The following is a 56,919-nucleotide window of genomic DNA, read 5'->3' on the forward strand; positions in this document are numbered from 1 at the left end:
GCCTTCGGGCTCGCCGTCGCCCCAGACCCTGGCCCCGACGATCGCCTCGTGCCGGAAGTCGATCGGGTCATCGCACACCGCCTGGCCCTTGAGGTGGTTGGAGATGGCCCAGACCTTGAGGTTGTACTTCTCCAGTACGGCCAGCTTGGACTCGACGTAGCCGGGTTCGTCCCAGCGCCAGGCGTCCAGGTGGTCGCCGGAGACGGCGATTTCCAGGCCGTCGTAGCCCCAGCCGGAGGCCAGGCGGGCGACTTCCTCGAAGGGCAGATCGGCCCACTGGCCGGTGAACAGGGTGTACGGGCGGGGCATGTCAGGTTCCTTCGGTAATCGTTTGGGTGGTCCGTGCGGACGGGGTGAGCTGGATGAGTGAACTTTTGGCCGCGGCGCTTTCCTCCACGGCGGCGAGGATCCGCTGGACGCTCAGGCCGTCCTCGAACGACGGCGACGGCTGGGTTCCGTTGCCCACCGCGGTGAGGAAGTCGCGGATCTCGTGCGTGAACGTGTGTTCCCAGCCGATCACGTGGCCCTGCGGCCACCATGCTTCAAGGTACGGGTGCTCGGGTTCGTTGACGAGGATCCGGCGGAAGCCCTGTTCGCGGACCGGCAGTGTGGCGTCCAGGAAGCAGAGCTCGTTCAGGTCCTCCAGATCGAAGAGCAGGGCTCCCTTGTCGCCATAGATCTCCAGCGTGAGCGAGTTCTTCCGCCCGGCGGCCACCCGGGAGACCTCCACCGAGGCGATGGCCCCGGAGGCGAGGGTCAGCGTGGCCCAGGCGGCGTCGTCGACCGTCACCTCCTCCAGCCCGGCAGCGCCCGGGCGTCGCGGCGTGAAAGTGTGCAGTCGGCCGGAGACCTCGGTGACCGGCTCGCCCAGGAGGAACAGCACCTGGTCGATCGCGTGGCTGGCAATATCGCCCAGCGCCCCGGACCCGGCGGTGTCCTTGTTCAGCCGCCACGTCATGGGCGCATCCGGGTCCACGAGCCAGTCCTGCAGGTAGGCGGCGCGGACATGCCGGACGGCGCCGAGCCGGCCCTCCGCGATCAGCTCCCGGGCCAGCGCCAGGGCCGGGACCCGGCGGTAGTTGAAGCCGATCATGGACTGCACCCCTCGCTCCCGGGCTGCCTGCGCTGCCGCGGTCATGGCCTCGGCCTCGGCCAGGGTGTTGGCCAGTGGTTTCTCGACCAGGACGTGCTTGCCGGCGGCCAGCGCGGCGATGGCGATTTCCGCGTGCATGAACCCCGGCGCGCAGATATCGACGATGTGGATGTCATCCCGGGCGATCACTGCGCGCCAGTCCGTGGCGGACTCGGCCCAGCCGTACTTTGCGGCCGCCTCGGCGACGCCGGCCGGGTCGCGGCCGACCAGGACGCGCCGTTCGAACGCCGGGACGTCGAAGTAGCTGGCAACATTCCGCCAGGCGTTCGAGTGGGCCTTGCCCATGAACGCGTACCCGATCATGGCCACACCCAAACGTGAACCGGCGGCGGGGCCGGGGGTGGTTTCGTGGGAATTCATTGCTGGTCCCTAGAGTGTGGAAGCGGTGGGGTCCCAGTCCTCGGGGAGGGCTGCGGAGGTGGGCGCGGAGCTTTCCACATCGATGAACGTGCCCGAATCGACCGACTCGGAGATCGAGACCATGGTGTCCAGGACATGGTAGGCGAGGTTGCCGGTGGCGCGGTGCGGAACGCCGGCGCGGATGGAGCGTGCCATGTCCAGCACGCCCATGCCGCGGCCCTGGCTGGGGCCGGTGGCCGGAATAACGGTCCATTCCTCGTCGCCGGCGCGCCAGAGCTTGATGTCGCCGTCGAAGTAGTTTGGATCGGGCAGCGAGATGGTGGCCTCGGTCCCGGTGATCTCCACGAAGCCCATCCGCAGCCGCGGGGACTCGAAGCTGAACACGCTGTGGGAGGACGCGCCGGACTCGAACTGGGCCATGGCGGAGACGTGGGTGGGGACCTCGACCGTGAATTCCTCGCCGGCCTTGGGGCCGGAACCGATGACCCGGACCTCCTTTGCCTTGGATCCGGTCGCGGCCACGCGGCGCACGGAGCCGAACGTCTGCACCAGGGCTGTGAGGTAGTACGGGCCCATGTCGAACAGCGGCCCGGCGCCGTGCTGGAAGAGGAACGCGGGGTTGGGGTGCCACGATTCCGGCCCGGGCGTCTGGAACGTGGTCATGGCCGTCAGCGGGGTGCCGATGTCGCCACGTTCGATCAGCCGCCGGGCAGTCTGCAGCCCGGCGCCCAGGAACGTATCCGGGGCGCAGCCCAGCCGCAGCCCCGCGGCGTCGGCCGTTTTCAGCAGGCCCAGGCCGGAATCGCGGTCCAGCGAGAACGGCTTTTCCGTCCAGACGTGTTTGCCGGCATCGACGGCGGCCGTGGCCACTTCCACGTGCGCGGCCGGGATGGTCAGGTTGACGATGATTTCGACGTCGGGGTGGTTCAGGGCGGCGTCCACCCCGCCCCACTCCGGGATGCCGTATTCCTTGGCCCGCGCCCCGGCCGCCTCCTCGAAGAGGTCGGCGATCACGTGGACCTTAAGGTCGGGGAAGACGGTCAGGTTGTCCAGGTACTGCTTGCTGATGTTGCCGGCGCCGATGACGGCGACGCCCACGGGGCCGCGGCCGGCGGCACGGTTCGCTGCTACACGGTTCGGTGCGGCGCTCATGCGTTCACGCCCTGCGCGCCGGCGGAACCGCTTTGCAGGTAGCCCAGGCTTTGGGCGATGCCGTCGAAGATGTCGCCGGAGTAGTCGTCGAATTCCACGACGCCGACTTCGAGGGACTGAGCCGCGGCGATGACGTCCCGCACGGCGATCTTGCCCTGCCCGGCCGGCTGCTGCGCCTTGGTGTCCGTGGAGACGGGGCCGTCCTTGATGTGGATGAATCTGACCCTGTCGCCGAGGCGCTGCAGCAGCTGCACCGGGTCCTGGCCGCCGACGGCGGCCCAGTAGGTGTCCACTTCCAGGACGAGTTCCGGGTCCAGGAGTCCCTCGAAGTACTCCAGGGCGGTCTGGCCCTCGATGCTGGACTCCAGCTCCCAGGCGTGGTTGTGGTAGCCGACGCGGATGCCGTACCCGGCGCCCTTCTTGGCGGCGGCGTTGAGCTTCGCGGCGGTGGCCTGGACGTCCTCGGCGGACTGCCAGTGCTCGGCCGGGAGGTAGGGGTCGATCACCGTGGTGATGCCCAACTCCTTGGCCGCGGCGAAGATTTCGTCCTGGTCCTGGCTCAGCAGCGGGGCGTGGCCGGACGGGGCGGTCAGGCCGTTCTCCTTCAGGGCAGCGCCGAGCTCGGCGGCCGTGGCGACGAAGTTGTAGGGCTCAACCTGGGTGAAACCGAGTTCGGCGACCTTTTTGATGGTGCCGGGCAAGTCTTCCTGGAGGGCGTTGCGGAGGGTGTACAGCTGGATTGAATAAGACACGGGATTCCTTTGCATGAGTTCGGCTTCAAAGGTGTGAGGGTCAGCCCTGACGGCGGGAAGGGGGGCATCCATTCCGTTTGGTTCTGCGCGAAGAAGGACTGCACGCCCATGGGCAGCGAGATGATTTGTCTGGAGCGGAGGAACACGATGGCTCTAAACTAGGGAGACTTTTGCCGGGCGTCAAGCAAAAGTTGGACCCTACGTGTCAATCTTTGTGAAGCGTGACATGCAGAAGATCTTCGTGCTATCACTTACTCATGAGTACGCCCACCGGCACCGAGCCCGCAACCCCCGAGGCCGGCGGCAGCCTGTCCCGCGCCGGAGACCTCTTCCAGCTCCTGCGCGACGGCAAGGCCCGGACCCGCGCGGAGCTGGCCCTTACCACCGGGCTCGCCCGGTCCACTGTCGCTTCCCGCATCGACGCGCTGATGGTCTCCGGGCTCGTCGGCCCCGCCGGGGAGGCGAGCTCCAGCGGCGGCCGCCCGCCGTCGCGCTTTGCCTTCAACCCGGCGGCCCGCGTCGTCCTGGCGGTGGATGTCGGGGCCACCCACGTGATCATCGCCGTCACGGACCTTGGCGGGACGGTGCTCGCGGAGCGCCGGCTGGCGCAGGATGTCGCCGACGGCCCGGTGGTTGTCCTGGACCGGGTGATCGAGGAAGGGCTGCAGCTGCTCGGCGGGGCCGGCCGGGGCACTGGGGACCTGGCCGGCGCCGGCATCGGGCTCCCGGGGCCCGTGGAACACGCCACCGGCATGCCGGTGAAGCCGCCAATCATGCCCGGCTGGGACGGGTTCGACGTCGTCCGCCACGTCCAGCGGTCCCTTCCGGTGCCGGTCCTGGTGGACAACGACGTTAACATCATGGCGCTGGGGGAGCGCGCGGCGCACTGGCCTGACGACGAAAACTTCCTGTTCATCAAGGTGGCCACCGGCATCGGGGCGGGCATCATCAGCAGCGGCCAGCTCCAGCGCGGAGCCAACGGGACGGCCGGCGACCTCGGACACGTCCGGGTTCCACGTGGCGATGACGTGCTGTGCCGGTGCGGGAACTACGGGTGCCTCGAAGCCCTGGCGTCCGGGCCCGCCGTCGCCAAGGCGCTGACGCGGCAGGGCCTGCCGGCGCACGACGGCGGCGATGTGTTGCGCCTGGTCGCCGAAGGGAACCTGCAGGCAATCCAGGCGCTGCGGCAGGCCGGCAGGGACCTCGGCGACGTCCTTTCCATGGTCGTGAACCTGCTGAACCCCTCGGTGATTGTGATCGGCGGAAGCCTCGGCCAGGCCGGGGAGCATCTGATGGCCGGCGTCCGCGAGGTGGTCTACCGGCGCTCGCTGCCGCTGGCCACGGCGCACCTGCGGATCGGCGTGTCCCGGGCCGGTGACCAGGCCGCGATCCTCGGCGCCAGCCAGATGGTCACGCAGCATGTGCTCTCACCCGCGGTCATTGAGGCGACCCTGCAGGCCACGGGCTAGGGGTGTCCGGGGAAGCGGCGCGCCCGGCAGGGGTGTCCGGGAAAGCGTCACATTCCGAAGGCGCGGCCGGGGCCCGTGATAGCAATGGGACTGATGAAATCATATTTCTGCCCGCCCGCCGGGCTACGGGCCGCCCCATGAGCAGCGTGGCCCGGGCGCCGCGCGGCTGGCTCCTCATGCTCGCGATCGGGCTGATCGCGCTGAACATGCGCGGCCCGTTGGTGGCGGTGGCGCCGGTGATCGCCCAACTGGAGGGCGATCTCGGGTTCACCCCCGTGGAACTTGGATTCCTGACCGGCATCCCGGTCCTGTGCTTTGCCCTGGCCGCACCCCTGGCCTCGCTGGCCGGGCGCAAGCTGGGGCCCGAATTCGCCATCACTCTGACCCTGCTGGGGGTGCTCTTCGGCGTCGTGGTCCGCTCGGCCGGCGGGGGTGCCCTGGTCATGCTGGGCACGGTGATCCTCGGCGTCGCCATCACGATCGGCAACATCGTGGTCCCGCTGATCATCCGCCGTGACTTCACCCCCGCCCGGCAAGGCGCGGCGATGGGCACCTACACCGCGGCGCTGAACATCGGCTCGTTCCTGACCTCCATGGTGTCGGCGCCGCTGGCTGAACTCCTGGGCTGGCGGCCCGCGATTGCCGCCAGTGGCCTGTTCGCGGTGGCGGCCGCCGCCGTGTGGATGATCGCGGTTGGCCGGCGGGCCTTCATTCCTGCCGCCGTCGCCGCGGCGGACCCGCGGCGGCCCGGCAAGCTCACCTCCCGGTGGATCACGGCAGCGCTGACCTTCGGGTTCGCCGGGCAGGCGTTCTCCTACTACGGAGTGACCGCCTGGCTGCCGAGCCTGCTCTCGGACGAACTCGGCATGGCGCCCGCAGCCGCCGGGGCAGGGTCCTCGCTCTTCCAGATCCTGGCCATTGTGGGCGGACTGGGCGTGCCGCTGGCGGCCCGGTTCGCCAGTACGACGGCGGTGGGCCTCGCCCTGGGGCTGCTGTGGCTCACCGTACCCGTGGGCCTGCTGCTGGCACCGGAGCTGTGGTGGCTGTGGTGTTCCTTCGGCGGTGTGGCCCAGGGCGGCGGCATCACGCTGATCTTCCTGGCCATTATCCGGCTGGCGCGGGACCAGACCTCGGCGGCCCGGATGTCCGCCGTCGTCCAGGGGACGGGATACTCCTTCGGGGCAGTGGCGCCGACCCTGCTGGGCTACGTCCACGGGACCACCGGCGCCTGGACCGGACCGCTGCTGATGATCCTGGGCTCGGTGGCCGCGTTCATCCTGGGCACCTCGCTGTCACTGCGGCGGGTGCCGAAGCCCCACTGATTCGCTGTCGCGCGCCGGGGTGATGTCAATCGAGACGACAGGTAAGGCCCATGTTCGCGGGGAACATGGGCCTTACCTGTCGTCTCGACGCCGTTGTCGAGCACGGGGGGATTTTCCGTTGCTGGACTGCCACCCGGATTTCGGGGTGCCTGTTGCGAAGGGCCTGGCAGCCCAGCCAACGGAAATCTGTGCGGACCCGGTTGCCCGGGACGCGGAGTCCTACGCCGGAACCAGTGCGGGGTCCCCGCTGGCGGCGTCGGCGCCGTCGCGCGCTTCATGCAGGAAGCGGTCGTAGGCCGGCAGCGTCAGGAACGCCGGGAACTCGCTGCTGAGGGTGACTTCCTCGAAGATGTCCCGCGCGTCGGCGAAACGGTCTCCTTCGAAGCGCTCCAGCTTGGCGAATTCCTCGTCCAGCATGTCCTCCACCCACTCCCGGGTGATCACGTCGCCCTGGTCAGTGATGGCCCGGGCGAAGATCCACTGCCACAGCTGCGAGCGGGAGATTTCCGCGGTGGCGGCGTCCTCCATCAGGTTGTGGATGGCCACCGCGCCGTTGCCGCGCAGCCACGACTCGATGTAGCGGATCCCCACTTCGATGTTGTTCCGGATGCCCTGCTCAGTGATGGTTCCGGTGGTCGCGGAGATGTCCAGGAGCGCGCGGTCGTCCGCGGTGACGTCCTCGCGGAGGCGCTCGAGCTGGTTCGGACGCTCGCCGAGGACGGCGTCGAACACCTCGCGGCAGACCGGCACCAGGTCCGGGTGCGCCACCCAGGAGCCGTCGAAGCCGTCGTTCGCCTCACGGGTCTTGTCCGCGCGGACCTTCTCGAAGGCGATCGCGTTGGCGTCCGCATCCTTGCGGTTGGGGACGGCGGCGGCCATGCCGCCGATCGCCATGGCGCCGCGCTTGTGGCAGGCCCGGACCAGCTGCTCGGTGTAGGCGCGCATGAACGGCTGGGTCATAGTGACCTGGCCGCGGTCCGGGAGCACGAAGCGCGGTCCCCGGGTGCGGAAGTTCTTGATCAGGGAGAAGATGTAGTCCCAGCGGCCGGCGTTCAGGCCCGCGGCGTGGTCCCGAAGTTCGTAGAGGATCTCCTCCATTTCGAACGCCGCGGTGATGGTCTCGATCAGCACGGTCGCGCGGATGGTGCCCTGCGGGATGCCCAGCAGGTCCTGCGCCATGATGAAGATGTCGTTCCACAGCCGGGCCTCGAGGTGGTTCTCGATCTTCGGCAGGTAGAAGTACGGGCCCTTGCCCTGGGCGATCAGGCGGCGGGCGTTGTGGAAGAAGTACAAGCCAAAATCCACGATCCCGCCGGCAATAGGCGTGCCATCGATGAGCATGTGCTTTTCCGGCAGGTGCCAGCCGCGGGGGCGGACCACGACTGTGGGCAGTTCCCCGGCCGGGCGCAGCTTGTACTCCTTGCCCTCCGGGGAAGTGAAGTCGATCCTGCGCTCCAGCGCATCGGTGAGGTTCAGCTGGCCCTGGATCACGTTGCGCCAGGACGGCGTGGAGGAGTCCTCCATGTCCGCGAGCCACACCTTGGCGCCGGAATTCAGCGCATTGATCGTCATCTTCTTGTCGACCGGCCCGGTGATTTCCACGCGGCGGTCCTCCAGGCCCGGGGCCGGGGGAGCCACGCGCCAGTTCGGGTCGTTGCGGACGGACTCGGTCTCGCGCAGGAACCGCGGGTCCTGGCCCTTGGAGATCTGCTGGCGGCGTTCCTGCCGTGCCTGCAGCAGCTCCCGACGGGGCCCTGCCGTGGCCTTGTGCAGCTTGGCAACAAACGCCAGCGCGTCCGGCGTGAGGACCTCGCTCTGCCGGCAAATCGGCTGCGCGGTCAACGTGATCCCGTTGATAGTGAAGTTGTCAGTGAAGCTGTTCATCTCAATCTCTCCTTGGAGAAGCAAAAGTTCGACGGCGGGTGGTGACGTGCGCTGAAGACGGCGGGCCGGATGCTCCGGAAGCGTGCGTAAAAGGGGCCCCATTGCCGCCCCGCCGAGGTGGGCAATGGCGAAGGCGGCAATGGGGAATAGCACGCGGGGGAGCGTTCGGTCCGCTGGCGGAACTGCCGCCGTCGTGAGTTCTAGTGGAACTGGCCTTCTTCGGTGGATCCCACCAGGGCCAGGGTGGATGCGTTCGGGTTGAGCGCGGTGGCGATGTCGTCGAAGTAGCCGGTGCCGACTTCGCGCTGGTGCTTGGTGGCGGTGTAGCCGCGGGACTCGGAGGCGAATTCCTTCTCCTGCAGCTCGACGTACGCGCTCATGCCTTCCCGGGCGTAGCCGTGGGCGAGGTCGAACATCGAGTAGTTCAGGGCGTGGAAGCCGGCCAGGGTGATGAACTGGAAGGTGAAGCCCATGGCGCCGAGTTCGCGCTGGAACTTCGCGATCGTGGCGTCATCAAGGTGCTTGCGCCAGTTGAACGACGGCGAGCAGTTGTAGGAGAGCATCTGGTCCGGGAACTCGGCCTTGACGGATTCCGCGAATTTGCGGGCCAGTTCCAGGTCCGGGGTGCCCGTCTCCATCCAGATGAGGTCGGAGTACGGGGCGTAGGCCTTGGCGCGGGCGATGCAGGGTTCGATCCCGTTGCGGACCTTGTAGAAGCCCTCCGGGGTGCGGACCGGCTGGCCGCCTTCGCGGAGGATGAATTCCTGGTCACGCTCGTCGACGTCGGAGGTGATCAGGGTGGCCGCCTCGGCGTCGGTGCGGGCGATGATGACCGACGGGGTACCGGCGACGTCGGCGGCGAGCCGGGCCGCGTTCAGCGTCCGGACGTGCTGCTGGGTGGGGATCAGGACCTTGCCGCCGAGGTGGCCGCACTTTTTTTCCGAGGCGAGCTGGTCTTCCCAGTGCACGCCCGCGGCGCCGGCCTGGATCATGGACTTCATGAGCTCGTAGGCGTTCAGCGGGCCGCCGAAGCCTGCCTCGGCGTCGGCCACGATCGGGACCATCCAGTCCTCGACGGTCTGGATGCCTTCGGAGAACTCGATCTGGTCCGCGCGGAGCAGGGCGTTGTTGATGCGCCGGACCACCGTGGGAACGGAATTGGCGGGGTAGAGCGACTGGTCCGGGTAGGTGTGGCCGGAGTTGTTGGCGTCCGCGGCGACCTGCCAGCCGGAGAGGTAGATGGCGCGGAGGCCGGCCTTGACCTGCTGCACGGCCTGGTTGCCGGTCAGGGCGCCGAGGGCGTTGGTGTAGCCGCCGGTCTTGTGCTCTTCGGTGAGCTGCTTCCACAGCTTTTCGGAGCCGCGCCGGGCGAGGGTGTGTTCTTCGGAGACGCGGCCGCGGAGGCGGACGACGTCGGAGGCCTTGTAGTCCCGGGTCACACCTTCCCAGCGGGGGTTGGCGGCCCACTCGAGCTCCAGTGCGGCGGCCTGCTGCTCGGGCGTCTGCTGGGTGGGCTCAAATGCTGCAGTCATCTTTGTCTCCTTGGTGGGTCCGGGGCCGGTCAGTCTGCGTCTCTGCAGATCCTGGCTGGTTGTTCCCGGATAGTGAATCTTTCCGTGAGTTCTACTTTTCTGCACTTTCCAAGGGGTTTCTAGACCAAAGCTATGGAAAGAAATGCACTTCTTCGCGTATTCTCAAGAAATGCACTCAACCAGCTGGAACCGCCAAGCCCTTGCGTCGTCCGCGCCCGCAGCGCCGGAGGTGGATGTCATCAGCCTGGGCCGGCGCGTCCGGCATCTGCGCAAGGCGGCAGGGCTCACGCTCGATGACCTGAGTGCCGCCGTCGGGACGGCCCCCAGCCAGCTGAGCCTGATGGAAAACGGCAAACGCGAGCCCAAGCTTGGTCTGCTCCAGCAGCTGGCGGCCGCACTCGGGGTGAGCATCGACGAACTGCTCGGCGCGGAGCCGCCCAACCGGCGTGCGGCGCTGGAGATCGAGCTGGAACGGTACCAGCGCAGCCCCATCTATGAGTCCCTGAACCTGCCCAAGATCCGCATCAGTTCGCGGCTTCCGATGGATGTGCTGGAGTCCATGGTGGGCCTGCAGCATGAGCTTGAACGCCGGCTCAATGAGCAGGTCGCGACGCCGGAGGAGGCCCGCCGCGCGAACGGTGAACTGCGCGCGATGATGCGCGAGAGGAACAACTATTTCCCCGAGTATGAGGCCGAGGCGCAGAAGGTCCTGGCCTCGGTGGGCCACACCAGCGGTCCGCTGTCCCACCACGTCATTTCGGACATCGCCGGGCATCTCGGATTCAGCCTCCACCATGTGGGTGATCTCCCTCATTCCACGCGTTCGGTGACTGATCTTAAGAACCGCCGAATTTATCTCACGCAGAACGCCCGCAGCGATCACGACCCCCGTTCGGTGCTGCTGCAGGCGCTGGGCCATTACGTCCTGGGCCACCAGACGCCGAACAACTACGGCGATTTCCTGATGCAGCGCGTGGCCACGAACTACTTCGCCGCCGCGCTGCTGCTGCCCGAGCAGGCCACCGTGGCATTCCTGCAGGAGGCCAAGCAGGCCAAGGAAATCGCGGTCGAGGACATCCGGGACGCCTTCGCGGTGTCCTACGAGACCGCCGCGCACCGCTTCACAAACCTGGCCACCCAGCACCTGGGCATCCGCACGCACTTCCAGAAGACGCACAAGAGCGGCATCATCTACAAGGCCTACGAGAACGACGGCGTGACGTTCCCGCAGGACCACACCGGCGCCATCGAGGGTCAGTTCTCGTGCCGGAACTGGACGTCCCGGGTGGTGTTCGACGTCCCGGACAAGTTCAGCGCCTACAACCAGTACACCGACACCCCGGCCGGGACGTACTGGTGCACGGCCCGGACGGAACGCTCCGCGAACGGGGAGTTCTCGCTCTCCGTGGGTGTCCCGTATGCGCACGTGAAGTGGTTCCGCGGCCGCGACACCACCGAGCGGTCCAAGTCCACCTGCCCGGACGAAAGCTGCTGCCGCCGCCCGCCGGCGTCGCTGACCGCCGAGTGGGCCGGGAACGCCTGGCCCTCGGCCCGGGCCCATTCCCACCTGCTGGCGGCCATGCCGCCGGGCGCCTTCCCGGGCGTGGACGAGACCGAGGTCTACTCCTTCCTGCAGGCGCACTCGGGGAGTTGACCCTCCCGCAGCTTCTGCAGGATTTTCCCAGACGCTCCCTCAGGTCCTGCGGTTTTTGGCGGGACGCTCCCTCAGATCCGGCCCGAAGCTCCCCGGTGCTCTCTCAGATCAGGTGAGGAAGCGTTCGGCGATCGGTTGCCAAAGCTGAGGGAGCGTTCCGTGGGGGCGGCTGGCAGGCGGGCGGACTATATTGGCCTGTGTCAGCTCATCGATCCATCTCACGGGAGCGTGCGCCCATGGCCAAGGAACTTGCCACCCAGCTCATCGAACAACTCCAGGCTGCCGGCGTGCAGCGGATCTACGGGATTGTGGGGGACAGCCTCAACCCGATTGTCGACGCCGTCCGCAAGACCGGAGGCTCGCAACAGGGCGGTATCGACTGGATCCATGTCCGGCATGAGGAGGCGGCCGCCTTCGCCGCGGCGGCGGAAGCCCAGCTGACCGGCCGGCTCGCGGTGTGCGCCGGCTCCTGCGGGCCCGGCAACCTGCACCTGATCAACGGCCTGTACGACGCCAACCGTTCCGGGGCGCCGGTGCTGGCCATCGCCTCTCACATCCCCAGCAAACAGATCGGCAGCAGTTTCTTCCAGGAAACCCACCCCGACCGGCTCTTCAACGAGTGCTCGGTCTACTCCGAGCTGATCAGCACCGCGGAGCAGGCGCCCCGCGTCATGCACAGCGCCATCCAGCACGCCGTCGGCCTCAGGGGCGTCGCCGTCGTGACCCTTCCCGGTGACATCGCCGGCCTGGAGGCGACGGCCGAAACGCCGGCCCCGGCGACCTTCCGGCCGGCGACGCTGATGCCGGACCCCGCGAGTGTGCAGGAACTGGCCGACGCCATCAACGCCGCCGGCAAGGTGGCCATCTTTGCCGGTGCCGGCGTCGAGGGCGCCCACGACGAGGTGATTGCGCTCGCCGGGCTGATCGCGGCGCCGATCGGCCACAGCCTCCGCGGCAAAGACTTCATGCAGTACGACAACGCCTATGACATCGGCATGACCGGGCTGCTGGGTTACGGCGCCGCGGCCGAGGGCATCGAGGACGCGGACCTGCTGATCCTGCTGGGCACGGACTTCCCCTACGACCAGTTCCTTCCCGGAACCCGGACGGCGCAGGTGGACCGGGCCGCGCACAAACTGGGGCGGCGGACCGACGTCGACGTCGCAGTGCACGGCGACGTCCTCCCCACCCTTGCCGCCCTCATGCCGTTGGTCACGGCCAAGAAGAGCCGCCGTTTCCTGGACGCGATGCTGAAGAAGCACGACCGGCTCATGAACAAGGCCGTGGGGGCATATACCCGCAACGTCGGGACGAAACAGCCGATCCACCCGGAATATGCGGCCTCGCTGCTGGACCAAGTGGCGGCGAGGGACGCGATTTTCACGGCGGACACCGGCATGTGCAATGTCTGGACCGCCCGGTACATCAACCCGCTGGGCACCCGCCGGCTGATCGGCTCGTACCTGCACGGGTCCATGGCCAACGCGCTGCCGCACGCGATCGGCGCCCAGCTGGCATACCCCGGCCGGCAGGTGGTTTCGGTCTCCGGCGACGGCGGCCTGTCGATGCTGCTGGGCGAGCTCATTACGGTCGCCGCGCACCGGCTGCCCGTGAACGTGGTGGTCTTCAACAACTCCACCCTGGGCATGGTGAAACTCGAAATGCTGGTGGACGGGCTCCCGGACTTCGGCGTCGACGTCCCGGACGCCAACTACGCGGACGTTGCCCGGGCCCTGGGCTTCCACGCCGAGCGCGTCACGGATCCGTCCCGCATCGAGGCGGCGTACCGGGAAGCCTTCGCCCACCCCGGCCCGTCGCTGGTGGAGCTCATCACGGACCCCAAGGCGCTGTCCCTCCCGCCGAAGATCAAGGGCGCGCAGGTCCTGGGCTTCGCCACGGCGATGTCCAAAGTGGTCCTGAACCGGGGCGCTGGCGAGGCCGTCAGTATGGCACGGAGCAATCTGCGGAACGTCCCGCGGCGCTAGGGGCGGGCCCGGCGAGTTCGCCGGAAGCTGCCCGGCTCGCCGGACATGTCCGGCGAACTGGAGACATTCCGGCGAACTGCGCACCAATCGAGGCGAAGGGGGTGGCCATGAAAGATCACCGCATGGCGAAAATTGTGGCGGCGGGAACCATCGCCGTGCTCACGGCTTGTGCGCCCCCGGTACCAGGGCTTGTGAAGGCCGACGGCGTCGAACGGGTGCCGGTGGACCGCGCCGCGTACGCTGCCGAATTTCAGGCATTCCGGGCCTCCGCCCTGACGTTGGGAGCCGCGCTGCTGGCCGACGGCGGTGAAGGGGCCGAAGGGAACGTGGTGTCGTCCCCCGGCAGCCTGCTGATCGCGCTCGCCATGCTGCGGGCAGGGGCGTCCGGGGAGACCGCCGTCGAAATGGACCAGGTGCTGGGGCTCCCGGACGGCAACCGGGATGAGGCCATGAACGCCCTGCTCGATTCGCTGGCTGCGTACGACGGTGATCCCGGCTCGGTCGACGAAAAGGACCCGCCCCGGAAGCCGGTCATGCATGCGGCCAACGGTCTGTTTGTGGACAAGGACGTACCAACCGGAAAGAACTACCTGGAAACCCTTGCCCGGCACTACGGCACCGGGGTGTACCCCGTGGACTTCCGGGATGAGGCCGCCACGGGGCCGGCCCTGGATGCCTGGGTGGACCGGAACACGGGCGGCCGGATCAAGAAAGCACCTGCGGAGTACGATCGCGACAACACGTTCAGCCTCCTCAATGCCCTGTACTTCGCCGCGGCATGGCAGTCGCCTTTCGACCCGAACGACACCTCGGACAGCCCCTTCACGAAGTCCGGTGGCGAGGAAATCAGCGTGCCGACCATGTACAACTCGCTGCAGCTGGCCTATGCGGAGGGCCCTGGCTGGCGGGCGGTCGAGCTGCCGTACGCAGAAGGTTTTGCCATGCGGCTGGTGCTGCCCGGTCCTGGCGTTGGGCCGGAGAGCCTCACGGCGGCCAAGCTGACGGCAATTGCGGCGGCCCTGGACACGGCCCCGGAGGTCTCCGCACTGATCTCCCTGCCCAAGTGGGACCACAAGAGCACCTTCGACCTGCGGAAGGTATTTGAAGCGCTGGGGCTGGCCAGGACCCTGGTCACCACCGAAGACTTCGACGCCATCCAGCCGAAGCTGACGCTCACGCAGGCCGCCCAGGCCGCCAACATCACCGTTGCCGAGAAGGGAACGGTGGCCGCCGCCGTGACGCAGATCAACGGCGCCGTGACCGGGGTGCCGCCCCTCCCGGACCAAACCATCGACTTCGACCGGCCGTTCCTCTACCAGGTCGTGCACACCGAAACCGGGCTCCCGATCTTCATGGGGAAGGTCGCGGACCCGCGCTGAGGGGCGGCCTACCGGGACCCACATCGCCGGAAGCCCTCCAGTTCGCCGTAAACTTCCGGCGAATTGGAGGGACTCCGGCGAACTCGGCGGCTTAGGGCGTCCCGCTCCGGCGCTCTTGTGCCAGGGCCGCCGCCACTTTTCCAATCAGCTCGTACGGGACAGGCTTCCGCAACGGGAACTTCAGGGTGCCCTTCGCGGCGCGGTAGGGGGCGAGTTCCGTGCTCAGCGATTCGTCGCCGTCGGGCACGGGGTAGACGGAGATGTGGTGCGCCCAGCCCGCGAAATATACGACGTATCTGCCCCCGAGCGTGATCGTCGGGATGCCGTAACTGATCATCTCCCCTGATCCGGGTACCGCGGCACGGCAGCATCGCCGGATCTCCTGCAGCGCCTCCTGCACGTCAGCAGGAAACGAGGCGATGTATTCCTCCACGGACTCAAAGTGCTGTGCCATTGCCGTTCCCTCCAACGATCCCAGCAACGAGTTAGCGCGGGCCGCCCTGCCACAAGGCATCGAACGGGGCGCCCGAGGCCACACGGTTCCGGATGCCGGCGGTAACAAACGCCTTCGCCGTCCGGGCGGCGGCCAGCGGCGTCGCACCCTTGGCGAGCTCGGCCGTCACCGCCGCGGCCAATGAGCACCCGGCGCCGGAGACTGCCACCTCGCCCACCTTCGGGGCGGACAGGACTTCCAGGGTTTCGCCGTCGTAGTAGACGTCGACGGCGTCGGGGCCTTCGAGCCGCACGCCGCCCTTGGCGAGCACCGCGGCGCCGCTGAGCTCATGGATGCGGACCGCGGCGGCCTTGAGGGACTCGACGTCGGTAATCTCCAGCCCGGAGAGCGACTCGGCCTCGAAATGGTTGGGCGTGACGAAGGTGGCCAGCGGCAGGATGTGGGACTTGAGCGCCTGGTCGGTGTCCAGGGCGTGGCCCGGCTCCTGGCCCTTGCAGATCAGCACCGGATCCAGCACCACGTTGGTGAACTGCCCGGCCGCCAGCGCCGCGGCCACGGTCGAAATCGTCGCCGGGCTGCCCAGCATGCCGATCTTGACGGTGTCCAGCACGGCCGGTGCGCCGGACGCGGCACCGTAGGCCGCCGTCGTCGCTTCCAGCTGGTCCGCGATGACCTGCTGGTCCACCGGGACAAAGCGGTGGTTCCAGTTGTCCTTGGGGTCGAAGGACACGATGCAGGTCAGGTTCGCGATCCCGAAGACGCCGAGTTCCTGGAACGTCTTCAGGTCAGCCTGCGCGCCGGCGCCGCCGGTCGCTTCGGAGCCTGCGATGGTCAGCGCGACGGCGGGGGAGGATGCGGGCTCGGTAGCTGTGTCGGAAGCAGCAGCGCCATCCGCCAGGGCGGTGGAATCGAATGCGGTAGAAGTCATGGTCCCATCCTGCCATCCCGCCAAAACCGCGCGCATTGTGCTCATGAACAAGCGTTCCATGAACAGTATGAACAAAACCTGAGTGTTCCGGATCACGCGGACTAGGGTGGCGGACGGTGTTGCTTACAGGCGGCGCCGGATCCAGGAAGGTTCATTGATGAGCACCCAACTGACCGAAGCGGCCCAGACCCGGAAAGCCGTCGGCAACATCCTCAAGGGCTCGGCCGGCAACCTAGTCGAGTGGTACGACCTCTACGTCTACACCGTGTTCGCGGCCTACTTCCAGGCGCACTTCTTCAACTCCAAGGACGAGCTCCAGGCCGGCCTCGAGGCCATGGCCGTCTTCTCGACGTCGTTCCTGATGCGCCCGATCGGTGCCTGGTTCTTTGGCCGGTACGCCGACCGCAAGGGCCGCAAAGCCGCGTTGACACTGAGCGTGACCATGATGTCTGCGGGCTCTTTCGCGATTGCGGTGCTGCCCACCCAGGACGTGATCGGCCTGTGGGCCCTGATCCTGCTGGTCCTCCTCCGCGTGATCCAGGGCTTCTCCGTGGGCGGTGAGTACGGCACCAGCGCCACGTACATGTCCGAGGCTGCGACGTCCAAGCGCCGCGGCTTCTTCTCCAGCTTCCAGTACGTCACCCTGGTCGGCGGCCAGATGCTGGCACTGCTGGTCCTTGTGGTCTTGCAGAACGCCATGCCCAAGGCTGAGCTGACCGAGTGGGGCTGGCGCATCCCGTTCGCGGTGGGCGGCGTGGCCGCGCTGGTGGTCCTCTGGCTGCGGCGCTCCATGGAGGAAACCGTCTCGGCCGAACAGCTTGAGGCCGCAAAGGCCCCTGCCGTGGGAGGCCAGGCGCAGCCCGGGACCATGAAGCTGCTGTTCACCAGCTACTGGAAACCGCTCATGATCTGCATCGGAATCACCCTTGGCGGCACGGTGGCGTTCTACACGTACACCAACTTCATCCTGAAGTTCATGAACGATACCTCCGGCATCGCCAAGACGGACACGTCGGTCATCAACTTCTGGGCACTGTTCATCTTCATGCTGCTCCAGCCGGTTTACGGCATCATCTCGGACAAGGTCGGCCGCAAACCGCTGCTGCTGTGGTTCGGCATCACCGGCGTCCTGTTCACCTGGCCGCTCCTGTCCGCGCTCGCGGGGACCAAGGATCCGATCACCGCGTTCCTGCTGATGATGGGCGGTCTGCTGATCGTGGGCGGCTACACCTCCATCAACGCCCTAGTGAAGGCCGAGCTCTTCCCCGCGTCCATCCGCGCCCTCGGGGTGGGCCTGGGCTACGCGATCGCCAACTCTCTCTTCGGCGGCACCGTCCCGCTCATCGGCGCTGCTCTGCAGAAGACCGGGCAGGAAGAGCTGTTCTTCACCTACGTCACCGTGGCCATCGCCATCTCCCTGCTGGTCTACATCTTCGCGCTGAAGAACAAGAAGTCCACGCACCTGGACCACGAGCAGGGCCACGCCTGGGCGGCCGCTGGTCCGGACGCGGCTGCGGGGACGGCGGCTGCTGGTCCGGACGCGGCTGCTGGTGGTCCGGGCGACGGCGGCAGGGACGAGGACAAGGACCTCATCGACGCCTCGCGCCGCTAGGGCAGGCCGCAAGCCGTCCTCGAGTTCGCCGGAAGCGCGCCGGGTCGCCGTATGTTTACGGCGACTTGGCGCGTTTCCGGCGAACTCGCGGCCTAAGGAGCGAATGGACGGCGACAACGACGGCGGCCCGGTCCCACGCTATTGGGCGTTGTCTGCGAACCGCAGCTGCAGGATCGTTGCGGCGGTGCCCGCCACGAACGTTCCCGCGAGCACAACATAGCTGCCTGGCTGGAGCGAGCCGACAGGATCGGCCACCATGCCGATCAGCAGCGGGACGATCGAATAAGGGAACCACTCCGCCCAGCCGGTCTTGCCGAACAGATTGCCCAGGGCCAGCATAACGAGCGAGAAAGCGATGGGGGCCACTTCGCCTCGGCTCCACACTGCGATCCAGGCGACCACAGGCGCGAGCAGGAACGAGACCGTCGCAGCGAGGAGCACGTGTGCGATTCCCGTCGCGGCCAACTCTGCCGAGAACCCCGGCAGCCCCAACACCAGTCCGATCGCCATGGCCTCGACGAGGACTATGACGATGAGCGCCATCCACCACACGGCCGCGACCGCCAGCTTGGCGGCGGCGAACCAATGACGGGCCACGGGCAGTGCGAGCATGTTCTTGGCGGTGGCATCACCGTACTCCCGACCAAACAGGTAGGCGACGATGAACGTCAGCAGCAGCATCCCGCCGACACCGAAGACCAGCGTGAGCATGTAGAAGTATTGGAGCCACGTCGCCTCAAGCCCGGCAAGGCTCGCTTTGGTACCCAGAAGCCCCAGCTGGGCCGCCCGCCCCGGTTCGCGCACGATCCACATGAAAAGCGCAATACCGAGCGGCATGATCGCGAGCACCGCCAGCGTGGCCCACGTCGCCTTGGCACGGTGGAGCTTCATGAACTCGGTGCCAAGAACCTGACCGAACATCAAACCGCGCCGCCCTCGGACGAAGCGCCGCTCCTCCGGCCATCGGCACCGCGCGCATCGCCCGTCCGCGCCAGGAAGTAGCGCTCCAGATCCAGTGTGAGCAGCGCCTGCTCGCGCTCTTCCGGGGTGTAGGCGCCGGTCGCGAACGCGCGCGCCTTCGCGGCGAGTTCGTCGCGCGACGACTCCTCGATGAGACGGCCGTCGTGGACGATACCGATGCGGTCGGCCAGGTGAGCGACCTCGGCGAGGATGTGGCTCGACATGAAGACGGTGGCGCCGCGCCCGTCGGCGAGCGAACGGAGCAGGTCGCGGATCTCGACAATGCCAGCCGGATCAAGGCCGTTGGCGGGCTCGTCGAGCACGAGCAGTTCGGGGGAGTGCAGCAGCGCGCGGGCGAGAGCGAGACGCTGTTTGTTGCCGAGCGAGAGCTGCCCGGCACGCCGATCGGCATAAGGATCCAAGCGCAGCAGCGTGATCGAGTCGGCGACCGACCGCGGCGGCGAACCGGTGAGCCGGCGCTGGATGTCCAGATTCTCGCGCACGGTGAGGTTGGGGTAGGCGGTCGCGGTCTCGACGAGGAAGCCAACGCGGGCGAACACAGCGGTCTCGCCAGGGATGATGCGCTGGCCCAGGATGGTCACCTCCCCGCTGCTCGGCCGGATCAGGCCGAGCATCATGCGGATGGTGGTCGTTTTGCCCGCCCCGTTCCTGCCGAGGAACCCGTAGATCTCGCCCCGGCGGACGTCGAGGTTGAGCGAGTCGACGGCGGTGACGTCGCGGTACCGCTTGACGAGGGCGCGCGTGGAAACCGCGGAGTCAGGCATGGGGCTCCTCCATGGCCCCATCCTGCCACCATGCCCGGAGCGTTCACAGGGTGAAGCTGCGGCTGCATCAGGCTCCCGCACCGTCGGGTGCGAGAATGGAGGCGGTTCCGGCTGCTTGTGTTACCGGGGCCGTCCAGTGCTAATACAGCCGGCCGCCCAGCGTGTTCCCCTTGCGGGTGCGGGCCGCCGAGCGAACCACTACGAATGGAATACCCATGACTTCCGCCAAGACCTTCCCGGCGTCAGCCGCACCAAGGTTCGCCTCGATCGGCTCCCCACATTTCGGCATCATGCTCGCTGTCATGGCCGTGGTGCTGATCCTGTCCAACATCGGGGCGTCCAAGGGCGTGGCGATCGGCCCCGTGATCACCGACGGCGGCTTCTTCCTCTTCCCGCTGGCGTACATCCTGGGCGATGTCATCAGCGAGGTCTATGGCTTCAAAGTGGCGCGCAAGGCCATCATCACCAGCTTTGCGCTGTCCGTCTTCGCGTCGGTCTGCTACTGGGTCATCATCGCCCTTCCGGGGTTCGACGACGAATACGGTTCCTCCAAGCAGGCAGCCTTGGAAGGCGCACTGGGACCGGTCCCGCAGATTGTGCTGGCATCGCTGCTGGCCTTCCTCGCCGGCCAGACCATCAACTCCTGGATCCTGGTGAAGATGAAGGCGCGGACCGGGGAAAGGTCCCTGTGGGCGCGCATCATGGGCTCCTCCGTGGCGGGTGAGTTCGTGGACACCCTGATATTCTGCAGCATCGCCGCATCTGTGATCGGAATTACCGACGCCGCGATGTTCATGAACTACGTCCTCGTGGGCTTCCTCTACAAGACCCTCGTGGAGTTCGCCTTCGTCCCGCTGACCTCGCTCGCCATCGGCTGGGTCAAGAAGCGCGAACCGAGCTACGGCGCCTAGGACTCCTCCTCATCCTCCGGCCGCCGGCCAGTTGGGAGCTAGCCGGTTCGGAGCCAGCAGCCGCCCAATTCGCCGAAAACCCGCGGTGTCGCCGTAAGTTTCCGACGACGTGGCGGGCTACCGGCGAATTCGAGTCGTTGGGGTGCGGGGTGCGGGGTGCCGGGCGCCGCGACGCATTCGACGCTCAGGGGTGCCGGCGGCCGGCCAGCGCACGAAGCAGACGGTGTTTGAATTCCTGCTCGCGAAAGAGGTCCTTCCACTCCACGCGGACGAACCGCCAGCCCTCTTCAACCAAGGCCTTCTCCCGGCGCCGTTCCTCGAAGAGCACCTCGGCCGTGGGACTGTAGTCGAAGTACTTGATTTTGCCGTCGAACTCGAGTGCGACCTTTTCCTCCTTCCATGCAAAGTCCAGGCGATGGCGCCCGGCGCGGCTCGACACTTCCAGCTGCGGCTCAGGTGGCCGGATCCGCAGCCGCAGGATCAGATCGCGGGTCAGGGTCTCGCCGGGAGATTCGGAGCGCGGATCGGCCGCGGCCAGGACACGGCGGAAAGTCCGAATGCCCCGGCGGCCGTCCAGGTCATCTGCCATGGCCTGCAGGGCGCCCGGGTCCGCGCCGAGTCGAAGCGCGTGGTCCGTGAGGATCAACGCCTGCCTGTAGGGCAGCAGCATGGCGCAGTCGGCCGTCGTGCGCTCCAGGGACGTGGTCCGGAGGCCGTTCACCACGGCGACGTCGTGGTCGGCGAAGGGGCGCGTGTGGCAGCGGACGTCACTGCCGTGACGCTCGTTCGAGGGCCGTACCTTCTGGAGGACATGGATCATGTCATCCACTTCCCACAGGTGGAGGAGGCGGAGGCGCGCCGCGGAAGTGTGGCTGTAGTGGAAGGCTCCTGTCGACGTCGTACGCGTTCCGTGGGCGTGCGCGTAGATGAGCTGCCGGCTCCGGACAGTATGCGACTGGGCGTTCCAGAGGCTGGCGCGGATGTAGCAGCCGTGCCGAAGCCGGACGAGGGTGCCTGAATCGAGGAGCGAGCGGATGGCGCGCGAGCTGAAGCCGAGATCCAGGAGCTGTTCGGTGCGCCAGAGGTTACCGGTCTGCGGCAGCTCCAGCACGGGGTTATGCGTCATGCCACCAGCTTCGGCCGCTGCAGGAGCAGGCGGGAGGCCCCGCCGTCGCTATGTGGAAAACACGAGGGCGCCGCACCTTGGCTTCTTTGGGGGACGGCCGCTTTGGACGCCGCCCAATTCGCCGGAAAGCGGCGAAGGCGCCGCAAAGTTACGGCGAACTCGGTGGTTTCCCGCGAATTCGGCGGGGCGTCAGCCGGGAACGCGGGCGGTGGTTCCGCGGACGATGAGGTCCGGCTCGATCAGCTGGCGCTCAGGCTCGAGGGCCGGGTCCTGGATCCGTGCCAGCAGGGCGCTTGCGACGCCGGACCCGACAATGTCGCTCCGGTTGTCCACCGAGGTCATGTCCAGATACCGCGACTTGGCCAGCGGGGAGTTGTCGTAGCCGATCACGGAGAGCTCTTCCGGGATGGACAGGCCCCGGGCCTTGGCTGCGGCGAAGGCGCCCAGGGCCATGGTGTCATTGGCGGCGAACAGGGCGGTCGTGTCGGGGTGGTGGTCAAGGACCCAGCAGGCGGCCGCATAGCCGTCCTCCTCAGAGGTGCCGCGGGATTCACCGGCGATCCGGGCCTCGACGCCGGCCTCCAGGATGCGGCGGCGGAAGCCCTCCCGCCGGTGGGCCGCGGCGCCGCCGGAGCCCGAGAGGTGTCCGATGCGTGTGTGGCCGAGCCCGATCAGGTGCTCCGCCGCCATGCGGCCGCCGCCGTCGTCGTCGTTGGTGATGAGCCCGGCGCCGGCGGGAACGCCGTTCCGCCAGCCGGCGACGACGGCGGGAACCCAAGTGCCGGCCATCATGGACTCGCTCGGCTCGGCGGCGATGACGAGGCCCTCCACATGCATGGACAGCAGGCCGTCCACGGCCTCCGTGATGCGGTTCTCGCCGGGGCGGGAATCGGCGAGGGTGACCTGGTAGCCGTGGGGGGAGAACACGGATTCCATGCCGCGCAGGAGGTCCACGAACCAGGGGTTCCGGAAGTCGTCAATGACCAGCCCGATGCTTTTCGTCTGGCTGCTGGCGAGCGTGGTCGCCGCCCGGCTGGGGCGGTAACCGAGCTCCGACATGGCCGCCCGGACGGCCTCCCGACGCTTCTCGCTGACCTTTGACGGGTTTTGAAGCACGAGCGAGACCAGTGACGGGGAGACGCCGGCGCTCTTGGCGACGTCGTAGATCGTCGGGCGGCGGGTTCTGGGGGTATTCAACGACATCTGCAGGGCCTTTCACGTCTCATCCGAGGATAACCGGTCAACGATTGACAGGACATATGGACATAGCTACGCTTTTGTTCAGCGCCAGATTTTGTAGCGCTCCAATTTCTACCGTCGGGCCGTCGGCCTGACCGAATTTCAAAGGAGAAATCGATGGCTGACAGTTTGGGAGTTGCCGTAATCGGCGCCGGCATGGCAGGAAAAGCGCATGCGGCCGCGTACCGCACGGCGTCGGCGCTCTACAGCCCGGTTCTTCCTCCTATCCGGCTGGTCTCCATCGGCGACGTCAACGCCGAGTTCGGTTCCCTGGCCGCGAAGCGTTTCGGCTACGAACGCCACGACACCTCGTGGCAGGCGATCGCCGAGGCCGATGACATCGACGTCGTGAGCGTCGTGATCGCGAACTCCCTCCACCGCGAAGTCGTGGAGGGCCTGCTGGCCGCCGGCAAGCATGTGCTGTGCGAGAAGCCGCTGAGCGACTCAATCGAGGACGCCCGCGCCATGGCCGAGGCGGCCCGCAGTGCCAGTTCGATTGCCCGCATCGGGTTCACCTTCCGCCGCACGCCGGGCATCGCCTACATCCGGGACCTCATCCGCACCGGCGTGCTGGGAAACGTCCTGCACTTCAGCGGCCGCTACTGGACCGACTACGGGTTCAGCCCGTCGGCGCCCATGAGCTGGCGCTACAAGGGCGGCCCGGGCTCCGGGGCCCTGGCCGACGTCGGCAGCCACCTGACGTACGTCGCTGAGTTCCTCTGCGGCGACATCAAGTCCATCAGCGGCGGACGCCTCAGCACCGTGATCGACAAGCGCCCGCTGCCGCTGGGCGCCGTCATGGGCCACGACCACGCCGCGGTCAGCGACACGTTCGAGCCGGTCGAGAACGACGACTACGCGGTGTTTTCCGCCGAATTCGAGAACGGTGCAGGCGGCTTCGAGGTCTCCCGGGTCGCCGCAGGACACGCGAACAGCCTCATCTTCGAGGTCTTCTGCGAGAACGGCGCCGCCCGGTTCGACCAGCGCCGCCCCGCGGAGATCGAGCTGTTCCTCAACGACGGCCCGGCCAACGAAAACGGCTACCGTCAGGTGATCCTCGGCCCCGGACACCCCTACATCGCCGGCGGGCTGGCCATGGACGCGCCCAGCGTCGGCTTCGGCCAGAACGACGCCTTCGGCTACCAGGCCCGGGCCTTCCTCGAGGAGGTCGCCGGCCTCAGCGAGGCGGACTCCCTGCCCCGCTGCGCCACGTTCGACGAGGGCGTGCGCAACATGGAGCTGCTCGGCGCAGTCACCGAATCCGCCCTCAACAACGGAAAGAAAATCACGCTATGAAACTCGGCGTCTACAACGCAATCCTGCACGACCGGCCCCTTCCCGAGGCCCTCAAGGTCATCGCCAACCTCGGACTGACCGGCATCGAAATCAACACGGGCGGGTTCCTGCCGGCCGTCCACGTCCCCACCATGGACCAGATCCTGGAAAGCGATGCGGCCCGCGATGACTACCTCGCGATTTTCGAGGGCACCGGCGTCTCGATTGCCGGCCTGAACTGCAATGGCAACCCGCTGCACCCCAAACGTGAGATCGGCGGGAAGCATGCCGAGGACATCCGCCGCTCCATCCGGCTGGCGCAGCGGCTGGGACAGGACCGTGTGGTGACCATGTCCGGCCTGCCCGGCGGCGAACCCGGGGCCACCACGGTCAACTGGGTGGTCAACGCCTGGAACTCGGCGGCCCTGGACGTGCTCGACTACCAATGGGGCATCGCGGCCGACTTCTGGAAGGAAACCGACCGCCTGGCCGCCGACCATGGCGTGAAGGTGGCCCTCGAGCTACACCCGCAGAACATCGTGTTCAACACCGCCGATGTCCACAAGCTCATTGAGCTTACCGGCGCGACCCATGTCGGCGTCGAGCTGGACGCCTCGCACCTGTTCTGGCAGCAGATGGATCCGGTCGCGGTCGTCCGCGAACTCGGCCCGCTGGTCTTCCAGGCCGCGGCGAAGGACGTCCGCATCAATACCGGGAACGCAGCGCTCTACGGTGTCCTCGACAACAGCTTCCGGCGGCTCTCCCCGGACGAAAACCGCACCAACCTCGGCGGCGACGAGTGGGCCAACGAATGGCCCAAGGACTCCGCCTGGGACTTCGTTGCCCTGGGCCGCGGGCACGACACGGCCTACTGGACCGAGTTCCTGCGCGCGCTCTACGAGGTGGACCCGGAGATGCTGGTCAACATCGAGCACGAGGACGTCTCCCTGGGCCGGATCGAGGGCCTCCAGGTGGCGGCCAAGGTCCTGCGGGACGCCGACTCGGCACTCGCGGCGTCGCTGCACCTCACCAACTGATGACCTGACGGCCCGGCACCCGAGTTCTGCCGCCGAGTCGCCGGAACACTGCGGGGTCGCCGGAAACTTCCGGCGATCTCGCACGGTTCCGGCGACCTCGACGCCGGGCCGCACCGGCGCCGGGACGGCCTAGGAGTAGTAGTTCGCCAGGGTCTCGGCCTTGAACTCGAAGAAGTTGCCGGCCTCGATGGCGAGTCGGGCGTCGTCGACCATCTTCACCACGAAGCGTTCGTTGTGGATCGAGATCAGGGTGGCCGAGACCATCTCCTTGGCCTTGAACAGGTGATGGATGTAGGCCCGCGAATAGTTCAGGCAGGCGTAGCAGTCGCAGCCTTCTTGCAGCGGGCCGAAGTCGCGTTTGTACTTGGCGCCGGAGAGGTTGTACCGGCCAGTGGGGTGGTAGAACGCCGAGTTGCGGGCCACCCGGGTGGGGGAGACGCAGTCGAAAGTGTCCGCCCCGTTTTCAATGGCCGTGAAAATGTCGTCCGGTTCGGAGATGCCCAGCAGGTGCCGCGGCTTGTTCTCCGGCAGCTCCTCGTTGCACCAGCGCACGATCGTGCCGAGGTTCTCTTTCTCCAGCGCCCCGCCGATCCCGAAGCCGTCGAAGTTCATGGCGCCGAGGTCCCGGCAGGCCTTGCGGCGCAGGTCCTCGTACTGGGCGCCCTGGATCACCCCGAACAGGGCCTGGTAGGGCTTGCCGGCGCGCTCGTCCGTGAGCCGGAAGTGCTCGGTGATGCACCGCTCGGCCCAGCGCCGGGTCCGCTCCAGGGACTCCTCCTGGTAGCCGCGGGAGTTCTGCAGCGTGGTGAGCTCGTCGAACGCAAACATGATGTCCGCGCCGATCTGGTGCTGGACGTTCATGGAGATTTCGGGGCTGAAGCGGTGCCGGTCGCCGTTGAGGTGGCTCTTGAACCACACGCCTTCCTCGTCCACGTGGGCCAGGCGTTCTTTGCCGGGGGCGACGGCGTCGTCCGGCCCCGAATTGTCCACCGATTTCATGTCGATGACCTTCTTGAACCCCGAGCCCAGGCTCATCACCTGGAAACCACCGGAATCGGTGAACGTCGGACCGCGCCAGTTCATGAACGCGCCCAGGCCTCCGGCCTCGTCCAGGATGTCCGCGCCCGGCTGCAGGTATAAGTGGTAGGCGTTGGCCAGCACCGCCTGCGCGCCGAGTTCGGCAATGGATTCCGGCAGCACGGACTTGACCGTGGCCTTGGTGCCGACGGCGATGAACGCCGGGGTCTGGATCTCCCCGTGCGGGGTGGCGATGGTGCCGGTCCGGCCCAGGAACTCACCGCCGTTGGCGGCAACCTGCCCGGCCGACGGCGGGCACGTCTCGCTCAGGCGTTTGCCCACGCGGAAGGAGAACTCGGACTGCCGGGCAGGCGCGGGGGACGAAGACGCGAAGTCAGGATTGGCTGGCACGGTTCAAGTGTGCCAGCTAACGCAGCTCAGGACTCAGTGGACGGGATCCGATGTGGGGTAGTTCTCAGCCCGCCACTTGTCCCAGTAGTCGCGGACCGCCTCCAGCTGGTGGGCCCCGAGGTCGTACGTGGAGACGATTGCGAGGGATCCGCCGTCGGGCCGGACGTCGGCGATGGCGGGCTGGTCCGCCACGATCAGCAGGCCGTCCCCGTGCTCGGCATAGTTGTGGACGGTCAGACCCACCTGGTGGTTGCTGCGGAACCACACTTTGCCGGAGATTTCCTCGCCCGTGGGCAGTGTGAGCGAATACGGGTCCCCCGGCGCCGGGACATCGCTCAGCCCCAGCCTTTCGATCGCGGACCCGCCGGAGCCGGGAACGGAGAAGAAGAAGGTCCGGCGCTTGCCATGCGGGTGACGCTCCAGGGCGAAGCGCAACTGGTGGAGGAATGTCAGCCAGCCCTGGGTGATGTCCTCGTCCCAGGCCGCCCACTCGGAATTGTGGTCGATTGCCGCCCGGGTGACGCTGACCTCCGTGCCCGTGGGGACAGGTTTCAAGGTGAAAACGTCGCCGCCGTCGACCACCAGGGAGGTGTGGTCGGCGCCTTCGACCACATTGGGGCCGAAGTAGATTTCGTTGATTTCGGCCTCTTGGTCATCGGCCACCCAGCCGTGCCATTGGGCGATCTTGGCGGGTTCGCGCAGCATGGTCCAAACTTGCTGCGCGTCGGAATTGATCACAACGCTCAGATTGTTCGTCATGGGGTGAATCTACAACTCCGGGCCCGCCACGGGTAGGGCCCAACGCTAGACCTCAGGCGCGGACCGATTCGAGCTCGTTGGCGATCCGGCGTTCCAGCTCAACGGTGCCAATTGTTTCGGAGCCGCCGTGCGCGCGCAGGAACAGGAGCGCCTCGAGCCGCAGCAGGCGCCAGTCGCGTTCCGCATCCTGGTTCGCGTTGTCGATCGAGCGGAAGATTTCCTTGTCGTACAGGTTGGGCTCGTTGAGCGAGCGCTGGCGCACCTTGGCGTTGATCCTGGCCTTGAACGGGTCCGTTTCCATGGCCTCCGGCGCGCGGAGCAGTTTCTCGTAGATCCCGGCGCGCTGGTCCTGACCCAGCTGGCGGCAGATGTAGCTGGAGAGCGCCAGCGATGACTCCACGGAGGCCCAGCGGTCGGGGTTGCCGTCGAACGGCAGGACGTTGAGCAGGTCCGCGACCGCCAGGGCGTTGTCGGGGTCCTTGAGGGTGACGAAGAGCTCGTGCGCGAGGTCGCTGAGATCCTTCAGGCAGCTCCCGGACTTGGTGTTGATGCCCTTGGCGAGCCGTTCACTGAGCAGGAGGACCCCGACGGCGCCCGGATGGTCCTCGGCCGCGGCCTCCACGACAGACTCCGGCGTGCCGTCGGGGGCCGGGATGAGTGCCAGGTCCGCTTCGCTGGGTCCGCTCACCGCGGGCGGCGCAACAGGCTGGGGAGGAACGACGACGGCGGCTGCCGCCGTATTGTCGGGCCCGGCAGCGTCGGATTCAGCTGCGTCGGACCCGACAGCGTCGGATTCAGCTGCGTCGGATTCAGTTGTGCCAGGCCCGGGTGCGACCGGCTCAGCCTCGTCCGGCGCAGGGGCGCCGCCATCGGAAGGAGTTGGCGTGCCGGGCGCGCCGCCGTCGGACGCCGTTGTGCCGGCCCCGGCGTCGTCCGTGACGCGGACCAGTGATCCCGCCGCGATCCGCAGCACACCGCCACCGCTGAGGGTCGTCAACACCATGGCGGGAGTACCAAAATCGTCGGTTTCGACATCCACGCGATGGATCTCTGCGGAGCGGTTTCCGTCAGGCAGAATCAGGTGGTCGCCGGCCCGCAGAGATCCAGCCTGCTGTTCACTGTAGTTCCGGGAGGCTGGGGGGTGGGTCATCGGGAGTCCTTAAAGTTCTCTTGCGGTCCGCCCAACAGTCTACAAAATCGGTTGCGTGAAGTCGGGGACGCAGGGGAGGCCCCGAGAGTCCCCGGCCGGAGCCGGGCCCAAGGGAACCGGCTAGTTGCCGACCCCCGCGAAGGCCAGCGCCTGCCGGATCAGGGCCCCCCGGCCGCCGCTGAATTCCAGCTGCACGTCGGTGCTCATGACCTCCTGCGGGGTCATCCAGGTCAGCTCAAGGGCGTCCTGCCGCGGGGAGCATTCGCCGGTCACAGGAATGACGTACGCAAGGGCAACGGCGTGCTGGCGGTCGTCCGTGAAGCCGGTATGGGACGGGGACGGGAAGTACTCGGCCACGGTGAACGGCACCGGGCTGACCGGAAGCTGTGGGAAGGCGAGCGGGCCCAGGTCCTTCTCCATGTGGCGGAGCAGGGCGGCGCGGATGGTCTCGCGGTAGAGAACGCGGCCGGACACCAGGGACCGGACCATGGTGCCGTCCTCGTCGGCCTGCAGGAGGGTGCCGACCTCGTTCACGAACCCGAGGGGGTCCAGCCGGACCGGAACGGCCTCGACATAGACCATCGGCAGCCTGCCCCGCGCTTCGAACAGGTCGTCGTCGGAGAGCCAGCCGGGATTCGGGTCAGGGGTGCGCACATTCATGGTTAAGTTCTACCCCATCCCGTCCCCGAACCCCGCGCCGTCACTCAGATCGCCAGCACCGATTCCAGTGGCTCGCCGGCGGCAATCCGTGCCAGCAGCGCCGGCTCGGCGGCGTCCGAGTCCAGGGCCAGGCCCAGGACGTCGGCGGCCGCCTCCGCGGACAGGACGATCACGCCGTTGTCGTCACCGAGCACCCAGTCGCCCGGATTGACCTGGACGCCGCCGCACTGCACCGGGACATTGACGGCGGAGCCGGCGCTGCGGACCCGCTTGGTGGTCAGGCACGAGGTCCCGCGGGCGAAGACCGGCAGGCCGGTCGCGCGGAGCTCCAGGATGTCGGTGGCCACGCCGTCGACGACGACGCCGGCGGCGCCTTGCGCGGTGGCCGCTGCGGCGGTGACCGCGCCCACCGGCGCGTGCCGGTGGTCCCCGGACATGTCCACGACCAGCACCGCGCCGGGGTACAGCTCCAGCAGGGCGCGGTTCATGGCGTAGGCGTCATTTTCCGCAATGCGCACCGTGACCGCGGGGCCCGCCACCTCGACGCCGTCGAGCAGCGACCGGATGGCCGGATCCACGAATCCGTCCTCCAGGAAGTGCCCGATCGTGGGGAAGCTGACGGCGGCGAGCCCCTCGCGGAGCCCCTCGGCGAGCCCTGCGTTCACCGCGTTCACCGCGTTCACGACGTTCACGGCGCGTCCGGCGCCGTGGCGCCGGCAACCACGGCAACGCATTCGATTTCCAGCGCGACGCCCCACAGGCTCACGCAGACAGTGGTCCGCGCCGGCTTGGCCGCCCCGAAGAACTCGGAGTAAACCCGGTTGTAAGCCTCGAGCTGGCTGGGATCCGTGAGGTAGCCGTTGACCTTGACCACATGCTCCAGGCCGGACCCGGCCGCCTCGAGCACGGACCGGAGGTTGATGATGGTCTGGCGGACCTGGTCCTCGAACGTGTCCGGCTGGTCCTCCAGCCCGCTGATCGCGGGGATCTGGCCGGCGGTGAACACGAACCCGTTGGCGGCGACCGCCTGGGAGAACGGGCCGACGGCGGCCGCGCCGCCCGGGATCTGCGCGATCCGTCGGACGGACTCTGTTACGGGCTGAACAGCGGGCTGAAAAGCGGGGTCGGCAGCGGGGAGAACGGCCTGTGGAGCTGTCATTTGGCAGCCACCGCTTCGGCGGCCGGCCCGGTGCTCGCGTCGGTGGTTGCGTCAGTGACTGCGTCAGTCGGGGCGGAGTCGACGGCGTCGATGTTGCCGTGCCGGGTTTCGGTCAGGACGAACAAGGCGCCGAGCGAGACGAGGGCGGCGGCCATGATGTACCACGCGATGGAGGAACTCTGGTGGGTCATGCCCAGCAGCCAGGTGGTGATGAACGGCGTGGCGGCGCTGCCGAGGAGTCCGGAGAGCATGTAGGCCACCGACAGTCCCGAGTAGCGGACCTTGGAACCGAAGAGTTCGGCGAGGAACGTGGCGATCGGGCCGTAGTTCGCGGCGAAGGCCGTCATCATGGCGAGGTACGCGACGAAGAGCAGCGGCACGGACTTGGTGTCCATCAGCCAGAACATCGGGAACGCGAGGGCTGCCTCGGCGGCCACTCCGGCGTAGATGATCGGCTTGCGGCCGTGCTTGTCAGAGAGTCGGCCGAAGAAAGGGATCAGGACAAAGCACAGGGCGCAGGCGGCCAGCACGACCCATAGCATCAGGGCCTCCGAGTGGCCCAGTTCCTTTTTGCCGTAGGAGACGCCCGAGGCCACAAGCAGGGTGAAGGTGCTGCCGGTGGACAGGGTGGCAACGCCGCCGAGGATGACCTGCTTCCAGTACTTGGCCATGAGGGCGGCGAACGGCAACTTGGCCTTGGCGCCGGCTTCCTTGACCGCCTGGAAGGACGGGGTTTCCTCGATGTGCAGCCGGATGTAGATGCCCACGGCCACGAGCAGCGCGGAGGCCAGGAACGGGATGCGCCAGCCCCAGGCGAGAAGCTCTTCGGTGCTGACCGTCGAGGCGACAATGAGGAACGCCACGTTGGCGATCAGGGTTCCGGCGGGCACGCCCACCTGGACCAATGAGCCGTAGAACCCGCGCTTGGATGCGGGAGCGTGCTCCACCGTCATCAGGACCGCTCCGCCCCATTCGCCGCCCAGGGCCAGGCCCTGGATGACGCGCAGGAAGAGCAGCAGCAGCGGCGCCATGATCCCGATGCTGTTGTAATCCGGCAGCAGGCCGATGGCGAAGGTGGCGGCGCCCATTGTCAGCAGTGAAATCAGGAGCATGGATTTGCGGCCCAGGCGGTCCCCGAAGTGGCCGAAGATGATGGCGCCGACCATGCGTGCAATGTAGGCGGAGGCGAAGGTTCCGAAGGCGAGCATGGTGCCCACGATGGGGTCGAAGCTGGGGAAGAAGATCTTATTGAACACGAGCGCGGATGCCGTGCCGAAAACAAAGAGGTCGTACCACTCAACGGTGGTGCCGATGACGCTGGCGAGAGCGATTTTGCGCATTTTTGCGAGGTCCAGACGGGCAGCCGCGTGGGAGGTGGTTTCTACCGATTGAGCCATCAATATCTCCAGATGGGGGTGCGGGGACGAATGTCCAGTGCAAGGTAGTAGCCAACTATTCTGTGTTGGTGATCACAGCTCAATGGCAAAAACCCCACCAGTAAAGGCCTCGAAGTGTGTGTTCACACAACTATCAGGCCCAGGCAACCACCAGCCGCGCGGCCTGGGCCGGAATGGTCAGGTCGATCCCGGTCAGTTCCTGGAAGCGGTTGAGCCGGTTCAGGATGGTGTTCCGGTGGCAGAACAGCTGTTCCGCCGTGGCCGTGATGTTGCCGGTGGAGAGATAGTGCTGCACCGTTTCCCGGAGACGTTCCCGTTCCCCGCCGCGGCATTCCTCCATGGCTTCCTCCAGCTGGGCGGCGAGGTCGAGCCCGGCGTCCTGGAGGTTTTGCTGGGCAAACCGGGCCCATGCGGCATCCGCGGACAGGGGACCGGCGTCGCTGGGGCGCAACAGGGCCGCAAGGCTCTCTGCGGTCCGGGCGGCGGCGGGTAGGCCGCGCAGCCCGTGCACCTCCGGGACATATCCGGAGGGAATATCCGCCACGAGCGGCGGGGGCTGCGGCGCGCTCCGCGCTTCTCCGGACCTCCCCGACGGTGTCCACGACAAGAGCGGCCAAAACAGGTACGTGTTTCCGCCGGATTCGTGCAGGAAGATCTTCTGTCGGCGCTGGGCGGCGCCGAATTGGGTAGCGGCCGCACGAAGGCGGGCGCCGGCGTCGCCGCTGGCAGCCACGAGGCCGCAGCGGGCATCCGGCCCGATGCCCAGGGCGGAGCCAACCTGCGCGGACGTCTCGGCCGAGGGCGTGCTCTGGTTGAACAGCCGGGCGATAAATTCGTGCTGGATGCTGGACTCCTCCTGGGCCATGCGCACGCGCTCGGTCAGGTAGCTCATGTGGGTGCGGGTGGCGAACTCGTCGACGACCCGCCAGACCTGGTCCACCCGGGAGGCCAGCAGACCGGCATCCTCCGGTGCGGCGATCTCCAGGAGGTCTGCCCACAGGATGCTGAAGTCCAGCCGCACCGCCGAGGTCAGGGACTCCGGCGGTATCCCGGCCCTCGCCCGTTTGGACCCGAGGTCCGAGGCAAAGGCGAGCAGCCCGTCCCGTGCAGTGTCCGCCGGGCCGCCCCGCAGCCCATGGATGAGCCGGCGGAATGTTTCCCGCGCCGTGTCCCGGATTTCCAGGACAGTCACCTGGCTGTCGCCGTATTCCGGGATTTGCCGGACCCGGGCGGTGAACGCCTGGGCCAGGAGGTCCAGCCGCCCTTCCAGCTGGTCCACCAGCTCGCTCCAGCGGAAAGCATCGCCCGGCGATTCAAAATTGTGCATTCTCACATTCTAGGGTCTGTAAAGCGTGGCGCACTGCTAGTTATTTTGGGAAAAGCTACTGGCAGAATGGAATGAAGCACCAAGCGTGAGCCCACTCACACCCGCCGGAAGCGTCGGCGCCCGAATCGTCTCGGCCCGAATCGTCACGGACGGAACTGTCCCCGGATGGGGGTGACCGCACAGGGCCACCGTCAAGACCCGTCACATTTCTTTGGAGTAATCATGGCAAGCAGCGCAAGCAACGCCACTACCACCGCCAGTCCGCAGTTGCCCGGGGTTGTCGATGAGAGCGTGGCCAAGAAAGTCGCCCTCGCGGCCCTCGTCGGCACAGCGCTGGAGTGGTACGACTTCTTCCTGTTCACCACCGCCGCGGCGCTCGTGTTCAACGCCCAGTACTTCGTGTCCCAGGACCCCTTCGTCTCGGCCATGAGCTCCTTCGCCACCCTGGCCGTGGGCTTCGTGGCCCGCCCGATCGGCGGCTTCATCTTCGGTGCCCTGGGCGACAAGGTGGGGCGCAAGAAGATCCTGATGGTCACCATCGTGGGTATCGGCCTCGTGACCGGGCTCATCGGCCTGCTGCCGAACTACATGACGATCGGCGTCGCGGCCCCCATCCTGCTGGTCGCGCTGCGCATCCTGCAGGGCCTCGCCGTCGGCGGCGAGTGGAGCGGCGCCGTCATTATCGCCGTCGAAAACGCCCCGGTCGCCAAACGCGCCCGCTACGCAGCCCTCCCGCAGCTCGGCTCGCCGATCGGCACCATCCTGTCCTCCGGCGGGTTCTTCGGAATGCTGTACCTGGTGGGCCAGGCCAACTTCGACGCGTGGGGCTGGCGCATCCCGTTCATCGCGGCGATCCCGCTGCTGGCCGTTTCGATGTGGATCCGCAGCAAGCTCAGCGAATCCCCGGAATTCGAAGCCCTCATGGAGTCCGGCGAGACCGAGCACGCACCCATCCGCGGAGTCCTGACGAAGAGCTGGCGCCAGATCCTGGTGGGCATGTGCTCCGCGCTGCTGGGTATCGGCGGTTTCTACCTCATCACCAGCTTCGTGGTCTTCTATGGCACCAAGGTGCTCAAGATGCCCTACGAAACGCTGCTGCTCGGCTCGCTCCTCGCCGCCGTCGTGGAAATCTTCGCCCTGATCTGGGCCGGCCGCATGGGCGAGAAATACGGCGCCAGCAAGGTCATCCTCTGGGGCGGCATCGCCTCCGCCGTCATCGCCGTACCCGTCTTCCTGGCCATCGACACCGCCAACCCCGCCCTGGTCATCATCGCCATGATCGTCGGCGTATCCACCCTGTCCATCCCTTACGCGGTGTCCGGCACGGCCCTGACCGCACTCTTCGCCACAAAGGTCCGGTACACCGGCGTCGCCATCACCTCCAACAGCGCCGGCGTCATCTCCGGCTTCGTGCCGCTGATCGCCACGGCCCTCGTGGCCGCCAACGGCAACTCGTTCTGGCCCGGCGCCGTCATCTTGCTGGTGGTTTCCGCGCTGACCGCACTGTCCGGCATTTTCCTCCCCGCACTGAGCATCGAAGAAAAGGGAATGAAGCATTGAGCACAACAACTACCGCCGGGCACCTGATTGTTGCCCAGCTGGAACGAGCCGGTATCCAGCGCGTCTACGGCGTCCCCGGGGAGAGCTTCCTGGACGTGCTGGACGGCCTGCACGGATCCTCCATTGAAACGGTGGTGACCCGCCACGAGGGCGGCGCCGGATTCATGGCCCTCGCCGAAGGCCGGCTCACGGAGCTTCCGGGCGTGGCCATGGTGACCCGAGGTCCGGGCGCGGCCAACGCCTTCATCGCCATCCACACCGCATACCAGGACGCCACCCCGATGATCCTGTTCGTGGGCCTCATCCCGGTCGCGGACCGCGGCCGGGAGTCGTTCCAGGAATTCGACATCAACGCCTGGTTCGGCAGCACCGCCAAGAAAGTCGTGACGCTCGACGACGCCGCCTCCGCCGCCCGCGTGGTGGACGACGCCATCTTCACAGCACTCAGCGGCCGGCCGGGACCCGTGGTGATCGGCCTGCCCGAAGACGTGCTGGTCCACTCCATCGAATCGGGCCCAGCGAAATCGTGCACGGTGGAACCCCGCACTGTCGCCCGGACTGAACCTGCAGCAGCCGATCTCGCCGGCCTCGAGACGCGCCTGGCCGCGTCCAGGAAGCCCCTGATCGTGGTGGGCGGCGAAGGCTGGGACCAGGCAGCCTCCGACGCGCTGGCCGGCTGGGCCGCACGCCACGGCGTCCCGGTGCTCGCAGACTTCCGCGCCTACGACGCCGTCCCGCACAACAGCGACGCCTACGCCGGCTACCTCGGCTACGCCCGCAGCGACGCCAACGCCCGCCGCCTCGACGAGGCCGACCTGCTGGTCTTCGTCGGCTGCGTCCGCGCCGACGTGCTCTCCGACGGCTACAAGCGCGGACTGGATGTCGTCACCGTCGTCGTCCACCCCGGCGCCGATCTGCTGGGCCACTTCGGCCGGCTGGACCAGCACATTCCGGCCCACGTCTCGTCCTTCGCCACCGCACTCGCCGCCACGGATTCCGCGGCGGATCCCGAGGCCGGCTGGCTGGCCGGGGCCCGCGCCGACTACGAGAAGTTCTCCACCGCGCAGCCGGACAGCGGGAACGGGGTGGACTCGAAATATGTGGACCTCGACGTCGTCATGGAAATCCTCAAACAAGAAATGGACGACGACGCCGTCATCACCTATGGGGCCGGGAACCACTCGCTGTGGCCGGCCCGCTACCTGAAGCACAACACCGCGAACTCGCTCGCCGCACCCCGCAACGGGGCCATGGGCATGGGGATCCCGGCGGCGGTGGCTGCCTCCCTGGCCTACCCCGGCCGCCAGGTGATTTCCGTGGCCGGTGACGGCTGCTTCATGATGAACGGCCAGGAAATGGCCACGGCCATGGGCCACGGCGGGAAGTTCATCGCCCTCGTGGTGGACAACGGCATCTTCGCCACGATCCGTGAGCACCAGGAAGGCCACTACCCGGGCCGGCCCTCGGGCACGCACATGACCAACCCGGACTTCGCCGCGCTGGCCCGGTCCTACGGCGGCTACGGCGAACGCGTGGAGAAGGCAGAGGACTTCGGCGCCGCTTTCCGCCGTGCCGTCGACTCCGGGCTGCCCGCGGTCCTGCACCTCCCGCAGGACCCCACCACCCGCTCACCCAAGACCGCCAGCAACTGATCGGAGCCCGTCATGATCACCCTGCACAACATCATCAACGGTGAGATCGTCCCCGGCAGCGCCGCCGACGGTTCGGACGCGGCCACCCTGCCGTTCTTCGACCCCGCCACCGGAGTCCAGCTCGGCACCGCCCCGGACAGCGACGCCGCCACCGTGGACCGCGCCTTCCAGGCCGCCCACACCGCCTTCCAGAGCTACAAGCGGACCACCCCCGCCGAACGCCAGGCCATGATGCTCAAACTCGCCGACCTCATCGAGGCCAACGTCGACAGGCTCCTGGACGCCGAGGTAGCCTGCACCGGCAAGCCGCGCCAGATCACCCGCGAGATCGAGATCCTCCGCGGCGCCGACCAGCTGCGCTTCTTCGCCGGCGCCTGCCGCGTGGTGTCCGGGACCGCCCAGACCGAATACGTCCGCGGCTTTTCCTCCACCGTCCGGCGTGAACCCCTCGGCGTGGTCGCCCAGATCACCCCGTGGAACTACCCGTTCATGATGGCCATCTGGAAGATCGGACCGGCGCTCGCCGCCGGCAACACGCTGGTCCTGAAACCGGCCGACACCACGCCTTGGTCCACCCTGGTGCTGGGCGAACTGGCGCAGGAGGCCTACCCAGCCGGCGTCGTCAACGTCATCTGCGGTGGCCGGGGGACCGGTGCCGCCATGGTGGATCACGAGATCCCGGAAATGGTGTCTATCACCGGCTCCACCAGGGCCGGGGCCCAGGTGATGTCCGCGGCGTCGAAGACCCTCAAGGACGTCCACCTGGAACTCGGCGGCAAGGCACCGGCGATCGTTTTCGCCGACACCGACATTGACCTGGCGGCCAGGGAGATCGCGCTCGGCGCATTCTTCAACGCCGGCCAGGACTGCACCGCCGTGACCCGTGTGCTCGTGGAGGAATTCATCCATCAGGAGTTCGGTGCCGCGCTCGCCGCGGCCGCGGCGGCGCTGCAGGTCGGCGGTGACGCCGCGGACCTCGGGCCGCTGAACAGCGCCGCCCAGCTGGACCGGGTGGAAGGCTTCATGTCCCGGCTGCCCGCGAACGCCAGGGTCCTGGCCGGCGGCAAGCGGACGGGCGCCGGCTTCCACTTCGAACCCACCGTGATCGACGGGGTGTTCCAGGCCGACGAGGTGGTCTGCGAGGAAATCTTCGGACCCGTCGTCACCATCCAGCCCTTCCGGGACGAGGCCGAAGCCTTGGAGCTGGCCAACGGGACCAAGTACGCGCTGGCCTCCAGCGTCTGGTCCAACAACCACGGAGTGGTCACGCGGGTCTCGAACGAGCTGGACTTCGGCGCCGTCTGGATCAACTGCCACCAGGTGATCCCCGCCGAGGCGCCGCACGGCGGTTTCAAGCACTCCGGGACCGGCAAGGACCTCTCCGTCTTTGGCCTGGAGGACTACACCCGCATCAAGTCAGTCACCACCTCCCACCGCTAAAGAACCGCGTAGGTAACCCTTGAAACTCGATCTGCTGCTGCGCAACGCGGACATCATCACCATGGATGAGCGCCGCCCGCATGCCACCTCGCTGGGCGTCTGGCAGGGCCGGATTGTGGGCCTCGACGACGACCTGGCCGGCCTGGACGCGGCCGAAGTCCTGGACCTCGGCGGCGCCACCGTGACCCCCGGCTTCATCGACGCCCACTGCCACACCACCTGGTTCGGGCTCGGCCTGGGCGAACTGGACGTCTCCGCCGCGCGCGGCCTGCACCAGCTCTACGCCCTGCTGGAGGCCGGCATGGCGGCAGACAGCGCGCAGCCTGAGGCAGGGCCAGAGTCTGAGGCAGGGCCGGAGCCCGGGACCGGACCGGCGCCGGACTGGCTGCTGGCCACCGGCTTCAGCCAGCAGCAGCACGCCGGCGAGTTCCCGGACATCACCGTTTTGGACCGGATCACGGGAAACCGGCCGCTGTTCATGCGGCACAACTCCGGGCACATGGCCGTCGTCAACACGGCCGCCCTCCGGCTGGCCGGCGCCGAACCGGCGTCGTTTCCGGACCCCGACGGCGGCGTCATTGTCCGCGACGCCGACGGCCGCCCCACCGGGCTGGTCCAGGAAACCGCGCAGCAGCTGATCCAGCAGCTGATCCTGCCGTACTCGTCCGAGGCGATCGAAGCCGCACTGGACCGGGCCACCACCTACTACGCCGCGGAGGGCATCACGAGCTTCACCGAGGCCGGGATCGGCGGCGGCTGGATTGGCCACAGCCCAGTGGAGCTGGCCGCCTACCAGCGGGCGGCCTCCGCGGGCAGGCTGCACGCCCGGGCGCAGCTGATGCCCGTCCTGGATGTGCTCCACCCGCTCGGCGGGCAGCACCCGCCGGGCACCACGCCGGCCGGACTGGATCTGGGCATCGCCAGCGGCTTCGGCGGCGATTTCCTGTCCCTGGGCCCGGCGAAGGTGTTCCTGGACGGGTCACTGCTCGGCGAAACGGCCGCGGTCAGCCATGACTACTGCAGCCACGGCGGGACGGACAACACCGGCAACACCGGCTATTTCCAGGCCGAACCGGACGCGCTGCGGGCAAAGATCGAGGCCGCCTACGCGGCTGGCTGGTCGATCGCGGCGCACGCCATCGGCGACCGCGCCGTTGACCTCGCGATCGACATCATCACCGGCTGCGCCGCCAAATACGGCCCCCGGGCTGTGCCCAACAGGATCGAACACGCCTCGATGACCCGGCCGGAACAGCTGCAACGGCTGGCCGCCGGGGACATCGCCGTCACCCCGCAGGCGAGCTTCTTCGCCGACGGCGGGGACGGCATGACGCTGTCCCTCGGCCCGGAACGACTCGGTTGGGCCTACCGGGCCGCGTCGTTCCTGTCCGCCGGTGTGACACTCGCCGGCAGCTCCGACCGCCCCGTGGCCGACGGAAACGTGCTCCGCGGCATGCAGGCGTTCGTGGACCGGCGCACCGCCTCCGGGGCCGTTTTCGGGAACCCCGACGAACGGCTGAGCCCGCTCCAGGCCCTGGCGGCGTATACCACCGGAGCGGCCGCAGCCACCGGCACCTCCGGCCTCAAAGGCTCGCTGACCGTAGGGAAGCTCGCCGATTTCACCGTCCTGTCCGGGTCCCCGCTCACCGCGGCCAGCATCGCCGGGCTCCAGGTACTGGCCACCGCCGTCGGGGGGAACTTTACGTTCCGGACCGCCGGCATCATGACCCCGGTTGCGGCCCGTCCGGCCGCAACCGGTCCATTCTTCAACCCAGCTACCAACCGTTCATAGGGGAAAACCGTGACCACTCACACCACTTTCAGCACCCGCGACGCCGCGTTCGTGCGGGACTTCCACACCATGAGCGAATTCGGTGCTACCGAGAACGGCGGCGTGGACCGTCAGGCTGCCAGCGTGCCGGACGGCCAGCAGCGGCAGTGGCTCACCGGACTGCTGGAGGCCAACGGCTTCACCGTCCGGTTCGACCGGACCGGCAACCAGTGGGGCCTGTACGAGGCCGTGCCGGGCGCTCCCTTCGTCGTGGTGGGCTCCCACATGGATTCCCAGCCGACGGCGGGACGCTACGACGGCGCGTACGGCGTGCTTGCCGCAGCCCACGCGGCGTTCCGGCTCGTGGAGCAGTGGGCCGCGGCCGGAGACGCCGGGCAGCCCCGGTTCAACATCGCGGTGGTCAACTGGTTCAACGAAGAGGGCTCCCGCTTCAAGCCGTCCATGATGGGTTCCTCCGTCTACACCGGAAAGCTCGAACTCGAAACCGCGCTGGCCACTAAGGACGCGGCCGGAGTCACGGTCCGCGAGGCCCTGGACGCGATCGGCTGCCGGGGCAGTTACGAGGGACCCGAAGCCGCGTACTGCGCCGAAATCCACATTGAACAGGGCCGGAGCATGGAACGCGAAGGCATCACCATCGGCCTGGTGAACTCCAACTGGGCGGCCAACAAATACGAGTTCGTGGTCCACGGCGAGCAGGCCCACACCGGATCCACCGTGATCGCGGACCGGAAAGACGCGCTGCTGGGGGCGTCAATGATGGTGGTCGCCGCCCGGGAACTCGCCGACACCTTCCCCGGCGTGCTGCACACGTCCGTGGGGCAACTGAATGTCTACCCCAACTCGCCCGTCGTGGTGCCGTCCCGGGTGAGCCTGCTGCTGGACCTGCGCAGCGCCGATGAAGCTGTCCTAGCCGAGGCCGACGCCCTGCTGGACGAGCGCATCGCCGGGATCGAGAGGCTGGCGAACGTCACGGTGGAGCGCAACCACGCCCACACCTGGCCTGTGACCCCCTACCAGCCCGAAGGCGTGGAACTCGCGGCCAAGGTGGCGGCGGACCTGGGCCTGGCGAACAAGCAGGTCATGACCCTGGCCGGGCACGATTCGACCAACATGAAGGACCTGGTCCCGACGGTGATGCTGTTTGTGCCCAGTGTGGACGGGATCTCCCACAACGAGCACGAATACACCACGGACGAGGACATCGTGGCCGGCCTGGCGATGCTCACCGAGGTAGTGAACCGGCTCTGCAACGGGGCGCTGGAGGACTGACCGCGGCCACCAACGGCTGAACTCCACAGGTCCTCCGCGGCCGCCCCGGAACCCCCGGGCGCCTGGCCAGTGCCTTCTCAGGCGCCTTCGGGCTTCTGCGAGATCCAGAGCATCGCCCCGTGGGGGTTCTCCGGCAGGTCGGCGGCGTCCGGGTTGGCCACGTGCAGGGTCCGGCCGAAGGCCTCTTCCGTCAGGCTGACCCGGTGGCCGGCGGCCGCGAGACGGTCCCGCAGGCCGGCGAGGTCGCCGGTGTATTCAAACCCCAGGCCGGTCCGGGCCGCGCCGCTGGCGGGCCGGACCATCAGCACGCCGCCGTTCTTCGCCGTGAAATCCGCGGTTTCGTCGTCGTCCGGGGCAGGCCGCAGCCGGGCGCCCATGTTCCGCAGGGTTTGCTCGGCGGCGGCCGCGTCCGGCGTGAACCAGACTTCGACGACGGCGAGGGCCGGATCGGCGTCCGCGCACTGCGCGCCGTGGGCGGCCTTGTCCGCGAAGAAGCCGAACCCGTCCTCGCCTGTGATCCGGCAGGTATCGCCGTGACGGGCGCTGACCAGCTCGGCCGGGGTGGTCCCGTCCTCCGCGCCGGCCAGATTGGTGCGGCGCGCGAATTCTGCCAGGTCTCCGACCTCGACGCCGAAGTCCGTCTTTCCATCCAGCACCGCACCGGCACCGGCACCGTCCCCGGCATCAGCCCCGGCGGCACCCGCCGCTACCCGGTGCAGCGCGAGGCGGCCCGAGCCGGCGTCGAACTCCTGCCAGTTGCCGTCGTCGACTGTGCGCACCATGCCGAGGGCGGACAGCAGGCCCTCCCACTGGTCCATGCGGGAGGTGTAGTGGATCGGGCGGACGCGCAGCATGGGATCTCCTTGCGAGGGACGGTTTTTGGCTCCTCCTGACATGGTGCCACCAAAGCACCCCTCCGGTCAGCACGGCAGGGCACAATGGGGCCATGGCTGTTGAACTGGAGGAACTGCTGGTGAAGGACGCCGCCGAGTGGCGCGCCTGGCTGGAGCAGCACCACGCGCAGAGTCCCGGGGTGTGGCTCGTGCTGCACAAGAAGGGCGGATCGGTGACGGAGCTGGACTACGAGGCCGCGCTGCAGGAGGCGCTGTGTTTCGGCTGGATCGACGGGCAGGGGCGGCGCCGGGACGAGGAAAGCTCGTTCCAGCGGATGACCCGGCGGGGACCCAAGAGCGTGTGGTCGGCCCGGAACGTGGAGCGGATTGACCGCCTGGAGGCGGCAGGGCGGATGGCCCCCGCCGGGCAGGCGGCCGTCGCCGCTGCCAAGGCGGACGGGCGCTGGGAGGCCGCCTATTCGGGCGCGGCGACGGCGGAGGTCCCGGATGACCTCGCCGCCGCCATCGCGGCGGAGCCGCGGGCGCAGGCGATGTTCGAGGTCCTGACGTCCGTGAACCGGTATGCCCTGATCTACCGCACCAACTCGGTCAAGCAGGCCTCGACCCGGGAGCGGAAGATCGCCGGGTTCGTGGAGATGCTGGCCAGGTTCGACACGCCGTACCCGCAGACCAGGCGTCCCCCGGAACCGTAGCGCTCGCCCGCCGCGCATCCCAGAGAATTCCCAGCGCCCTTGCTGGCTGCGGGGAGTTGCCTCTGGCAGGATTGGGCGAATGCTCCTTGCCCAGCGTGCCCCGCGACCCCCTGCCCGCCTGCCGCTGCCGTCCCAGCAGCGGCTCTTCTTCGTGGCAGCGGGCCTGTTAATTGCGGGCGAGACGATCTTCTGGACCGTGCTCGCCGCCGTGCAGTCGAACAGCGGCGTGGCTGACCTGGACGGGCCCGTGCACGACGGAATCGTGGCGTCCCGGACCCCACTGGCCACCGCCATCCTGGCGGCCGTGACCACGGTGACGTCGCCGCTGTGGATGACGGTGATCGGTTGCGCCGTGGCTCTGGCCTGGGCGGTCTTCAAGCGTGAAGTCTGGCGTCCCGCCCTGCTGGTCGGCGCCATGGCGGCGACCTTCGCGGTGTCCACGCTGGTGAAGCACGACGTCGGCCGGAGCCGGCCCGCCGCCAGCGGCTTCATGCTGGGACCGGACGACGCCCTGTCCTTTCCCTCCGGCCATACCTTCGGGGCCGGCGTCTTCCTGTGCGTCCTCAGTTACCTGCTGCTGGCGGCGCGCGGCACGCGGACGGGCAAACGGACGACGTCGGTGCTCGGCTTCGCGGCAGCGGCTGCCGGGACACTGGTGGTTGCCTTCAGCCGCCTGTACCTGGGGTACCACTGGCTGACGGACGTGCTCGCCTCCATGGGCCTGGCGCTCGCCGTTACCGGGATCGTTATCCTGGCCGACGGGCTGCGCGCCGCCGCGGCCCCGTCCGGGCAACACCCAGTGGAGGCGGGACCGTCAGAGTCCGACGCCCATCGCCTGGGCGATCACCACCGCCGAGGCTGAGGACCACGCCTGCGGGTGGCACGACGCCGGATACGGTACCGCGACGCTCGAGTCCTCGGCCCGCACCCCGGCGAACACCTCCGGCAACCGGTGCCCGAAGGAGGCCGCCGCCGCGATCAGGCCGTCGGCGAGGGTGCGTGCCTCTGCGACGAAACCGTCGGCCAGGAGGCCGCGGATCGCGATGGCGGTGTCGTGGCTCCAGACCGAGCCGCAGTGGTAGCTGAAGGGCCAAAACCCTGCGGCCCGCCGCGAAATCGTGTGCACGCCGTAGCCGGAGAACAGCTCGGGGCTCACCAGCCGGTCCGCGACGATCCGGGCTTCGGCCGCGTCCAGGATGCCCGTGCCCAGCAGATGTCCCATGTTCGAGCCCGGGATGTCCAAAGGGACCCCGTGCCCGTCCAGGGCCATTGCCGGGAACGGCCCGCCGTCGTCCTCAACCCAGAAACGCTCCCGGAACCTGAGCCGCAGGGCCGCGGCGAAGTCGCGCAGCGCCTGAGCGCCCGGTTCCCCGAACGCGTCGAACAGTTCCGCCGTCCCCATGGCTGCCTGGTACGCGTAGCCCTGCACCTCGGACAGGGCGATGGGCCCCTCGGCCTGCCGGCCGTCGCGGAACTGCATGGCGTCCCGGGAATCCTTCCAGCCCTGGTTGCTCAGGCCGTGGCCCGTGGAGTCACGGTAGCTGAGGAACCCGCCGTTGCCGGCTGCGCCGTCCGCTGCGCCGTCTACCGGGGAGCCGGCGGCGAGCAGCCACTCCGCGGCGCGTGCCGCGTTCGGCAGCAGCGACCGCACGGCGTCCTCGTCCCGGCCGGTGCGCCAGAGTTCACCGAGCAGGCAAAGCCACAACGGGGTGGAATCCACCGCCCCGAAGTACACCGGCGGCAGGCGCAGGTTCTGGCTCTCAAGAACCAGTTCCTTGGACCGCAGTTCGTGCAGGATCTTGCCGGGTTCCTCGGCGGCCGCCGCGTCCGTCCGGGTGCCCTGGAAAGCAGCCAGCGCGCGCAGGGTGCCCGCCGCCAGCCCGTTGTCCGCGCCGGTGTCCAGAGGCAGCAGCAGCCGCGCAGCCCACAGCGAATCCCGTCCAAACAGCGTGAAGTACCAGGGCGCCCCGGCGGCGATGAACGGGGCGTCCGGCAGCTGGCGGGTGGCCAGGCGGAGCCCGGCCACGTCATCGAGGGAGTTATCCAGGAGCAGGCCCAGGGCCCCGGCCGGTCCGGTCCGCGGATGCCGGGCCGCGGGCGGGCGGGCAGCCACCACGGCGTCGTCGTCATCGGTGAGGACGGCCTGCCATTCGGCCTCGAACGGTCGGCCCCGGCCCAGGGTTCCGCGCCAGGCGAGGTGGCCTTCCGGGGTGACGGCGCCGGGGGCCGCGACCGCCAGGGTCTTGCCCTCCTCCTGCCAGCGCAGCGTGGACCCATCGGCAGAGACCGGCGCGGACGGGTCACGGAAGCGGCTGAGGCGGATCTGGGCCATGTCGGTGAAGTCGGCCGCGAGGGCTACGTCGATTTCGACGTCGAGGGAATCCAGCGAGGTGCGCAGCTGAAGGGTGTGCCGCACCACGCCCGGCGTCACCGTCCAGGTCTGGAGGAGCTCGACGGCGGGATCCTCCGTGGGTCCCGGGATGCCCCGGACCAGGCCCCGGACGCGCAGGACGCCGCCGGGCTCGGTCTCGACGGTGGCCGGTTCGGGTTCCAGGCCGTTGACGCGCACGAGCGCCCGGCAGAGCATCCGGGTGTCGCCGTGGAGCAGCCCGGTGAACCCGGCCGGATCAGCGGAGTCACCGGCTCCGGGCGGTTTGACCTCGCCGGCCAGGCGGCCGTCAGGGTCGAGCCACAGCTGGGTGGGGGCGGCAACGGAGCAGTGTTGGCGGTGCAGGCCGGGCTGAACAGTCATCCGCCTACCCTATGCCGGGCACTGGGCGGTCTCAATGCGCCACAGCCCGCTGCCGACCGCCTAAGAGGTCATGGCGTCGGCCGCCGGCGGCCGGAAGGTCCGCCGGCTGCCGGGCTGTGGACTGCGGCCGCGTCGAAACGCGTGCGTAGCCGATTAGCTTCGTCGTGTGTCCGACCTACGGGACGCTTCCATCGGGTTCATCAGAACCAACTTGGCGGTCGCTCTTCGTCACGTTGCCATGGTGGCCAAAGATGATTTGCCGGACATCAGAGAGAACTTTCGCTTCCGCTCGATCGCTTATTCTTAGCGTGGTGGCCCGACTAAGTGGGGGAACGAACGGGGAGGGAAGTTCTAATCATGGAAAATAACAGTTCTACGTGGGTCCGGTTTTGGAACCGGGGGACGTGGTGGAAAGCGCTCCTGATCGTCGCCGTGTATTGGGGCGTGTACGAACTGATCGGGCTGGGAATAGGTGCACTGGTTGGGGGCTCCATCGACCTGGGAAGCCCCCTGAGCGATCCGCTCAGCGCATTCCTAGGTTTAGCACTCCCTATCTTGCTCTCGGGAATACTCCTCTTTCTCTTCGCTCGCTCTCTCGGCTGGGTCAAGGAAATCTTCGGTCCCCAACCCGTCCGCGGGAAGGCCTGGATGTGGGTCGCAGTCCTCCTCGTCGTCGTCCCAATCTTCCTACGGCTGATGGCAACCAACTGGTCCGCCTACTCCATCGGGCTTGTTCTGGTTATGGCGTTCTTCGGATTGTGTGTGGGGTTCACTGAAGAACTCGCCACGCGAGGAATAGTAGTGAACATGCTCCGAAACGGCGGCTATGGCGAACGACTGGTCTTTGTCTTGTCATCCCTGTATTTCGCGCTGCTGCACAGCGGAAACCTCCTCACCGGAATGGCCCCTCTGGTTGTTGCCGTTACCGTCGTCTACACCTTTGGATTCGGTGCCATGATGTACCTCTCCATGCGCGCGACGGGCCGGATCACGTGGGCCATCCTGCTGCATGCCGCCACAGACCCCACAACGTTCCTCGCCACCGGTGGGATCGACGCCACCTCAGCCACAGCTGGGGCGGAAGAACTGATATCACTCGCGGGGCTCTTCAACTGGGCCTATATACTCCTGGCGCTCCTTGCCATCTTCCTCGTCAAGGGCCGTGCCAACCGGACACACGACATCCCCCCAGTCCCCGCCGTGGCCTGACCTGAGGGGCCAGCTCAACAACTCGCTCGGTGTCGCACTAGCGCGCCCGTAAGCCGATCCCCAAACTGGACGGAAATGCTCCAAGACTGCGGTCGTGCAAGAATCGCGGCATGGATGAGCATGACCGGCGGATGAGGGAACAGCAGTTGATGATCGTCGAGGCTCTGGTGCAGGCGATGGATCGGCGGGACGAGGTCTTCCAGGTGATTGAGGATTCAGAGGACTTGGACGAAGCAATCCGTCGCGTGGGTCAACTGTTGGGCGTGGGAGAAGTGCCCAGCCGGGCAGTCCTCGACATGCAGGCCAGAAGATTCACCCGAGACCAGCGTCAGGCCATCGCTTCCCATGCAGAAGAACTTAGATCAAGGTTGCCCGATGGACACTGAACCGCGCCTGCCGGCGGCATCGGTGGTCGCATGGGTTCTGACTGGCGCTCAGCCTGGCCAATACGAAATCACTCCTGAGGACTCTCATAAGCGGTCTCGTTCCGAGGCCACGCCAGATCGTGGACCAGGCCGGCAAACTACTGGACGATTCTCATCTCGTGCGAGGTCTGATTGAGTCGCCGTCCGCCGTCGGGAACGACCGTCACAATGTCCTCGATCCGTACGCCGAACCTGCCCGGCAGGTAGATTCCGGGTTCGATCGAGAAGCACATGCCGGGGTAGAGGATCTGGGTTTCGCCCTCGACCATGTACGGCGGCTCGTGAGTCGTCAGCCCGATTCCGTGCCCGACGCGGTGAATGAAGTAGTCGCCGTAGCCGGCTTCAGTGATCACCGCCCGGGACACGCGATCGATCTCCTGGCACTCGATGCCTGGATGCACGGCCTCGAACCCGGCCTGCTGCGCGAGTCTGACGATGTCGTGAACCTCGCGCTCCTCGGCGGTGGGCTCGCCGACGTGCACGGTCCGCGTCGTGTCTGATCCGTAGCCGTGTTTGAGGCCGCCGAAGTCGAGCACCACCATGTCTCCGTCCTCGATGATCCGCGGGCCGATCTCGTGGTGAGGGTTGGCCCCATTCGGACCCGAACCGACGACGGTGAAGTCCACCTGCGAATGACCGAACTGGCGAAGCAGGTCGGCGAGATCAGAACCGACGTCGGTCTCGCTGCGCCCAGCGAACCGCACGGTGACGATCTCCTCGTACGCCTGGTCTGCGGCCGCGCCGGCCGCCGCCAGCCGCTCGATCTCGTCGTCATCCTTGATCGCCCGAAGCATCGGCAGGGCGGTCGTCATCGAGACGTAGGATGACTTGGGCAGCCGATCCTGCAGGCCGAGGAGGTGCATGGCCCAGGCCGAGTCCGAGACGGCATAACGTCCGGTGCCGGCCATCAGCGTCGCAGATTCCGTGTAGGGGTCGCTCCCGTCGGTCCAGTCGGTGATCCGCAGATTCGAGGCGCCGGCGGCCGCTTCCGCGTCGGGCCTCTCGAGCCTCGGAACGATCATGGCGGGCTCGGCGTCGACGGGGATCACGAGCATGGTGATGCGTTCAGTGATGGCCACGGGTGCATACCCGGTGAGGTACAGCAGGTCCGGTCCGGGAGTGACCAGGATGCCGTCGAGCCCGGCATCCTGGGCGGCGTGGGCTGCTCGCCGCAACCGTTCGGCGAAGTCATCGGCGGTGAACGGAGCCGGACCGGAAAGGCCGCGATGATCACTCATGGTTCGCATTCTCGTGCGCGGGGCATCCCCGGTCAACCCATCGCCCGGACAGCCGCTCCAGTAACTCTGGAATCACCCGTCGCGGGTGAGCCTTCGGGGCACAGAGGCTTCAGGACGCCGAATCTCGCCGTTACGGCTGCTCATCCATCGGAAAGGCGACGGCCTCGCCCACGACGCGAAGCCGCAGCTCCGTGCCGGGGCGGGCGATCGAGGCGTTCCAGTGCCGGATCGTGATGATTTCCCCGCCGCCGGGGTAGCGGTGGTCCGGGATGGCGCCGGCGGCAAGGACCGGCGGGACGGGGAGTTGGAGCCGCACCGTGGTTTCGGGGCCGAAGTAGTCCGTGTCCACCACCGTGCCGCGGATGGGGCCGTCCTCGGAAATGCGGATCTGCTCGGGCCGCAGCATCAGCTGGACCCGGCCCTGGGCCGGCGGGCGGCGCACGGGGATCCCGCCGAGCGAACACGTGGCCAGGGAGCCTTCCATCCAGGCATCCAGGATCACGGCGTCGCCCAGGAACTCGGCGGTGGCGCGGTCAGCCGGGCGCGTGTAGACGACGAACGGGTTGCCGATCTGGGCCAGCTTGCCGCCGCGCATCACGGCCACCTGGTCGGCGAATGACAGCGCCTCGGCCTGGTCATGCGTGACGAGGATCGTGGTGACGCCGGCGTCCTTCAGGACCTGGGCCACGGCTCGGCGGGTGGCCACCCGCAGGCCGGCGTCCAGGGCGGAGAAGGGCTCGTCCAGCAGCATGAGCGCGGGCTTGCGGGCCAGCGCCCGGGCAAGGGCAACCCGCTGCTGCTGCCCGCCGGAGAGCTGGTGCGGGCGGCGCTTGGCCATGGCCGGGTCCAGTGAGACCATTTCCAGCAGCTCGCCCACCCGCGCCTTGACGCCGTGGCGGCCGCCGGGAAGCTGGGCGGCGTCCAGGCCGAAGGAGATGTTCTGCCCGACCGTCAGGTGCGGGAACAGGGCGCCGTCCTGGGCGACGTAGCCGACGTGCCGCTTGTGCGCGGGGACCCAGGCGTTCTCCCCGGCCACCTTGGACCCGTTGAGCGAGATGCTGCCGGTGTCCGGGTGCTCGAAGCCGGCAATCAGGCGAAGGAGCGTGGTCTTGCCGGAGCCGGAGGGTCCCACGATCGCCGTCGTTCCGCCCTTGGCGACGGAGAGGTTGACGCCCTTGAGGACGGCCTGGGGCCCAAAGTTCTTGGTGACGGCGTCGATTTCCAGGTGGCTGTTGGTGCTGGTGGCCACGGAAGCCGCGACCCGCGGCTCGGGGAGGCGCGAGGGGGCCTCACGCGACGGGTAGACATCGGTCACTGTCCGGCTACTTTCTTGGACTGCTGGAAGAGGAGATAGGTCATGGGCGCCGAGATCAGGATCATCAGCAGCGCGTAGGGGGCGGCGCCAGCGTAGTCGATCTCGCTGCTCTTGCTCCAGAACTCGGTGGCGAGGGTGCGGGTCCCGTTGGGCGAGAGCAGGAGGGTGGCGGTGAGCTCGTTGACAATCCCCAGGAACACCAGGGCCGCGCCGCCAGCCGCGGCGGGGGCCGTGAGCCGCAGCGTCACGCGCAGGAAGGCCAGCAGCGGCGGCTTGCCGAGCACCTGGGCGGCCTCGTCGAGTTCCTTCGGTGCCTGGGACAGCCCCGAGCGGATGTTCACGAGGGCCCGGGGGAGGAACAGCAGCACGTAGGCCGCGATGAGCAGCGCTGAGGTCTGGTACATGCTGGGCACCATCCGGATGCTCACGGTCACGAAGGCCAGGCCCACCACGATCCCGGGCATGGAGCTGGTGATGTAGTTGGACAGCTCCAGGGACTTGCTGAACCAGCCGGGGCGCCGCACGGCCAGGTAAGCCATGGGGAACGCGACCACGGTGGTGGCGACGGCCGCCGCGAGGCCGTAGGCCAAGGTCTGCAGGAGCGCCGGCATGAATTCTTCGGCAGCCCAGATTTCCGGGCCGCCGGCGACGATCCAGCGCAGCACGAACGTCAGCGGCAGCCCGAACGCAAGCCCGGTGAGGGCGATCAGGGACAGCTGGGCGGGGAGCTGGTAGGCGTGCAGGGGCAGGCGCAAGGCGCGTGCCTGGGCCCCGGAGCCGATCCTGGCGTACCGGGCGCTGCCGCGGCTGCGGACCTCCACGAGCAGCAGGATCAGGCAGAGGAACACCAGCACGCTGGCCAGCATGTTCCCGGCGGTGCCGTTGAACGTGGACTGGTACTGGACCATGATCGCGGTGGTGAAGGTGTCGAAGCGGATCATCGCGAAGGCCCCGTATTCGGCCAGCAGGTGCAGCGCGACCAGCAGCCCGCCGCCGGTCATGGCGATGCGCAGCTGCGGGAGCACCACACGGAAGAACGCGCGCCAGGCGCCGAGGCCGAGGGAGGCGGCGGACTGTTCGATCGCCGGGTCCAGGCGGCTGAGCGTCGCGGCGGCCGGGATGTACACGAGCGGGAAATAGGACAGGGTGGCGATCAGGACCCCGGACCACAGCCCGCCAAGGGACGGCACCGCGGAAACCCACGCGTAGCTGTTGACGAAGGCGGGGATGGCCAGCGGGGCGGCGAGCAGCACGGCCCACCACTTGCGGCCCACAAGGGACGTGCGTTCGACGAGCCACGCGCCGCCGACGCCCAGGACGAGGCACAGCGGCACCGTCACCACGGTCAGCAGCACCGTGTTGAGCAGGAGTTCGCCCACGCGCGGGCGGAAGATCAGGGCCATTGCGGTGTCCCAGCCGGTGGAGGCTGTCATGAAGACCACGTAGGCCAGGGGCACCAGGGAAAACAGGGCGATGAGGACCGCGATGATGGACACGACAGAGACGCCGAAAGGCGGGCGGGGGCGTTTACCCCTGCCCGCCGTCGTCGTGTCAGTCGTCAAATCCCCAGAGGGACCGGGGACCGCCAGCTTGTTAGTCACTGCGGCTACAGCAGTCCTGCCTGGGTCATCAGCTCGGTGACCTTGGCGGAATTGAGTTTGGCGGGATCCACGGTGGGGGCCTGCAACTCCTTGAGCGGAACCAGCTTGTCGTTGGACGGGACGTCCGAGCCGACAGCGTATTCGAAGGAGGTGCCCTTCTGGAGCACTTCCTGGCCCTTCTTGCCGGTGATGAACTTCAGGAAGGACTGGGCCGCTGCGGCGTTCTTGGAAGACTTCAGCACGCCGCCGCCGGAGATGGAGACGAAGGCGCCCGGGTCCTGGTTCTTGAAGTAGAACGGCGTGACGTTCTTGGAGTTCTCGCCGGTCTTGGCCTGGTCGCCGTAGTAGTAGTAGTGGTAGATCAGGGCGGCGTCGACTTCGCCGGCGTTGACGGCCTTCATGGCCGTGCTGTTGCCCTTGTACGGCTTGGAGTTTTCCTTCATGCCCTTGAGCCAGGCCTCAGTGGCGGCTTCGCCCTTGAGTTCCAGCAGGGCCGAGACAATCGCCTGGAAGTCGGCGCCCGACGGCGAGGCAGCCCACTTGCCCTTCCACTCGGGGTTGGCCAGGTCCAGCATGGACTTGGGCAGCTTGTCGGCGCTGATCTTGTTCTTGTCGTAGACCAGTACGGTGGAGCGGGCCGCGATGCCGGTCCACTTGTTGGTGGAGGGGCGGAACTCGGCGGGGACCTGGTCCACGGTGGCCTTGTCCACATCCGCGAAGAGGCCGGCGTTTTCCACCTGGGCCATGGCGGGGGAGTTCTCGGTGAGGAAGACGTCCGCCGGCGAAGCCTGGCCTTCCTGCACGATCTGGTTGGACATCTCGGTGTCGTCGCCCTGGCGCACGGTCACCTTAATGCCGGTCTCGGCGGTGAAGGCGTCGATCCACTCTTTGGTCAGGGATTCGTGCTGGGCGTTATAGACCGTGATCTCACCGGCGGCGGAGCCGTTGGCGGCTGCGCTGCTGCCGGCCGTGGCGGAGGAACCGGAGCCGCAGGCGGCCAGGCCCAGGGCGGCAGTGGCGGCCAGGGCGATGCCCGCCAGCGCGTTGGTGCGGATCTTCATGGGGCTACTTTCTACAAGGAAGTCGTCGTAGTGCCCTGCCCCCCGTGAGCGGGGAAGTTAGGGCATGCTCACTAAGAAAGACTGTAGGTTAGCCAAACCTAAGCGACCAACCTGAGGCTGGTTTAAGTGATGAGGATCACATCAATTACGATACTATTGCGTGACGTAATTGTCGCCGGGTTATCGGGCGGGCGCCTGCGCGATCGAGGCGGCCGCCTCCAGCACCATCCAGGCCTGCAGTTGCGTGGAGAGCTCGACGGCGGCGCCTTCCGGGTAACTGCGGCGTGCCGGCGCGTCGGTGCGGTCGGAGAAGACCAGATGGCTGCCGCGGCGCGCGAGGCGGTCGTTCGGAGGGAGGATCCGGCGGCCCTCCCAGAGGGCCTCCGCCGTATCGTTCACGAGCGCCGCCGCCGTGGCCCGGGTTTCGGCTGGGAGGCGTTCGTCGACGGCGGCGAGGGCCAGGTAGCGGACGAGGATCCCCGTGAAGAGCCCGCCGTCGCCCGTTCCCTCGCAGCGCAGCACCGCGGCGGTGCGGCCCAGCAGCGGGGCCGGCTGCGTGAGGTTGGCCGCCACGGCGTCCACCAGTGCGGCCGCACGCCCGAGGTTGGGCTCGCCCCCGAGTTCCAGCAGGGCGCCGAGGACGGGCCCCTGGTTGTAGGTGTAGATGGTCTCTTCCAGCACCGCCTCGCCCGTTCCGGAAATCCGGAGGCCGTCGCGGTACAGGCCCTGTCCGGGCTCGTAGAGCCTGGCGTCCAGCCAGTCCAGCAGGGACTGCGCCTTGGTCCGGTTGCCGGTCCGCGCGTAGTAGAGGGCCACGGGGGCGGTGGCGGGGGTGTTCTTGAAGTCGCGCTTCGTGCTCCAGAATGTACCGCCGCCGAGGTCGTCCGTGGAAGCGGAGTCGAACTGCAGGGTCAGGCTTTGCAGGACCTTGGCGTTGCGCTCCCGGCCGGTGTGTTTGCGGGTGTCCTCGGCGAGCTTGTCCAGCCGGAGCGTGGCAAGGGCCAGCCAGGCCATGTCGTCGTAGTAGTTGTTGACCACCGTGAGGAAATTGCGCAGCCGGATGCCCGTGACGAGCCGGGAGGCGAGCCGGCCGGCGCTGGGCCGGTTCTCGCCGTCGAACTTGGCGCCCGGATGCCCGGGGGACCCCAGTTCCCGGCGGCCGGCGTCCACGAGGCAGTCCAGGTAGTGTGCCTGCCACCAGTAGTGCCAGGGCCGGGACAGGTTCTTCAGCCGGCCCGAGGGCCGGAGGATCGCGGCGATGTGGGTCCCGGGGAGGAAAAAGAGCCGCTGCCCGAAGAGCCTGGTCACTGAGCGGGCGGCCTCGTCCGCACGGAAGGACCAGTTGGGGGCGGAGGCGTCGGCTCGGGTCATGGCTCAAGCGTAATCGCGGGAGCCCGTCCGGCCCGCGACTGTGACTGCGCCCTCGGCGTGTGCGGCCCAAAGGTGCGCATTGGCCGCATTCCAGTTAACATTCACTAACTAATGTTCCCCGCGGGCCGCCTCTGCAGGCGCCGCCCGCGTCGAGGCTTCGCCGCCGGGGTTCGGTTCCACATCAAGGAGGATGGATGGACATCAAGGGTACTGTCGCGCTGATCACGGGCGGGGCCTCCGGTCTCGGAGCGGCCACGGCCAGGCGCCTGTTCGACGCCGGCGCGTCGGTGGTCCTCGTGGACCTGCCGGGTTCCGCCGGGGACGCCTTTGCCGCCGAACTGACCGCATCCGCCGCTGCCGGCGCTGGAGAAGCTGCTGCCGGAGGCGGCCGCAGGGCCGTCTTTGTCCCGGCCGACGTCACGGACGAGGCGCAGGTGCAGGCCGCCGTCGCCGCCGCCTCAGCATTGGGCCCGCTGCGCATCGTGGTCAACTGCGCGGGGATCGCCACCCCCGGCAAGGTCCTGGGCCGCGGCGGCGTCCTCCCGCTGGAGGCCTTCAACCGCGTCATCCAGATCAACCTCGTGGGCACCTTCAATGTGATCCGCCTCGCCGCGGCCGCCATGGCAGCCACCGAGCCCGCCGCCACGGAACTCGGCGGCCCCGAACGTGGCGTCATCATCAACACCGCCTCCGTTGCCGCGTTCGACGGGCAGATCGGCCAGCCCGCCTACGCCGCCTCCAAGGGCGCCGTCGCCGCCATGACGCTGCCGATCGCCCGCGAACTCGCGCGCTCGCTGATCCGGGTGGTCACCATCGCGCCGGGCATCTTCGAGACTCCCATGATGGCCGGCCTGCCCCAGGAGGCGCAGGACTCCCTGGGCCAGCAGGTGCCGCACCCCTCACGGCTGGGCCGCCCGGCCGAATACGCGAACCTCGCCGCGCACATTGTGGAGAACGCCATGCTCAACGGCGAGACAATCCGCCTCGACGGTGCCATCCGCATGGGCCCGAAATGACCGGGTCTGAGATGGCCGCTGCCGAAGTGACCGCGACAGGGCCGGCCGCCACCGCGGCCCCGCCAGTGGCAGCACCCTCTGTGGCGGGGCTGCCCACGGCGGACTTCTTCGACTACGAAGCCCTGCTCAGCACGGCGGAGCGGGCCAAGCTGGCGCAGCTGCGCGAGTTCCTGGCCGTCGAGGTTGCCCCGTTCGCCACGGACTGGTGGAACAAGGCCGAATTCCCGGCCCACATCCTGCCCAAGCTGGCCGCCTTGGAGCTCAGCGCCCCGGCCCAGCGCGGCTACAGCAACCTGTTCGCCGGGATCGTCATCGCCGAGATGACCCGGGTGGACACCTCGCTCGCCACCTTCTTCCTGGTCCACCATGACCTCTTCGTGGAGTCTCTCTACGGCTTCGGCTCCGAGGAGCAGAAGGCGCGCCTGCTCGAGGACGCGGCAAGCCTGCGCACCACCGGTGCCTTTGCCCTCACCGAACCGGACCACGGCTCGGACGTTGCCGGCGGCATGGAAACCCGGGCCCGCCGGGTCCCCGGCGGCGCGGCCGGCGGCGGCGACATCTGGGTGCTCAACGGCGCCAAGCGCTGGATCGGCAACGGCACGTTTTGCGACTACATGCTGGTCTGGGCCCGGGACGAGGCCGACGGCGGCATCCGCGGCTTCATCGTCGACGCCACCTTGCCGGGCGTGAGCCGGAGCCGGATCGAGAACAAGATTGCCCTGCGCACGGTGCAGAACGCGGACATCGTCTTCACCGACGTCCGGGTGGCCGAAACGGACCGCTTCGCCGGGATCAGCAGCTTCGAGGACACCAACGAACTCCTGCGCGGTTCCCGGATCATGGTGGCCTGGCAAGGTGTGGGGCAGCAGCTCGCGGCGTTCGACGTCGCCCGGCAGTACGCCGTCGAACGCCAGCAGTTCGGCCGCCCGCTGGCAAAGTTCCAACTGGTCCAGCAGCAGCTGGTCACCATGCTCGGCAACGCCGTGGCCAGCATGGGCATGATGGTCCGGATCGCCCAGCTGCAGGACGCCGGCGCCGCGGACATGCCGCAGGTGGCCCTCGCCAAGTCCTATGTCAGCGCCCGGATGCGCGAAACCGTCGCGATGGGCCGGTCCCTGCTGGGCGGCAACGGGATCGTCACCGACTACCGGATGGCCAAGATCTTCTCCGACGCCGAGGCGATCTACACCTACGAGGGCTCGTTCGAGATCAACACCCTGATCACGGGCCGCGCCGTCACCGGGGTGTCCGCGATCGTCTAGAAGACGGCTTGACCGTTTAGACCCTTTTAGAAGAGGCCGGGTTCCTTCTCGCCGGCCTCAATCTTCACATCAAGGCTGTTGTTCCGCACCGGCATGGGGCAGGTGCCGTACGGGGTGAAGGCGCTGGGGTAGTTGATGGCCCGGTTGAAGTCCAGGATCACGGTATTGTCCGGGCGGGGTTTTGCGGTGGACACCTTCCGCCACTCGTCCGTACTTTCCCCATTGGTCTCGTCGTGGAACGTCACCGTCAGGGCACCGAGCTTCTCCTCCTCGGCCTGCAGGTGGATCTCGTGGTCCGCGCCGGGAAGCCGGAAGACCAGCTCGCCGACCGAGCGGTGGACCCCGTCCACGAGCGGGTTGGCCGTGCCGATCGGGACATCCACAGGCTCGGGGTAGGGCACGAACCGGGCCTCGATGACCAGGTCCGGGCGGAAGCCGAAGGTGGGCACGCCATCGAACTCCGTGAACACCGGCGACTGGGAGTCGCGGGTGCGGATGGCGTACTTGTCCGCCCGCATGGCGAGCTCCACCACCACCTGGCGGCCGTCGTCGCCGCCGTACCGGACCCACATCAGTGATTCCTCGTCGGCGAGCACGGCGCTGATGGTCCCGTCCACGGGTTCGCCGGTTTCGACGAGGGTCAGACCGTCGGACGCGGCGGCCGTGAGGAACGCCGCAGTGCCGTCCGTGGACCAGAGGCCGGGGGCGAGCTCGACGGCGGCCGGCTCGCCTTCCAGCCACTGGAAGGAGGTCAGCGTGAGCCAGCCGTGCTCGCTGGCGAGGGCCGTGTTGCGGCTGTTCCGGAAGCGTTGCCAGCGGGCCAGCTGCGGGTTCTGCACTGCATCAGGCGTGGGCTTCGAGCCAGTCCCGGGTTCAGGGGCGGTCATGGGCACCTCCAAGGGGTTTCAGCTGGTGGCGGGTGGGGTGTTGAGGCTGGCCGCAACGAGCTGGGCGGCAGTAGTTCCGGCTGCGGCGGCCGCGGCCGGGTCGCCGTCGAGCACCCCGCTTGCCAGGCCGCCGTCGAGTACCAGGGTCAGGCTGCGGGCGAGCTGGTCCGGGTCCCGGGCGCCCGCGCGCGCGGCGAGGTCCCGGATCCAGGCGCGGATCTGCCGCTTGTGGGCCACGGTCCGGTCGTGGACCCGGGTACCGGCGGCCGACTCGGCGGCCGCGTTGATGAAAGCGCAACCGCGGTAGCCGTCGCGCCGGCAGGCGGCTGTCAGGGCATCGAACAGGCCCACGAGCTGCGCGGCCGGGTCCTCGCCGGCGGCCTCGGCGGCGGCGTGCAGCTGCCCGGTCCAGACGCTGTCCACCTTCTCCAGGTAGGCCAGCATGAGGTCGTCCTTGGCCGGAAAGTACTTATAGAACGTGGCTTTCGCGACGCCGGACTCGGCGATGATGGTGTCGATGCCGGCGGCCCGGAAACCCTGCGCGTAGAAGAGCCGGAAGGCAGTCGCCAGGATCTTCTCCCTGGCATGCCCGGCGGGGGTGCGGGCAGCCGGGGCGGCAGTGGCTGCTGGCGAGGTCATGGCTCAATCGTACACAGACAAGTCTGTCTACG

48 protein-coding genes and 1 pseudogene are annotated in these 56,919 nt (G+C 68.0%); 20 read left to right on the plus strand and 29 right to left on the minus strand.

Annotated features, from left to right (window positions below; translation table 11 throughout):
* From AC1DFR_RS19425 to AC1DFR_RS19440, 4 genes and pseudogenes are all read right to left on the minus strand, one after another.
* Positions 1-309 (minus strand): annotated as a pseudogene (locus AC1DFR_RS19425) (sugar phosphate isomerase/epimerase); the annotation flags it as partial.
* 1 nt (position 310) lies between these two features.
* On the minus strand, positions 311-1,513 hold the full coding sequence (locus AC1DFR_RS19430; protein ID WP_476874225.1) for a Gfo/Idh/MocA family protein: 1,203 nt from the start codon (positions 1,511-1,513) through the stop codon (positions 311-313).
* Positions 1,514-1,522: 9 nt separating this feature from the next.
* On the minus strand, positions 1,523-2,665 hold the full coding sequence (locus tag AC1DFR_RS19435; protein WP_476874226.1) for a Gfo/Idh/MocA family protein: 1,143 nt from the start codon (positions 2,663-2,665) through the stop codon (positions 1,523-1,525).
* The gene (locus AC1DFR_RS19440; protein ID WP_476874227.1) at positions 2,662-3,417 is read right to left on the minus strand and encodes a sugar phosphate isomerase/epimerase family protein; all 756 of its coding nucleotides are present in this window, start codon (positions 3,415-3,417) and stop codon (positions 2,662-2,664) included. Before AC1DFR_RS19440 ends, AC1DFR_RS19435 begins: the two co-directional genes overlap by 4 nt.
* A gap of 257 nt (positions 3,418-3,674) precedes the next feature.
* Here AC1DFR_RS19440 and AC1DFR_RS19445 point away from each other — a divergent pair, with 257 nt between their 5' ends.
* The gene (locus AC1DFR_RS19445) at positions 3,675-4,886 is read left to right on the plus strand and encodes an ROK family transcriptional regulator (protein WP_476874228.1); all 1,212 of its coding nucleotides are present in this window, start codon (positions 3,675-3,677) and stop codon (positions 4,884-4,886) included.
* Between the two features lie 137 nt (positions 4,887-5,023).
* Positions 5,024-6,208: an MFS transporter gene (locus tag AC1DFR_RS19450; RefSeq protein WP_476874229.1), complete on the plus strand. Its 1,185-nt coding sequence runs from the start codon at positions 5,024-5,026 to the stop codon at positions 6,206-6,208.
* 219 nt (positions 6,209-6,427) lie between these two features.
* Here AC1DFR_RS19450 and aceB read toward each other — a convergent pair whose 3' ends face one another.
* Together aceB and aceA are read right to left on the minus strand one after the other, a co-directional pair.
* Positions 6,428-8,092 carry a malate synthase A gene (gene aceB / locus AC1DFR_RS19455; protein ID WP_476874230.1) on the minus strand — a complete coding sequence of 555 codons (1,665 nt, stop codon included), beginning with the start codon at positions 8,090-8,092 and terminating at the stop codon, positions 6,428-6,430.
* Positions 8,093-8,292: 200 nt separating this feature from the next.
* Positions 8,293-9,624 (minus strand): isocitrate lyase, encoded by a 1,332-nt coding sequence (gene aceA / locus AC1DFR_RS19460; protein WP_223914494.1) that lies wholly within the window; start codon positions 9,622-9,624, stop codon positions 8,293-8,295.
* A 142-nt stretch (positions 9,625-9,766) separates the two neighbouring features.
* On the opposite strand from aceA, the gene AC1DFR_RS19465 reads away from it, so the two are divergent.
* From AC1DFR_RS19465 to AC1DFR_RS19475, 3 genes are all read left to right on the plus strand, one after another.
* Positions 9,767-11,278 (plus strand): helix-turn-helix transcriptional regulator, encoded by a 1,512-nt coding sequence (locus AC1DFR_RS19465; RefSeq protein WP_028278044.1) that lies wholly within the window; start codon positions 9,767-9,769, stop codon positions 11,276-11,278.
* Between the two features lie 236 nt (positions 11,279-11,514).
* Entirely contained in the window at positions 11,515-13,263 is a 1,749-nt protein-coding gene (locus AC1DFR_RS19470; RefSeq protein WP_223914492.1) for a pyruvate dehydrogenase, read from the plus strand.
* Positions 13,264-13,370: 107 nt separating this feature from the next.
* Positions 13,371-14,642, plus strand: a complete 1,272-nt coding sequence (locus AC1DFR_RS19475; RefSeq protein WP_476874231.1) for a serpin family protein — start codon at positions 13,371-13,373, stop codon at positions 14,640-14,642.
* Positions 14,643-14,733: 91 nt separating this feature from the next.
* On the opposite strand, the gene AC1DFR_RS19480 is transcribed toward AC1DFR_RS19475, so the two are convergent.
* Together AC1DFR_RS19480 and AC1DFR_RS19485 are read right to left on the minus strand one after the other, a co-directional pair.
* Positions 14,734-15,096 (minus strand): iron chaperone, encoded by a 363-nt coding sequence (locus tag AC1DFR_RS19480; RefSeq protein WP_476874232.1) that lies wholly within the window; start codon positions 15,094-15,096, stop codon positions 14,734-14,736.
* Between the two features lie 31 nt (positions 15,097-15,127).
* On the minus strand, positions 15,128-16,024 hold the full coding sequence (locus AC1DFR_RS19485) for a hydroxymethylpyrimidine/phosphomethylpyrimidine kinase (RefSeq protein ID WP_476874233.1): 897 nt from the start codon (positions 16,022-16,024) through the stop codon (positions 15,128-15,130).
* Positions 16,025-16,181: 157 nt separating this feature from the next.
* Here AC1DFR_RS19485 and AC1DFR_RS19490 point away from each other — a divergent pair, with 157 nt between their 5' ends.
* Positions 16,182-17,636, plus strand: a complete 1,455-nt coding sequence (locus AC1DFR_RS19490) for an MFS transporter (protein WP_476874234.1) — start codon at positions 16,182-16,184, stop codon at positions 17,634-17,636.
* Between the two features lie 138 nt (positions 17,637-17,774).
* Here the strand turns inward: AC1DFR_RS19490 and AC1DFR_RS19495 are convergent, their stop codons facing one another.
* Both AC1DFR_RS19495 and AC1DFR_RS19500 read right to left on the minus strand, forming a co-directional pair.
* Positions 17,775-18,557 carry an ABC transporter permease gene (locus AC1DFR_RS19495; protein ID WP_476860102.1) on the minus strand — a complete coding sequence of 261 codons (783 nt, stop codon included), beginning with the start codon at positions 18,555-18,557 and terminating at the stop codon, positions 17,775-17,777.
* Entirely contained in the window at positions 18,557-19,381 is an 825-nt protein-coding gene (locus tag AC1DFR_RS19500) for an ABC transporter ATP-binding protein (RefSeq protein WP_476860064.1), read from the minus strand. Before AC1DFR_RS19500 ends, AC1DFR_RS19495 begins: the two co-directional genes overlap by 1 nt.
* Before the next feature lie 215 nt (positions 19,382-19,596).
* Here AC1DFR_RS19500 and AC1DFR_RS19505 point away from each other — a divergent pair, with 215 nt between their 5' ends.
* The gene (locus AC1DFR_RS19505; protein ID WP_476860065.1) at positions 19,597-20,292 is read left to right on the plus strand and encodes a queuosine precursor transporter; all 696 of its coding nucleotides are present in this window, start codon (positions 19,597-19,599) and stop codon (positions 20,290-20,292) included.
* A 184-nt stretch (positions 20,293-20,476) separates the two neighbouring features.
* Here AC1DFR_RS19505 and AC1DFR_RS19510 read toward each other — a convergent pair whose 3' ends face one another.
* Together AC1DFR_RS19510 and AC1DFR_RS19515 are read right to left on the minus strand one after the other, a co-directional pair.
* On the minus strand, positions 20,477-21,418 hold the full coding sequence (locus AC1DFR_RS19510) for a type IV toxin-antitoxin system AbiEi family antitoxin domain-containing protein (RefSeq protein ID WP_476874235.1): 942 nt from the start codon (positions 21,416-21,418) through the stop codon (positions 20,477-20,479).
* Positions 21,419-21,607: 189 nt separating this feature from the next.
* Positions 21,608-22,621, minus strand: a complete 1,014-nt coding sequence (locus tag AC1DFR_RS19515; protein ID WP_476874236.1) for a LacI family DNA-binding transcriptional regulator — start codon at positions 22,619-22,621, stop codon at positions 21,608-21,610.
* 153 nt (positions 22,622-22,774) lie between these two features.
* On the opposite strand from AC1DFR_RS19515, the gene AC1DFR_RS19520 reads away from it, so the two are divergent.
* Both AC1DFR_RS19520 and AC1DFR_RS19525 read left to right on the plus strand, forming a co-directional pair.
* Positions 22,775-23,953: a Gfo/Idh/MocA family protein gene (locus AC1DFR_RS19520; protein ID WP_476874237.1), complete on the plus strand. Its 1,179-nt coding sequence runs from the start codon at positions 22,775-22,777 to the stop codon at positions 23,951-23,953.
* Positions 23,950-24,969, plus strand: a complete 1,020-nt coding sequence (locus AC1DFR_RS19525) for a sugar phosphate isomerase/epimerase family protein (RefSeq protein WP_476874238.1) — start codon at positions 23,950-23,952, stop codon at positions 24,967-24,969. The genes AC1DFR_RS19520 and AC1DFR_RS19525 overlap by 4 nt, the downstream gene beginning before the upstream one ends.
* Positions 24,970-25,098: 129 nt before the next feature.
* On the opposite strand, the gene tgt is transcribed toward AC1DFR_RS19525, so the two are convergent.
* From tgt to AC1DFR_RS19565, 8 genes are all read right to left on the minus strand, one after another.
* Positions 25,099-26,397: a tRNA guanosine(34) transglycosylase Tgt gene (gene tgt / locus AC1DFR_RS19530; protein ID WP_476860070.1), complete on the minus strand. Its 1,299-nt coding sequence runs from the start codon at positions 26,395-26,397 to the stop codon at positions 25,099-25,101.
* A gap of 33 nt (positions 26,398-26,430) precedes the next feature.
* The gene (locus AC1DFR_RS19535) at positions 26,431-27,156 is read right to left on the minus strand and encodes an SRPBCC family protein (protein WP_476857844.1); all 726 of its coding nucleotides are present in this window, start codon (positions 27,154-27,156) and stop codon (positions 26,431-26,433) included.
* Positions 27,157-27,208: 52 nt separating this feature from the next.
* A complete protein-coding gene (locus AC1DFR_RS19540) occupies positions 27,209-28,306 on the minus strand; it encodes a DUF6707 family protein (protein ID WP_476874239.1) in 1,098 nt (365 codons plus the stop codon).
* 120 nt (positions 28,307-28,426) lie between these two features.
* The gene (locus AC1DFR_RS19545; protein WP_223914477.1) at positions 28,427-28,966 is read right to left on the minus strand and encodes an NUDIX hydrolase family protein; all 540 of its coding nucleotides are present in this window, start codon (positions 28,964-28,966) and stop codon (positions 28,427-28,429) included.
* A 44-nt stretch (positions 28,967-29,010) separates the two neighbouring features.
* Complete coding sequence (locus AC1DFR_RS19550; protein WP_476874240.1) at positions 29,011-29,658, minus strand: RraA family protein; 648 nt, start codon at positions 29,656-29,658, stop codon at positions 29,011-29,013.
* Positions 29,655-30,125 (minus strand): RidA family protein, encoded by a 471-nt coding sequence (locus AC1DFR_RS19555; RefSeq protein WP_476850554.1) that lies wholly within the window; start codon positions 30,123-30,125, stop codon positions 29,655-29,657. Before AC1DFR_RS19555 ends, AC1DFR_RS19550 begins: the two co-directional genes overlap by 4 nt.
* Complete coding sequence (locus tag AC1DFR_RS19560) at positions 30,122-31,522, minus strand: MFS transporter (protein ID WP_476871012.1); 1,401 nt, start codon at positions 31,520-31,522, stop codon at positions 30,122-30,124. The genes AC1DFR_RS19555 and AC1DFR_RS19560 overlap by 4 nt, the downstream gene beginning before the upstream one ends.
* 133 nt (positions 31,523-31,655) lie before the next feature.
* The gene (locus AC1DFR_RS19565) at positions 31,656-32,849 is read right to left on the minus strand and encodes a PucR family transcriptional regulator (protein ID WP_476871011.1); all 1,194 of its coding nucleotides are present in this window, start codon (positions 32,847-32,849) and stop codon (positions 31,656-31,658) included.
* 222 nt (positions 32,850-33,071) lie between these two features.
* On the opposite strand from AC1DFR_RS19565, the gene AC1DFR_RS19570 reads away from it, so the two are divergent.
* Genes AC1DFR_RS19570 through AC1DFR_RS19590 form a run of 5 tightly spaced genes read left to right on the plus strand, consistent with a single transcriptional unit; the run spans position 33,072 to position 40,565 of the window.
* A complete protein-coding gene (locus AC1DFR_RS19570) occupies positions 33,072-34,409 on the plus strand; it encodes an MFS transporter (protein WP_476850557.1) in 1,338 nt (445 codons plus the stop codon).
* Positions 34,406-36,061 (plus strand): thiamine pyrophosphate-dependent enzyme, encoded by a 1,656-nt coding sequence (locus AC1DFR_RS19575; RefSeq protein WP_476874241.1) that lies wholly within the window; start codon positions 34,406-34,408, stop codon positions 36,059-36,061. Before AC1DFR_RS19570 ends, AC1DFR_RS19575 begins: the two co-directional genes overlap by 4 nt.
* Before the next feature lie 12 nt (positions 36,062-36,073).
* Entirely contained in the window at positions 36,074-37,501 is a 1,428-nt protein-coding gene (locus tag AC1DFR_RS19580) for a gamma-aminobutyraldehyde dehydrogenase (protein WP_476874242.1), read from the plus strand.
* A gap of 19 nt (positions 37,502-37,520) precedes the next feature.
* Positions 37,521-39,293, plus strand: a complete 1,773-nt coding sequence (locus AC1DFR_RS19585; RefSeq protein ID WP_476874243.1) for an amidohydrolase — start codon at positions 37,521-37,523, stop codon at positions 39,291-39,293.
* 9 nt (positions 39,294-39,302) lie between these two features.
* On the plus strand, positions 39,303-40,565 hold the full coding sequence (locus AC1DFR_RS19590; protein WP_476874244.1) for a M20 family metallo-hydrolase: 1,263 nt from the start codon (positions 39,303-39,305) through the stop codon (positions 40,563-40,565).
* A gap of 77 nt (positions 40,566-40,642) precedes the next feature.
* Here the strand turns inward: AC1DFR_RS19590 and AC1DFR_RS19595 are convergent, their stop codons facing one another.
* Positions 40,643-41,419, minus strand: coding sequence for a VOC family protein (locus AC1DFR_RS19595; RefSeq protein ID WP_476874245.1), 777 nt, complete (start codon positions 41,417-41,419; stop codon positions 40,643-40,645).
* A gap of 92 nt (positions 41,420-41,511) precedes the next feature.
* Between AC1DFR_RS19595 and AC1DFR_RS19600 the strand changes: the two genes are divergently transcribed.
* A complete protein-coding gene (locus AC1DFR_RS19600) occupies positions 41,512-42,111 on the plus strand; it encodes a YdeI/OmpD-associated family protein (RefSeq protein ID WP_476850563.1) in 600 nt (199 codons plus the stop codon).
* Between the two features lie 79 nt (positions 42,112-42,190).
* Complete coding sequence (locus AC1DFR_RS19605) at positions 42,191-42,973, plus strand: phosphatase PAP2 family protein (protein ID WP_476874246.1); 783 nt, start codon at positions 42,191-42,193, stop codon at positions 42,971-42,973.
* Here AC1DFR_RS19605 and AC1DFR_RS19610 read toward each other — a convergent pair.
* Positions 42,926-44,863, minus strand: coding sequence for a glycogen debranching N-terminal domain-containing protein (locus AC1DFR_RS19610; protein ID WP_476874247.1), 1,938 nt, complete (start codon positions 44,861-44,863; stop codon positions 42,926-42,928). The genes AC1DFR_RS19605 and AC1DFR_RS19610 overlap by 48 nt on opposite strands.
* Positions 44,864-45,220: 357 nt before the next feature.
* Between AC1DFR_RS19610 and AC1DFR_RS19615 the strand changes: the two genes are divergently transcribed.
* Positions 45,221-46,072: a lysostaphin resistance A-like protein gene (locus tag AC1DFR_RS19615; RefSeq protein WP_476874248.1), complete on the plus strand. Its 852-nt coding sequence runs from the start codon at positions 45,221-45,223 to the stop codon at positions 46,070-46,072.
* Between the two features lie 110 nt (positions 46,073-46,182).
* A complete protein-coding gene (locus AC1DFR_RS19620; RefSeq protein WP_476874249.1) occupies positions 46,183-46,458 on the plus strand; it encodes a DNA gyrase subunit A in 276 nt (91 codons plus the stop codon).
* Between the two features lie 137 nt (positions 46,459-46,595).
* On the opposite strand, the gene AC1DFR_RS19625 is transcribed toward AC1DFR_RS19620, so the two are convergent.
* The 5 genes from AC1DFR_RS19625 to AC1DFR_RS19645 all read right to left on the minus strand — a co-directional run bounded on the left by AC1DFR_RS19625 (position 46,596) and on the right by AC1DFR_RS19645 (position 53,083).
* Entirely contained in the window at positions 46,596-47,735 is a 1,140-nt protein-coding gene (locus AC1DFR_RS19625; protein WP_476874250.1) for an aminopeptidase P family protein, read from the minus strand.
* Between the two features lie 130 nt (positions 47,736-47,865).
* Entirely contained in the window at positions 47,866-49,050 is a 1,185-nt protein-coding gene (locus AC1DFR_RS19630; protein WP_476874251.1) for an ABC transporter ATP-binding protein, read from the minus strand.
* A complete protein-coding gene (locus AC1DFR_RS19635) occupies positions 49,047-50,546 on the minus strand; it encodes an ABC transporter permease (RefSeq protein ID WP_043436715.1) in 1,500 nt (499 codons plus the stop codon). The genes AC1DFR_RS19630 and AC1DFR_RS19635 overlap by 4 nt, the downstream gene beginning before the upstream one ends.
* A gap of 110 nt (positions 50,547-50,656) precedes the next feature.
* Complete coding sequence (locus AC1DFR_RS19640; RefSeq protein ID WP_476874252.1) at positions 50,657-51,712, minus strand: iron ABC transporter substrate-binding protein; 1,056 nt, start codon at positions 51,710-51,712, stop codon at positions 50,657-50,659.
* A 180-nt stretch (positions 51,713-51,892) separates the two neighbouring features.
* Positions 51,893-53,083, minus strand: a complete 1,191-nt coding sequence (locus tag AC1DFR_RS19645; protein WP_476857858.1) for a glycoside hydrolase family 76 protein — start codon at positions 53,081-53,083, stop codon at positions 51,893-51,895.
* A gap of 194 nt (positions 53,084-53,277) precedes the next feature.
* On the opposite strand from AC1DFR_RS19645, the gene AC1DFR_RS19650 reads away from it, so the two are divergent.
* Positions 53,278-54,099 (plus strand): SDR family NAD(P)-dependent oxidoreductase, encoded by an 822-nt coding sequence (locus tag AC1DFR_RS19650; RefSeq protein WP_476874253.1) that lies wholly within the window; start codon positions 53,278-53,280, stop codon positions 54,097-54,099.
* Entirely contained in the window at positions 54,096-55,361 is a 1,266-nt protein-coding gene (locus AC1DFR_RS19655; protein ID WP_476874254.1) for an acyl-CoA dehydrogenase family protein, read from the plus strand. The genes AC1DFR_RS19650 and AC1DFR_RS19655 overlap by 4 nt, the downstream gene beginning before the upstream one ends.
* A 26-nt stretch (positions 55,362-55,387) precedes the next feature.
* On the opposite strand, the gene AC1DFR_RS19660 is transcribed toward AC1DFR_RS19655, so the two are convergent.
* The gene (locus AC1DFR_RS19660; protein ID WP_476874255.1) at positions 55,388-56,248 is read right to left on the minus strand and encodes a DUF1684 domain-containing protein; all 861 of its coding nucleotides are present in this window, start codon (positions 56,246-56,248) and stop codon (positions 55,388-55,390) included.
* 18 nt (positions 56,249-56,266) lie between these two features.
* On the minus strand, positions 56,267-56,887 hold the full coding sequence (locus AC1DFR_RS19665) for a TetR/AcrR family transcriptional regulator (protein WP_476857860.1): 621 nt from the start codon (positions 56,885-56,887) through the stop codon (positions 56,267-56,269).
* Positions 56,888-56,919 lie beyond the last annotated feature (32 nt).

The sequence above is a fragment of the Arthrobacter sp. 05T410 genome, assembly GCF_056396505.1.

Excerpts from the sequence above, each read along its gene's own strand:
- AC1DFR_RS19610 (WP_476874247.1), bottom strand. The coding sequence starts at position 44,863 with ATGACTGTTCAGCCCGGCCTGCACCGCCAACACTGCTCCGTTGCCGCC.
- AC1DFR_RS19470 (WP_223914492.1), top strand. The coding sequence starts at position 11,515 with ATGGCCAAGGAACTTGCCACCCAGCTCATCGAACAACTCCAGGCTGCC.
- AC1DFR_RS19660 (WP_476874255.1), bottom strand. The coding sequence starts at position 56,248 with ATGACCGCCCCTGAACCCGGGACTGGCTCGAAGCCCACGCCTGATGCA.
- AC1DFR_RS19480 (WP_476874232.1), bottom strand. The coding sequence starts at position 15,096 with ATGGCACAGCACTTTGAGTCCGTGGAGGAATACATCGCCTCGTTTCCT.
- AC1DFR_RS19560 (WP_476871012.1), bottom strand. The coding sequence starts at position 31,522 with ATGGCTCAATCGGTAGAAACCACCTCCCACGCGGCTGCCCGTCTGGAC.
- AC1DFR_RS19495 (WP_476860102.1), bottom strand. The coding sequence starts at position 18,557 with ATGTTCGGTCAGGTTCTTGGCACCGAGTTCATGAAGCTCCACCGTGCC.
- AC1DFR_RS19595 (WP_476874245.1), bottom strand. The coding sequence starts at position 41,419 with ATGCTGCGCGTCCGCCCGATCCACTACACCTCCCGCATGGACCAGTGG.
- AC1DFR_RS19445 (WP_476874228.1), top strand. The coding sequence starts at position 3,675 with ATGAGTACGCCCACCGGCACCGAGCCCGCAACCCCCGAGGCCGGCGGC.
- AC1DFR_RS19600 (WP_476850563.1), top strand. The coding sequence starts at position 41,512 with ATGGCTGTTGAACTGGAGGAACTGCTGGTGAAGGACGCCGCCGAGTGG.
- AC1DFR_RS19580 (WP_476874242.1), top strand. The coding sequence starts at position 36,074 with ATGATCACCCTGCACAACATCATCAACGGTGAGATCGTCCCCGGCAGC.
- AC1DFR_RS19465 (WP_028278044.1), top strand. The coding sequence starts at position 9,767 with ATGCACTTCTTCGCGTATTCTCAAGAAATGCACTCAACCAGCTGGAAC.
- AC1DFR_RS19475 (WP_476874231.1), top strand. The coding sequence starts at position 13,371 with ATGAAAGATCACCGCATGGCGAAAATTGTGGCGGCGGGAACCATCGCC.
- AC1DFR_RS19625 (WP_476874250.1), bottom strand. The coding sequence starts at position 47,735 with ATGAGTGATCATCGCGGCCTTTCCGGTCCGGCTCCGTTCACCGCCGAT.
- AC1DFR_RS19615 (WP_476874248.1), top strand. The coding sequence starts at position 45,221 with ATGGAAAATAACAGTTCTACGTGGGTCCGGTTTTGGAACCGGGGGACG.
- AC1DFR_RS19500 (WP_476860064.1), bottom strand. The coding sequence starts at position 19,381 with ATGCCTGACTCCGCGGTTTCCACGCGCGCCCTCGTCAAGCGGTACCGC.
- AC1DFR_RS19540 (WP_476874239.1), bottom strand. The coding sequence starts at position 28,306 with ATGACCCACCCCCCAGCCTCCCGGAACTACAGTGAACAGCAGGCTGGA.
- AC1DFR_RS19490 (WP_476874234.1), top strand. The coding sequence starts at position 16,182 with ATGAGCACCCAACTGACCGAAGCGGCCCAGACCCGGAAAGCCGTCGGC.
- AC1DFR_RS19565 (WP_476871011.1), bottom strand. The coding sequence starts at position 32,849 with ATGCACAATTTTGAATCGCCGGGCGATGCTTTCCGCTGGAGCGAGCTG.
- AC1DFR_RS19510 (WP_476874235.1), bottom strand. The coding sequence starts at position 21,418 with ATGACGCATAACCCCGTGCTGGAGCTGCCGCAGACCGGTAACCTCTGG.
- AC1DFR_RS19655 (WP_476874254.1), top strand. The coding sequence starts at position 54,096 with ATGACCGGGTCTGAGATGGCCGCTGCCGAAGTGACCGCGACAGGGCCG.
- AC1DFR_RS19515 (WP_476874236.1), bottom strand. The coding sequence starts at position 22,621 with ATGTCGTTGAATACCCCCAGAACCCGCCGCCCGACGATCTACGACGTC.
- AC1DFR_RS19485 (WP_476874233.1), bottom strand. The coding sequence starts at position 16,024 with ATGACTTCTACCGCATTCGATTCCACCGCCCTGGCGGATGGCGCTGCT.
- AC1DFR_RS19505 (WP_476860065.1), top strand. The coding sequence starts at position 19,597 with ATGACTTCCGCCAAGACCTTCCCGGCGTCAGCCGCACCAAGGTTCGCC.
- AC1DFR_RS19570 (WP_476850557.1), top strand. The coding sequence starts at position 33,072 with ATGGCAAGCAGCGCAAGCAACGCCACTACCACCGCCAGTCCGCAGTTG.
- AC1DFR_RS19620 (WP_476874249.1), top strand. The coding sequence starts at position 46,183 with ATGGATGAGCATGACCGGCGGATGAGGGAACAGCAGTTGATGATCGTC.
- aceB (WP_476874230.1), bottom strand. The coding sequence starts at position 8,092 with ATGAACAGCTTCACTGACAACTTCACTATCAACGGGATCACGTTGACC.
- AC1DFR_RS19665 (WP_476857860.1), bottom strand. The coding sequence starts at position 56,887 with ATGACCTCGCCAGCAGCCACTGCCGCCCCGGCTGCCCGCACCCCCGCC.
- AC1DFR_RS19430 (WP_476874225.1), bottom strand. The coding sequence starts at position 1,513 with ATGAATTCCCACGAAACCACCCCCGGCCCCGCCGCCGGTTCACGTTTG.
- AC1DFR_RS19435 (WP_476874226.1), bottom strand. The coding sequence starts at position 2,665 with ATGAGCGCCGCACCGAACCGTGTAGCAGCGAACCGTGCCGCCGGCCGC.
- AC1DFR_RS19450 (WP_476874229.1), top strand. The coding sequence starts at position 5,024 with ATGAGCAGCGTGGCCCGGGCGCCGCGCGGCTGGCTCCTCATGCTCGCG.
- AC1DFR_RS19520 (WP_476874237.1), top strand. The coding sequence starts at position 22,775 with ATGGCTGACAGTTTGGGAGTTGCCGTAATCGGCGCCGGCATGGCAGGA.
- AC1DFR_RS19650 (WP_476874253.1), top strand. The coding sequence starts at position 53,278 with ATGGACATCAAGGGTACTGTCGCGCTGATCACGGGCGGGGCCTCCGGT.
- AC1DFR_RS19645 (WP_476857858.1), bottom strand. The coding sequence starts at position 53,083 with ATGACCCGAGCCGACGCCTCCGCCCCCAACTGGTCCTTCCGTGCGGAC.
- AC1DFR_RS19605 (WP_476874246.1), top strand. The coding sequence starts at position 42,191 with ATGCTCCTTGCCCAGCGTGCCCCGCGACCCCCTGCCCGCCTGCCGCTG.
- AC1DFR_RS19640 (WP_476874252.1), bottom strand. The coding sequence starts at position 51,712 with ATGAAGATCCGCACCAACGCGCTGGCGGGCATCGCCCTGGCCGCCACT.
- AC1DFR_RS19525 (WP_476874238.1), top strand. The coding sequence starts at position 23,950 with ATGAAACTCGGCGTCTACAACGCAATCCTGCACGACCGGCCCCTTCCC.
- AC1DFR_RS19535 (WP_476857844.1), bottom strand. The coding sequence starts at position 27,156 with ATGACGAACAATCTGAGCGTTGTGATCAATTCCGACGCGCAGCAAGTT.
- AC1DFR_RS19545 (WP_223914477.1), bottom strand. The coding sequence starts at position 28,966 with ATGAATGTGCGCACCCCTGACCCGAATCCCGGCTGGCTCTCCGACGAC.
- AC1DFR_RS19555 (WP_476850554.1), bottom strand. The coding sequence starts at position 30,125 with ATGACAGCTCCACAGGCCGTTCTCCCCGCTGCCGACCCCGCTTTTCAG.
- aceA (WP_223914494.1), bottom strand. The coding sequence starts at position 9,624 with ATGACTGCAGCATTTGAGCCCACCCAGCAGACGCCCGAGCAGCAGGCC.